Genomic DNA, 46,441 nt, shown 5'->3' on the forward strand with positions numbered 1-46,441 from the left:
TCGTCAGTTCCATAGTGGAAGCCTTCTTTGTTACTTGTCAAGTGACCGTCTGAGGCAACTTGACCTACAGTCGCATCTGTTGCTTGTGCAACGAGACGGTATGTTTTACCATCTTTTGTAATTTCGCTTGGGCGTTCTGTCGTCTTATCTGATGTGACTTTACCTGTATTGACAGTAGTATCGTAAGCTGACCCTACTTCTCCATCAGTGGTATCTTTGAACTCTGTACCAATCTTAGTACCTTTGGTATCTACGTAATTAACGATGACTGAGCCGGTAGGGAGTTTTTCATAAAAATACGCCATTTTAGTAGTTGGGGAAGCATAGTTGTTCGCAACTGTTAACAAACGGTTTCCCATAGAAGGAATAACGAACTCTGCAAAACTACCTGCACCACTATATGTCACAGTTCCTACATACTCATCACTTGGTTGGTTATCCGTACCTTCTTTTCTCAAAGGAATAGGAGTATTACCTAAAAAGACTTTTACGGTCTCTGTACCACTTGCATCTATTACATCATAGACAATACGTAAATCATTACCTTTACCATCATAGTTAGTTCTAGATACTGTTGTTGTTTCACCAACTGGATAATTTGGATTGGTAAAGTCATTTTTAAAATTACCAGCTGCAGTTAACACACCTGTTTCAATTGGACGATAGGTAATTCGATAACCATTTACCAAAATATCCCCTAACGTATAGGTATCTCCGCTTAGACCAGTTTGTGAATATTTCGGTAATATCTGCTCGTACGCGCTCGCATCAAAGTCAGTATTGTAAAAACTTTTTCCAATAGTTTCCCTATCTTTTTCATAGAAATAAAAGATTTCTTGTGGAACAACATAAATACCTGATGTAGTAATCTTATTAGCTGGTTCAGCACCTGCTGCTGGACCGAATAAAGCAAGTAGGCGTTTTGCATAGCCTTCCGGTCCTTCAATAACAATCGTCAGTGCCCCACGCGTATTAATACCACCCGTTATTTTAATATCTTCAGTGTTATTAAATCCACGAACAGTAGCTGTATGACCATTTTTAATATTATCTGTTCTTTGTTTTAATGCTTTTGTTTTTGCATCATAAATTGAAAGAGAAAGACTTCTATCGTTTCTGTTAACTGATACTACATAATAGTCAGTATCTAATTCTTTCCACTTTGTTTTACCGTTTTCAGTTCCATCACTAACAACTTCAGCAATTATCTGCAAAGTCAAATAATTTTCACGTTCATCTTTTACAATAAAATCTTTCGGTGTCTCCTTAGCAACTACAGAATATCCTGCATCGGCATAATCAATTTTTGTACTATCCGTATTTACCTCATACGAAACAGATGACGTAGCGGATACAGTAGGTACTCCTGCAAATAAAAACGCACCTAGGATTACTGAAGCAGCACCTAAACCTAGCTTCCGAATGCCATATCGATAGCGTTTTTCATTTTTCTGGAACTCATCGTTTCTTAACGAACGTTTAACTTTAGCAAAATGCATATACTGATTTCTCCTCTTAATAAATGGATTTTTGGTTGATTATGCTGGCTTGTTTATCATCATGTCCATAAAGAGTATCCAAGTCATAGTGTGAGTTTGTCATTGCTCTACTACAGTACTGTAATACTGTCAATAGGGAACTCTCTCTTCTAAAAGCAGACCAAATGATTATGTATAAAATTATAACTCAACCTATTCCTAGTAGAGGAATTTATTTTTTCATGCTGATACAAACAAAGACATACACAATTCAATATGTACTATTATATCCCCCCCCCCGACTTTTTTGCAAGTAAAAAGCCCCATCCATCATCACTCTATAGTCCTACACTTTTTCTCATAGTATCACTCTCATCAAAAAACATCAAAATATGGTATACTAGACTGAGTTAAAGCGATTAGAAAGAGGAAAACCATGTCTTTTGACGGATTTTTTTTACATCACATGACGGCTGAATTAAAGGCCAATTTAGAAGGTGGGCGGATTCAGAAAATCAACCAGCCCTTTGAGCAGGAAATTGTCCTCAACATCCGCAGCAACCGTCAGAGCCATAAATTGCTCCTGTCCGCCCATTCGGTTTTCGGGCGGGTTCAGCTGACTCAGTCAGACTTTACCAATCCAAAAGTGCCCAATACCTTTACCATGATTCTGCGGAAATACTTGCAAGGTGCCATTATCGAGGAGATTCGTCAGGTGGACAATGACCGCATCTTAGAATTTTCGGTGTCCAACAAGGATGAGATTGGCGACCATATCCAAGCTACCTTGATTGTGGAAATCATGGGCAAGCACAGCAATATCATCTTGGTAGATAAGTCTGAACAGAAGATTATTGAGGCAATTAAGCATGTCGGTTTCTCGCAAAATTCCTACCGAACCATTTTGCCAGGCTCCACCTATATTCGTCCACCGGAGACGCATTCTCTCAATCCTTACACGGTATCTGACGAGAAATTGTTTGAAATCCTATCGACTCAGGAACTGAGTCCTAAAAATCTCCAACAGGTCTTTCAAGGTTTGGGTCGGGATACGGCTTCTGAACTGGCCAGTCATTTGCAGTCAGACCGCCTGAAGAACTTCCGTGCCTTTTTTGACCAGGCTACACAGCCTAGCCTGACCGAAAAATCCTATGCTGCTCTGCCATTTGCCAATAGCCCTGAAAACCAGCCACACTTTGAGAGTCTGAGCAGTTTGCTGGACTTCTACTATCAGGACAAGGCGGAGCGGGATCGGGTGGCCCAGCAGGCCAATGAGCTGATCAAGCGGGTGGCCAGTGAGCTGGAGAAGAATCGTAAGAAGTTGGTCAAGCAGGAGCAGGAATTGGCGGATACGGAGACGGCGGAGTTGGTGCGGCAAAAGGGCGAGCTCTTAACCACCTATCTGCATCAGGTGCCCAATGACCAGCCGAGTGTGCGTTTGGATAACTACTATACGGGCCAGGAGCTGGAGATTGAGTTGGACGTGGCTTTGACTCCTAGCCAAAATGCCCAGCGTTACTTCAAGAAATACCAGAAACTCAAGGAAGCGGTCAAGCACCTGACCAACTTGATTGAGGAAACCAAGGCAACCATTGTCTATCTGGAGTCCGTTGACACCATGCTGGGACAGGCTAGTCTGGCTGAAATTGATGAGATTCATGAGGAATTGATTGAAACAGGCTACCTCAAACGCCGTCATCGTGAGAAAATCCATAAACGCCAGAAACCTGAACGTTACTTGGCAACGGATGGAAAAACCATTATTCTGGTTGGGAAAAATAACCTGCAAAATGATGAGCTGACCTTCAAAATGGCCAAGAAAGGCGAGCTCTGGTTCCATGCCAAAGACATTCCAGGTAGCCACGTGGTCATCACAGACAACTTGGACCCAAGCGACGAAGTCAAGACAGACGCGGCGGAGTTGGCTGCCTACTTCTCCAAGGCCAGACATTCTAATTTGGTTCAAGTCGATATGATTGAGGCCAAGAAACTGCATAAGCCAACAGGTGGCAAGCCAGGATTTGTGACCTACCGAGGTCAGAAGACCCTACGTGTCACCCCAACAGAAGACAAAATAAAATCCATGAAAATCTAGTTCATGGATTTTTGTGTATAATCTATTCTGCCTTATCAATATCTTCTCTAACTTCCTTAGCGTTGAACTTAGCGAAAAGATACTGGCGGTCTTGGACTGGGAATCGTTGATCCAGTTGATCTACTGGTCCCACTTCCACCATTCCTTCTGAGATAACATAGTCCATGACATGCCCACCGAAGGTCAAATCATCCGAAATAAAATGCAGATGATAACCAGCCACACTGACACCATGGAAAATCTCTGGCGTCCAAATACCAACAATGGTACCTGAAATATTCTCAGCGGTATACTCAGGCTGGCGACTTGCCACCTCCGCAAAACGGACATCCGAAGCCGATTTGGGAATCATGCGGACATGCATCCGAGCAAACGTTCCCTTGATTTTGATGGAGCGAAAGAGATTTTCCCCATCATAATAGGACTCTATTCGCTGGTGCAATTCCTCATGAGTCATTTCAAAACGTTGTTTGAAAATCACTTCTGCCTCATGGAAAATGACCGCCGCATAGGGAACCTTCATATCAGCAGGAACTTCAACCACTTCTGGTTTTTCCCCTGCTCCCTTGGCCTGATAGGCCTTTCCATCTAAAACAATCAGCTCTCCGTCAATGGAATCTAGGGTTCCCAAACCCAAATCACCATGTTCCAACAATTCACCAACTGTCAAGGAGCCGCCATACAGTCCAGCCATCAAGGCACCGAGTGTATTGTATTGAAATAATCGCTTTACTTGCATAACCTACTCTTCATTCAAAAATTCTTGCATGGCTAAATCGTCTGGCACCAATTGGATATAACGACTAGCTTGCTCTTTTGCCTCATCCAAACGACCAAGTTGACGTAAAACCGCTACGTAATCAGCCAAAAATTCAGGATTCTCAGCCAATTCCCCAGCCAATTCATCGTAAAGCTCAATAGCTTCATCATCTCTTTCTAGAGCTTGATAGGCCTTGGCTACATTCCAACGCGCCAAGACATTCTCAACCTCTTCATCAACGAGGGCAAGAACTTCGTCATATCGTTCCTGCTCAAGATACAGGTTGGACAAGCGCAGAGCTAGTTCGTTACTATCATCTGCCACCTCTTTTGCCCGTAGAAGATAATCTTCTGCCCCCGCCTCGTCATGCAATTCATAGGCATACTGAGAAGCCTGAAGCAAGAGATTGGCATCAAAGTCATTTTTAGCCAAGCCTTTTTGAGTCATAGCCAAGGCATCTTCTAATTTATGCTCGGCATGAAGCGACTGAGCATAGGCATATTCATAGCCCTCAAAATCAGGATTGATGGTATCCAACTGCTTGAAATAGAGATTGGCTTTTTGGTATTCTTCTCGTTCAAATAGCAGAGCTGCTAACTCAAAGACCGTCTGATCATCGTATTCCAACTCAACAGCTTTTTCCAAAAATTCAATGGCCGCTTCAAATTTCCCCAAACTTGCATAGGCAAGCCCAATCCGCTGATAGGTAGAAACCCCTGTTAATTCGTAAATTTCACGATTGTCTAACTGGGCATAGTAGGAAATAGCCTCATTAAAAAGCTCCAGTTCCATATCCAATTCTGCTAAGCCAAAAAGGATGATGGGTTCATCTGATAAGTGACTTGCTTCTAACAATTTTTCACGCGCCACATCCGACAAGCCTTCTGCCTGATACAGGTCCGCCTTGACCAACAAGGCTTCCACATAGACAGGACTGTCTTCCGAAATTTCCTCCAAATATCCGAAAGCTTCTTCAACCAAGCCATCTTCAAATGCTATTTGGGCAAGATTGATCAGTACTTCGGGAAATTCTTCTTTGACCTGTTCATAGATTTGTCTAGCCTGTGGGAAAAAACCAATGCCTTCTAAGTAGGCTGCCAAAGACAAAAGCGTTTCGCTACCATCTTGCACTAGGGCGCGCCTGAAATACTTATCTGCCTTGTCTAAATCCTGTTGGTCCAAACAAGCCAACATTTTTTCACTATTGTTCATTCACAACCTCATTTTCTTCATCTTCATACAAACTACTGTGTGCCTTGTACCACTCAAATGCCGCTTTCACTAAAACCTTAATAGAGGCATATATTGGAATTCCCAAAAGAACTCCTAGGACACCGTACATCTGACCAGCTGTCAATAATACAAATAAGATGGTAATCGGATGAATACTTAGGGAGCTTCCGATAATCAATGGTGTCACAAAACGACCTTCTATAGTCTGCTCAATCATAAAGACTACTAAAACCTTTATCAGCATGATTGGACCAGCAATCAATCCTAAAATAACAGCTGGAATCATGGCCAAGAAAGAACCCAAATACGGAATTAGATTGAGGAAACCAGCCATCACCCCCAAGGTTATTGGATAGCTAAGACCAATGATTGAGAACATCACTGAGAACATCAGGGCAACAATAATCGCAACGGTCACCTGACCACGAACATAGTTTGATAATTGCCCATTCACATCTGATAGCACTGTTCCAATCGGTTCTCTCCACTTGGTTGGTAGATATTGGGTGATGTGTTTATTCAAATACTGACCATCCCGTAACAGATAAAAGAGAATAAAAGGCATAATCAGAACAGCAACAATAATCTGCGAAGCGGTTGAAATCAAATTACTTGCCCAATTCACAGCACTTGAGGAAAACTTCTGAGCATAGGCAACGACCTGATCATTGACCTTATTTAACATCTCCAGAGCTGTTGGTCTAAATTGTTCAAAGCGCTGATCCTGTAGGAGCCCAGTTACCTGTCCTTCGATTTTCTGGATATTCGAAGGAAGATTTTGCGCAAAAGATGTCACTTGCTCTTGAATACTCGGAATTGCCACCGCCAGTCCCCAGATAATGAGAAGACTGATTAAAACAAAGAGAATGGAAATACCAACTGTACGAGAAATTTTATGCTTTTCCATCCAGTCAACCATCGGATTTAACAGGTAATACAAAAGACCTGTTAAAATCATCGGTAACAATACAATTTCTAAAAAGCTTCCTATTGGTCTGAATAAAAAACTAATTTTACTAAAAATAAATATGGTCAAAAAAGTCAGCAAGGTTACCAATAAAAATGTCACCGCTTGGCTATTTAAAAACAAGCGGAAAAACCAAGTCAGACTAAATTTTTGATGCTTATCTTCCATCTAATACACTCCTAGTCTTTTTTTCTATTGTAACATGGAGAAAGGATTTTTGTAAAAATCAACTACAGAATTTATACGACTTTCTCAGAAAAACATGGTATAATTTTATCAATCATTTCCAAAAAGGAGAATCCTATGGCTATCTATTTCGGTACCTACACAAAACGTGAATCCAAAGGAATTTATAAAGCAAATTTTGACTCTGAAACAGGACAACTTAGCAATCTAGAATTGGTCACTGAAGAACCTAACCCTACCTACCTTGCCTTTGATAAGGCCGGACATCTATACTCCGTCGGCGCTGAAAATGGTCTAGGAGGTATCGCTGCCTTTAATGCTGACTATACTCTACTCAACCATGTTGTATCAGAGGGCGCACCACTTTGCTATGTCGCTGTAGATGAAACAAGAGATTTAGTTTATGGATCCAATTACCACAAAGGACAACTACTTGTTTATAAACGTTTAGCGGATGGTTCACTAGAATTAGCTGATGTCGCTCAACACGAAGGATCTGGGCCGCACGAAAATCAAGCTTCCGCCCACGTTCACTTTTCTGATTTGACGCCCGATAAATTTTTAGTAACCTGTGATTTAGGATGTGATCAAGTGGTAACCTATAAGGTATCTGACCAAGGAAAAGTAGAGAAAATCGCAACCTATCAGGCTGCTCCAGGAAGTGGTCCACGTCACATTGTCTTCCATCCTGTCGCAAAAATTGCCTATCTCATCTGTGAACTCAATTCAACTATTGAGGTGCTTATCTATGACGGCTGGGGACAATTTGAACACCTACAAACTGTCTCTACTCTCCCAGAAGACCATACTGGTTTCAACGGTACTGCCGCTATTCGCATCACAAAGGATGGTAAATTCATTTATGGATCCAACCGCGGAAACGACTCTATCGCAGTCTACAAAACGCTTGCTGATGCCAGCTTAGAATTAGTTGAAATCGTCCCAACAAATGGAAAAACTCCTCGCGATTTCACGCTTAGTCCTGATGAAAAGCATTTGATTGTTGTCCATCAAGATTCTGACAATGCAACTGTATTCGAAAGAGATGCCGAAAATGGCTGTTTGACTGAGCTTTCACACGATTTCTATGTTCCTGAAGCAGTTTGCGTTACATTTTTATAAGTCGTTTCAGTTGTGAAATCCGTCCAGTTTTGGTTTAATAGTTTCATAGGAGGTGTTTTCACCATGAATCCAGTAGATCTTTTTAACCAAGTAAAAGAATTGATTGCAAACAAAGACTTTGATGGTGCAAAACAATTTATCGAAGAAAACAAAGACCAATTTGGTGAATACTTGGAACAGGCAAAAGGCTTGTTATCAGGTTCTGAAGGTGTTAACGGTCTTTTAGATAAAGTTAAAGGCTTGTTCTAATACATGTAAAAACTAGACTGAGAATGTTCAGTCTAGTTTTTTTGTTTGTTCAAAAATATTTGTTATCTCTTGCAATGAAGGAATTACCCAATCACTCTTCAATTTTTCATTTTCACTGGCATGCTTCCCAAAATCTGTCAGTATCCGTACAGTCCACATTCCCAAAGATTTAGCAGGCAGAATATCATGATCATACCTATCCCCAACATAGACAACTCTATCGGCAGGGATATTCGCTTTTTGCAAGGCAAGTGTGAAAATAGTTGTATCTGGTTTAGATAGTCCAACCTCTTCAGAGAGGATAACGAGTTGAAAATAAGACTCAATTCCCCACTCTTTAAGCAGTTCTCTAATACTACTAGACTGATTGGCAATAATCCCCAATCTATAGTTTTGTGATAACTTCTCTAAAACTTCTATTGTTTCAGGATATAGGCTCACACCCTCATTTAAAGTCAAAGAACAAGTCTGGAACTTTCCAGACTTGTTCTTACTATAGCCCTCGCTATACTAGCTCGGGGATAAATTAGTACACTGTACTAATTTATTTTTTCAAGTTATAGAATGAGTTCAAGCCTTTGTAGACTGCAACTTCACCAAGTTGATCTTCGATACGAAGCAATTGGTTGTATTTAGCGATACGGTCTGTACGTGACAATGAACCTGTCTTGATTTGGCCAGCGTTAGTTGCAACTGCGATGTCAGCGATTGTTGAATCTTCAGTTTCACCTGAACGGTGTGATACAACGGCAGTGTAGCCAGCTTCTTTAGCCATTTCGATAGCTTCAAATGTTTCAGTAAGAGTACCGATTTGGTTAACTTTGATAAGGATTGAGTTAGCAGCACCTTCTTTGATACCACGTGCAAGGTAGTCAGTGTTTGTTACGAAGAAGTCGTCACCAACCAATTGAACGCGTTTGCCAAGACGCTCAGTAAGAGCTTTCCAGCCATCCCAGTCGTTTTCATCCATACCATCTTCGATAGTGATGATTGGGTATTTGTTAACCAATTCTTCAAGGTAGTCGATTTGTTCTGCAGATGTACGAACAGCAGCGCCTTCACCTTCGAATTTAGTGTAGTCGTAAACTTTACGCTCTTTGTCGTAGAATTCAGATGACGCACAGTCGAAACCGATCATGATGCCGTTTTCGCCAGCTTCGTAACCAGCAGCTTCGATAGCTTCGATGATTGTTTCAACACCGTCTTCAGTTCCTTCGAACTTAGGAGCGAAACCACCTTCGTCACCAACAGCTGTTACCAAACCACGAGCTTTCAAGATTTTCTTCAAAGCGTGGAATACTTCAGCACCCCAACGAAGACCTTCTTTGAATGAAGGAGCGCCAACTGGCAAGATCATGAATTCTTGGAAAGCGATTGGAGCGTCTGAGTGAGAACCACCGTTGATGATGTTCATCATTGGAGTTGGCAATACTTTAGTGTTGAATCCACCAAGGTAAGTGTAAAGTGGCACTTCAAGGTAGTCAGCAGCAGCACGCGCAACAGCGATAGAAACACCGAGGATTGCGTTTGCACCCAATTTACCTTTGTTAGGAGTACCGTCAAGAGCGATCATAGCGCGGTCGATAGCTTGTTGATCACGAACGTCAAAACCGATGATAGCGTCAGCAATCACGTTGTTCACGTTGTCAACAGCTTTTTGAGTACCAAGACCAAGGTAACGAGATTTGTCACCGTCGCGAAGCTCAACTGCTTCGTGCTCACCAGTAGAAGCTCCTGAAGGAACCATACCACGTCCGAAAGCACCTGATTCAGTATAAACTTCAACTTCAAGTGTAGGGTTACCGCGTGAGTCAAGGACTTCGCGAGCGTAAACATCAGTAATAATTGACATTATATTACTCTCCTTTGAGTTTAAAATTGTTACATAGCTATCATACCCTAAAAGAAGGGATTTTTCAAGAAAAAACAGGTTATTTTACTGAAAGAAATAATGTAAACGCCTTCCTTTTCAAAGTTAACTGAGTATGTTATACTGAAACCATGAACGATTTAAATACTACCATACTACAGAAAGCCTCTGGCGAAACACGATTGAATCCAGATGAACAACGTCTATACATGGGAACCTATCGCGAACGGGTTGTCCTGCTCGTTTCCTTTGACGATTTGAGTAGTGAAGTCGTCGGAAATAAGTTCGATACAATTTGCCAAAAACTAGCAAGTAGCTACTCTCCTCTATTCCTCAAACTCTCGCCAGCCCTGTCTGACAAGCAACAAATTTCACTACTAAAAATTGCTCAGAACTTCGGCATTACTACCGCTATCATCGATGAAAAAATAGGACAGTCTCCCTACGCACTTGTCTTTCACACAAATCACGCTGTGGATAATGAAGAAGTTAGCTTAGAATCTATATTTCCAAATCTTATCTCAAAACCAGAAGAAAAAAAGGAAGATGCAAAACCTTCCTTCTGGAAAAAATTATTTGGTTAGGCTTATTTATCAATAAAGCAGTATAAATATTAAAGTAAAAATAATACAGGTTAGACAAAGGATTCCTAGCAATCTGCCTCTTTCATTTTTTTCATTGAAAAAGAACATTGCTCCATTTACCTTTATTACATTCGTTTCCATTCCTCTTTCTTTTTTAGAAAGTTTCATAACGGATACTAGCTTTGCAAGACAAATAAAAATAAATAAGATAATAGCCCCATATTTCACTAATTCCATCTTTGTTGGCCTCCTAACTGAAGAATTCTTGCCACCTGTTCTGCCGTGCGGACCAGGTTTTTTTCTGCTTTTTGAAGCGTGTCCTCCAAACTTTCAACGCTTGCAATGATCGGAAAAGCGGCGCAGATATTTTCAAAAGGAAACTCGGGAAGATCGTCTTTGAGGCTACCACAAATTGCAATGATGGGAATCCCAGTCGGCGTACGTCTAGCTACTCCTATCGGAGTCTTCCCTGATAAGCTCTGGGTATCCATCCGCCCTTCTCCGACCACAACCAGATCCGCTTTGGCGACGCGATGATCAAAATCCAACTGGTCCAAGACAAAGTCGATGCCTTTTTGAATGCGAGCACCAGCAAATTGGACTAAACCTGCTGCCATACCTCCTCCAGCACCCGCTCCTGCTAAATCGAGTAGCATTGGATTAACTAATTTATAAAAGGACTCCATTTTCTTGTCTACTGGTTCAAATTCAGCAGAGGAAAGACCTTTCTGACCTGCAAAAACAAATGTGGCTCCCGCTGGTCCACAAAGCGGATTCTCCACATCCGTTACCAAATCAATCCTGACCTGAGATAAATCTACCAACATATCCTCTGTGGAAAAGCTGACAATCTCCCCGATATGAGCTCCAATTGCCTCTACTTCTTTTCCCTCTCGATTATAAAATTTCACTCCTAAACCTGCCGCCATTCCGATACCACCATCATGACTGGCGGAGCCACCTACTCCTATAAATATGCGTTTAACACCATTTTGAACGAGCTCCACAATCAGCTCCCCAACCCCTTGTGTCTTAATAAAGAGAGGACTCCTTCTTTCATGCGGGATACTTGCCAGCCCTACAATTTCAGCCATTTCAAAAACCGCAAGATCATCTTTAATCGCATAGGAAACCTTAATTTTATCTCCAAATGGACCTGTCACCCAAGTCTGGGTTACATCCAAGGATAAGGCCTGCATTAGACTCTCAACTGTCCCTTCGCCACCATCTCCTAGGGGAATTAAGTCATACCCTGCTTGTGGATAAACCTTAGAAAATCCTTTTTTAATCGCTTCAGCAACCTTTGTAGCTGAAAGAGACTCTTTAAATGAATCCGGAGCAATGAGAATATGCATGATACTACCCTCCTTTATATTATTAGTATATCACACTACTATTCAGCTTTCAATAAATCTTTTCTGTTTTTCATTGTCTGTGTTATACTGAAAGAAAGGAGATAAGTATGTATCAAACTATATTATGTGACTTAGATGGAACTCTTACTGATTCTGGACAAGGAATCTTAAACTCCGTCGCCTACGCACTAGAAAAAATGGGAATTGAAGAACCAGATACAGCCAATTTAAACCGATTCATCGGCCCGCCACTCTATGAATCTTTTTCAAAATTCTACCAACTCAACACTGAAGATACACAAGCAGCAGTTGACGCTTTCCGTGTCTATTTTAAAGAAAAAGGAATGTTTGAAAATCAACTCTATCCTGGAATCATCCCTCTGCTTGAAGAATTGAGAACAGCTGGAAAAACACTAGTAATTGCTACTTCAAAGCCAGAAATATTTGCCAAACAGATTCTAGAACATTTTGGTATTGCTCACTACTTTGATGTCATTGCCGGTGCTAGTCTAGATAGTAGTCGCATCAGTAAGGCGGACGTCATCGGCTACGCTATAAATCAATTAGAAGCATTTCCAAAACATGCTGTGATGATTGGAGATAGGGAACATGACATTGAAGGAGCACGCATGCACCAACTTCCCGCCATCGGTGTTCTTTACGGCTATGGGAGCAAACAGGAATTTGAAAAGGCTGGGGCCACCATGATAGTCGAAACCGTCCAAGATTTGAAAAAGGTTTTACTGACAACAGAATAGAAGAGGCTGGGCAAAAAGACCAACCTCGCTTCTCAGGGTTCGTGTCAACATCTCAGCGCAGTGGTTGATTGAGTTTAACAGTCCAGTGAACTGTTAAAGGTTGGAGATAAGATTTGCGAAGCAAATCTCAGCAGTTCGTGTTTTACACTCCAAATCTGACAATTACGACTGTTGCGAACAAAGTTCGCTCTATTTCCAACCTCAAAAGGTTCACTGAACCTTTTGAGCTATACGGGGGTGGGAGTGTAAAAGGTCTGGGAGACCTTTTAAAGTGGGAGATATAAGCTGACGGCAGTCAGCTCACATAAATTGATGTCTGGGGATAGACTGTTTCAGCTCAACAACTTAAAATGAAAAATTGTTGACGAACTCTTTTTTTGACCAGTCGAGTTCTTTCCCGCTCCCATTATTTACTATCTAAAATCTCTATTAGTTTATAGAGATTTTTTTCATTTATTTGGTAGGGCGCCTGTTCTTGGACAATCGGTTTAGCACAGAAAGCTACTCCAACTCCTGCTCGTTGAATCATTGGTAGATCATTTGCTCCATCCCCCATGGCAATCGTTTGAGATAGACTCAGCCCATTTTCTGTCGCCCATTCTTCTAAACATGCCTCTTTAGTATCTTTCGTTACAATTTCACCCAATACTTGTCCAGTCAATACTCCATCTACTACTTCTAATCGATTAGCCCGAACATAGTCTAACTCTAACTGTGCAGCTAGTCGATCGACTGTTTCATGAAACCCGCCTGAAACGACTGCTACCTTATAGCCTCGCATTTTTAATTCTGAGACTAACTCTGCTGCTCCAGGCGTAAAGTGGATTTTTTTGATAATTCGATCAAACACAGAAACAGGCAGTCCCTTTAACAACGCCACACGTTCACGTAAGGCTTCTTCAAAATCCAATTCTCCACGCATAGCACGTTCGGTAATTGCTGCAACTTGCTCTCCTAAACCGGCCTCTTCTCCAAGTAGATCTATTCCTTCTTCCAAAATTAATGTTGAATCAACATCCATAACTAATAATCCAGTTGTCATTTCCGATATTCCTTTCAAAGTATAAAAATAAAAAGCCAAATGGCTTTTTATCTAGTAGCGAATGGCTTCGCGAGTTTTTTCGTATGAACGTACAAAACGCTCTGTTACACCAGGTTCAACTGTTTCCAAAGCAAATGAAATTTCTTCAAATGCTGCTTGATAATCAAAATCCTTTTCAAAAATTGATAATGAACGGTTAAATGCTTTTTGCACACTTTCATCGAATGAACGATAACGGTTAGAGTATTGTAGCAACTGCTCTGTTAAAGTCGCATTTTGCACAATCAAATACGCTAACTCTTCCAATTGATTCATATCATACGTTGCATTTTCCAACAAACGGTTAACAACTTCGATATTGATTCGTTTATAGTCTAACTCGGCAATCAAGGCTTCCACATGATCGCTCGTTCTAAAGAAGTTTGTTAAAAATTCAGCTGGAATTCCTGGAAGGTTGCGTTTTTCCATATAACGCTTAAGGGTATGCAATTTGTTGATATAAAGTGTAGCTTTCTTACGCGCTGTGTTCTCTGACAATTCTTGTGATTTAAGATAGTCGGCTAAAACAAGCTGCTCCTCTTCGACTTCTTTCAAGCTTGCCAATGAATGGTCCAAACGCTCTTCCAAAATAGAATATGCAACTTGTGGATTTTCAATGTCTTCCACACTTTCTGTAACAACAATTTCAATCGATTCCAAACGAGCTTTAAGCTGATTGATCCGTGAAAGTTTGCTATCTGCCAGCAAGTAAGTTGCATTTAGGCGTTGGCTTTCCTCATCCAAGAGCTGTGTATTTTGGACAACATGCTCCAAGAATTTTGGCAAGTTTTTACTAATCTTAACAGCTTCCTTATTCGCTTCGATTTCACGATTGAAGACTTTATACAAATGATCAATTTTTGCTTGAATTCCCTCATTTTCAGCTTCTGCCGCATCCAAATCAAAGGAAACAATCAAAGCAGTATTTTCACGAATTGAAACGCGAATATTTTGGAACTGTGACTCGATGTTAGCTTCTGTGAACAAATAATTCTGCTCAACCAGTTTCCGATAACCCGACTCCAAATCTTCCAATTGCTCTGGGAAATCTTTTGTAACTCGTTCAATCAAACTTGGAATGCGATCCATGATTTGATTGAGAGCAATCATATGCTCTTCAGTCTTATCAAGGATTTCAGAAGCTTCAATCGGGTCACCTGAGGAATTGAGCATCACAAATTCAGAAAACTCAACTTCAATATTTTTCAATTGTTTCTCAAGTTCTGGTAGTGTCTCACCGTAGCTATCTGGATTTTCACGAACAGCTTCCTGTAAACTATCGAACAAGTTTAACGCATGTTTTACGCGACCAGAGTTTTTCTCTTCTTGCTCCTTCAACTCCATCAAACCATGACGGATAGAGGCGATGTCTTCTTCAATTAAATCAATTTGGCTTTCGATACTGTCGATAGCATTCTTTGCACTCACAAAGCGAAAGGCATTGTTATAGCCTTCTGCCTCAAAGATATGATTTTCAATGTCGGCAAATGAATTGAGCGACAAATCAACCCATTTTTGATTCCATTCACGGAATGACACCTGACTTTGACCAATCAAATGAAGTGCTTTGACAGCTTCGACTTCTTCATTAACTGGAAGGTTAAATAGCTCTTCCTTACGTTCTTCCAATGCAACCAAAAGGTTGTCATTTCGTTTACGAACAATCAGGCAAGCTACATAGGCAATGATTAAAATAATAACAATCGAAACGATTAAGATGATTGTTCCTGTAGGCATGTAAATCTCCTTAGCTCATAGTAATTACTAGAAAATATCGCTTAATTATACCATAAATCTCTAGTATATGCACTTGTTTTTTTAGTTTTTAAACATCCAATGTTGAATAAACAGCATTTTCCTCGATAAACTCTCGACGAGGTTCAACCTTATCCCCCATTAGCATGTCAAAAATCTTATCGGCTTCTGCCGCATCATCAACTGAAACGCGTGCCATGAGACGATTTTCAGGATTCATCGTAGTTTCCCACAACTGATGATCATCCATTTCTCCCAAACCTTTGTAACGTTGAATCGTTGGCTTGGACCGTCCCGTACTATGTCTTTCTAAGGCATCTTGCAATTCTTGCTCTTGATTAACCCCAGGTTGAATATATTCTTTTATCTCACTTCCAACCTTGATACCGTAAATAGGTGGTTGAGCGATATATACGTATCCCGCTTCTACAACAGGACGCATGTAGCGGTAAAATAATGTCAGAAGGAGTGTCCGAATATGGGCACCATCGACATCGGCATCTGTCATAATGACTAATTTTTGATAACGTGCCTTGCTAACGTCGAAATCCGCACCAAAGCCAGTTCCCATAGCTGTAAATAGACTACGGATTTCTTCGTTGGCCAAAATCTTGTCCATGCTGGCTTTTTCTACGTTCAAAATCTTACCACGAATCGGTAAAATAGCCTGAAATTCACGGTCGCGACCGGATTTAGCTGAACCACCGGCTGAGTCCCCCTCAACGATGAAAAGCTCTGTCTTCGTTGCATCATTTGAGGAACAGTCCGCTAACTTACCTGGGAGGTTTGAAATCTCAAGACCCGATTTCTTACGAGTTACCTCACGCGCACGCTTAGCAGCAATACGAGCCTTGCTTGCCAAGATCCCTTTTTCAACAATCCGTCTAGCAATCTGTGGATTTTCCAAAAGAAATTCTGCAAAGGCATCAGAGAAAAGGCGGTTGGTAATTTTGACCACTTCACTATTCCCAAGTTTTGTCTTAGTTTGTCCCTCAAATTGAGGACCTGGGTGCTTAACAGAAATGACCGCTGTCAAGCCTTCACGCACATCTTCACCAGTCAAATTATCCTCATTTTCTTTGAGAATTTTATTTTTCTTAGCGTAGTCGTTGATAACACGTGTCAGAGCTGTACGGAATCCTTGCTCATGGGTACCACCTTCATGCGTATGAATATTGTTGGCAAAACTAACTACGTTTTCATGATAACTCGTTGTATATTGCATGGCAACCTCAACGGTAATATCATCCATTTCACCTTCTGTATAGATAGGGGTCTCAAAAATGACATCCTTGTTCTCATTAAGATACTCAACATAGGAAGCAATACCACCTTCGTAGTGATATTCCTTTGTTTGCTCTACTCCCTCACGTTTGTCCGTAATAGAGAGATTTAAACCACGATTTAGGAAGGCCAATTCTTGAATCCGCTTATTTAATTTTGCAAAGTCGAACTCAGTCGTCTCAGTAAAAATTTCTGGGTCAGGTGTAAAATGTACAGTTGTACCAGAACGGTCTGTTTCTCCAACAACCTCCAAATCTGCAACGACTTCACCTCGTTTATACTCTTGGAAATAGACCTGACCATTTTTGTAGACATGGACGTCTAGCTGAGTAGATAGGGCGTTTACGACTGATGAACCTACGCCGTGCAATCCACCTGAGACCTTATAACCGCCTCCGCCAAATTTACCACCTGCATGGAGCACTGTAAAGACAGTTTCTACCGCTGGACGACCAGTTTTTTCCTGAATATCTACCGGAATACCACGTCCATTATCAATAACCGTGATGGAGTTATCTGGCTCAATATAAACTTCAATTTTATCCGCAAAACCAGCCAGCGCCTCATCGATTGAGTTGTCGACAATTTCCCAAACCAAGTGATGGAGACCTTCTTTAGATGTTGAGCCGATATACATCCCTGGACGCATTCGAACAGCTTCAAGACCTTCCAAGACTTGAATCTGACTGGCATCATATTCTTGAGCCTTCTCTTGTAAATCTTTGATTTCTTCTGTCATTTCTTTTCCTTATTTTCTATTTGTTGCTCCTTAAAAATAGAAAAGCCAATCCATCTGGATAAAAGCGAGACATATTTTTAGAGCAAAAATCATTCTAACGAATACCCTTTATTATACCATATTTTCTAATATTTTGATAGAAAAAAGAAGAGGAAACATTAGCTCCATCTTCTTCATTACTTTAACTATGATAAACCATTGTTTGAGCTAGGCTTTCCCCATCTCCACCAAATAAATCAACCAATTTATAGGCGAAATCCAAACTTGTTCCAGCGCCTCGGCTAGTGATAATTGGACCATCAACGACCACATCCTCTTCCAGATGGATACCTGACGGAATGTCTTTTTCTTTCCCTGGGAAACATGTATAGTGACGACTATCTAACAAACCAGCCTTATCCAGAACAATTGGTGCCGCACAAATTGCTGCTACTGATTTTCCTGATGCAACCGCTCTTTGCAATTCCGTAATCAGTGACTCTGAATCTCTAAGGTGGACAGAACCTGGCATTCCTCCTGGTAACACAATCAGATCAAAGTAAGACAGGTCTCCATCAAAGACTTGGTCAGTTTGAACACGAATACCGTGCGATCCCTCCACTTCATGACTATCTAAACCAACAATCTGACAGTCAAAACGAGCTCGACGAAATACATCTACAGGGGCCAATGCTTCGATTTCTTCAAAACCATCGGCTAAAACAACCGCAACTCTTGTCATATAAACCAACTTTCTAACGTTTTATCGTAATTTTTCTATAGCGACGTGATCGATTTGTTTCCTTCTCATCAGCTAGTCGTGACTGATACCCCATTGACAGCACTAGACCAACACCAATCAGATTTGAAACCATGGACGAACCACCTTGGGAGATAAACGGCAAAGGAATACCTGTTAGAGGTAACAAACCAGTTGCAGCACCAATATTTTCAAACACATGGAACAAGAGCATCATGATATAGCCAGTTGATATATAGGTGTAGTATCGATTGTTTGACTTCAACGTTACCCGCAGCATTCGATAAATGAGCAACAAGTATAGTCCAATCAATACCGTCCCTCCAATAAAACCAAAATCCTCTCCAATCACCGTAAAAATCATATCACTTTCTCGAACAGGTATAAGAAGATTTGTTTTATTGAAACCTAGTCCTTTTAAGCCACCACTTCCGATAGCTATCAAACTTTGAGCTTGCTGGTAGGTCGTTGATTGGGCATTTTTAAAAGGATCAAGCCAGGCTGCAATACGATTGATTTTATAAGTATCCATCCCCAAATTGTGGAGGAATGTTGTTCCACCAGGAGAAATAAAAATCAGCATAAATCCACCAACCAAAACAATCCCCGTTAAGGCAGTCGGTAATAGAATTTTCCAAGAAACTCCTGATAATAGAAGCATTCCGCTAAAGATTGCTACAAATACTAAGGAAGTTCCTAAATCTTTCTGTAAGGTCAACAAAATCAGGACTGGGATAGTAAACAGTGTCATATAACCAATCAACATAAAATCCTCACGAATTTTTCGATTTGGATAATACTTATGAAAGGTGACAATCACCCTTGACAACATAATGATGTAGGCTATTTTCATAAATTCGGATGGTTGGAAAAGAGTCATTCCACCAATCGTTACCCAGTTCTTTGCTCCCGTTGACGCTACTAAGTCTGGACTGTAGAAAAACAAAGGCAATACCATAAGTCCTAGCCCAAGTACGTACAAGTAAGGTGTGATTTGCCACAGAAACTTAGTGGAAAAGAACATGACCAAAAAAGCTGCCACTGTTCCAATTCCTATCCAAGCAATTTGTTGACCAACCATCTGTACAACATTATCCGGATAATCTTGACTAACCGCAATGTAGAGAGAAATAATCCCCACAACTAATAAAAAAAAGACCGGTAAAATAAGTGAGTAGTCTACTCGACTATCGATTGTTCCCCTATTTTTCATCAATTTCCTCATACTTTCACTTCAAATTCTTACTCGTTCCATTATAGCAAAAATCATCTCTCATTGAAACTAAAAATCTAGTTACATCTGAGGGGATACGATTTATACTCAACGAAAATCAAAAGTAGCCTAGGAAACGAAGTCGAAGATAGAACTGGAGTTCATCAAGGCTCTTGACAACGGATAATTTTGATTTTCGAAGAGTATCACTAGTGCACAAATCATAAAATACGTATACTTTCATACCTTCGAACAGGCTGAAATATAATGCTTTACCTTCACACACCCCTTAAGTTTGCTCAATTCATGAGTATGTAAACCAATGGCAATCATTTTGGCAATCACACACCCAAAAAGCCCTCTCCAATTTCTAGAGGCAAAGAAAAAACGGCTGAAAAGTTCGCCCAATTTTTGGGAATGTAGCGCCAGCCGTTACTTTTTCAAAAAGAAAACCACTCCCAAGGCTCGGGAATGGCTTAAAATCAACGTTTCTAACAGTTTTATAACGCTGATTATTTGAGACCGTATTTTATACCCTTTTATTTATTATCATTTTTCATTAAATAATAAGATAACTATATAAATAGAAGAAAGTTTTTATTAAATTCTTATATATTCTTATCAATTATCATCAGTCGGAACTTTTTCCGTTACCAAAATAAAGAGTTTCCCCACCTATTCCAAGGAATAAAGTACAAGTTATTTTATACATTTTTATGAAATAATATACAAAAAGTTGGTTTTGCCAGCTTTTTTAATGTCTATTTCAAATTTTACACTATTGGTATTTTTATTATTTTTTATGTATCAATTTTTGTCAATTTTTGGGGAGAGATACACAAGAGGATTGACACCGTTATTTTCTGCATGTGCTAACATTCTAAATCAGGGGGGATATAGAAAAAATCTCTTGTCATAAATTCTACAAAATTTTTACCCCCTTTTTGTCTAACGGTTCCCGACTTGGAAGAAGTTCCCTTACTCGGTTCCCAATCATTTGAACATATTTCAACAGGGTAGGGGGGGTAAAATATAAAATCAACAATCTATTATAATCTAATTCGTTTTTGACTTACGATAAATGTATGCTAGATATATTTTCCGATGTCCCTTTCCCGTTGCACGTTTCCCCAACAGAAAAGCGGTTTGTTTAGGCATGGGGGCTTATTTATACTAGACTACTATCATCAGTGTAATAGTTGTTTATAATATTTTTCATGCGAGAAAAAATGTACAATGACGGCGTGAAGTCCAAAGGCGATAGGGTGGTAGGGTACACCCCCCCTATCTTCCAAATGCACTACAGACAATATATAAGCCCTTAATACTAACATGTAAAGGGCTTAATGGTTTTATATTCTTTTTTGTATTTTTTGAGTGGTTTTCGTGTTCGTTCAATTAGTCATATCTTATATTCTGTCTAATTATGTTTCACTCTCTAAACTCAATACTATCAAGGCTTTCAGCTATTCCTTTAATTATTACTAGCATTTTCTTCGTTATGTCTAATTAATACTTGATATTTGTCTTTAAATGTCAAAGTTAGCCATCTTAGTATCTAGGTCATCTTGTCTAACTCCTATGTATATTAGCGTGATTGCTGGGCTTGAATGATTAAAGATAGTCATTAAATCAGCTACATTCTTATACTTTTTATAATAATGATAGCCAAATGTTTTCCGCATGGTATGAGTGCCTATATTCTCTATCCCTAAATCATTTCCAGCGGTCTTTAATATCCAGTAAACTGTACGGCGGTCTAGTGGTTTGTTTACACCGTTACGGCTTTGAAATAGATAATGATGAAGCGGTTTGCCTTCTACATACTTCCTTAACTCGTTCTTTAGGGTTCGGGTCATTTTGATAGTTTTCTGTTTCCCAGTTTTTTGTTCCCTAACTCGAATGTGCCAGCCTTGGACGTCCTTAACTCTTAATTTTAAAATATCGCCAATTCTAAAACCTGTGTTTATTCCCACAAGAAATAGAATATAGTTCCTTTCATTCCATGACCTTAGATAGTCCTTCATGGCTTGAATGTCGTCTTTGTCGCGTATTGGCTCAACTGCATTCATTAGCTTCTTTCCCTTCTTCCTCACGCGCATTCAGATTGTCATATTCACTAGCGGACTTATTCGGGAAATAGTGACGCTCTAAGTTTTCTAACCATTGGGCGTGCCCTTCCATCATTCCCTTATACTTTCCATCGGTTCGCGTTCTGAAGTTCTCTACATTCGTTTGCTTCAATAATTCCACCTTCTTTCTGTATTAAAATTACAACACCTTACAACGCTTAACAACACTTAGAATTATAAAGTGTTGTAGCGAAACCCCTTGGGGCGCAAGGGGTTTGGAGATATTACTACACTTACTACACTTTTTTTGAATACGTTGAATTTTTTATAATATATATACATACACAAGAAAGTATATTTCTTTTTTATTACTTTATATATAATAAGTGTAGTAAGTGTAGTAATATTATGTAAAGCGTTGGGGCTGTTGGGGTTTCGTCACTACACTTTTTCTAAAAAGTGTTGTACCAAGTGTTGTAAGTGTTGTAACTTATTTTTTCTTATAGCCCCTCTGAGCCTTCCCTTTGATTGGCACATATAGGGGTAAATAGTGGGGCTGGTCTTCCTTGGGGTAGAAACCTTTGGGAAGGTCTGCCCCTCTTGGTAGACTGATAGGATAAGCCATTTTTTCCCAGTCATCGGGTAAATATTGCGGAAAGTGAGTATGAAAACCTTGACTACTGAAATTATGTTGAAAATTGTGATAATCTGCAAAGCCTGTAAAGTACCACCATACCCAATCATTAGGAATAAACGTAGAATGTAAATTAGTAAATAGATTTTGTGAAAATGCTAAAACAGGGTCTATTGCTTCCTGGTATTCATCTAGTAAATCTATAGACTTGCTCGGCTCTATAAAGTCCTTAAAATCTAGGTCGATAACTGTTTTTAACACGTATTCTAGGACACTAGGGCGCGTGATATAATCGTTTTTGATTGCTCGGTTAGGTTTCCCCTTAAAGTGCTTATTAAAGGGCAAAATAACCATTCTACGCCGTATAGCGTGATAGTCTCCCTGTATCTTTGGTAGGGTGTTTGTTGATTGAATGACAACAGTTTTTATAAAGGTACTATAAGCATCTTTCCCTTTTTTCTCTACCGTTACGGTATCCCCACCAACTAGGCTGAATAGTTTGGAAGTATCACGAATAGCCGCCCCAGCTTGCACATCATCGCCTATTATGGCTTGTTTTCCGATTGCTTGGGCTAGGGTAAAGCGATTATTAACATCTAAGTCCGTTATCTTTATACTTGCTATATTCTGCCGTCCTATTAGGTTGATAAATAACTCTTGTAGTGTTCCTTTTCCTGTTCCACCTTCTCCTACAAACCAAAACATTTTAGCGTAACTTTCTCCACGTACAACGGCGTTGAGTAGTTGAAGTGATAACTGATAAAGTTCTTTATCTCCGTTAAACAAATCTAATAGCCAGTCCTTAAACTCCCAACCCTTTATAGTCGGGCTTTGGGCGTGTGGATTGTAGTTGGTTTGTATCTTATGAGTGAATACCTTTGTTTCTGTAAATGGTTCTAGTGTCCGTGTCTTTCGGTTGTAGATACCATTGCCAACTATTATCAAATGTGGGGCGTTTTCCGCCTGTCTATGTGGTGCTTTTCGGGTTAAGTGGTAAATACAATCGCTAGCCCTTTTTTCGTTGTGCCGTGGCTCTATAATGCTTATAAAGTCTTTTAAAAATTCCCTATCATTTATATAAATTCCCTCATCGGGGTTATAAAAATAAACAGGTTTTGTTCCCTCATCGCTTTCAATTCTGCAAACTGTCAGCAATTCCGCCATGTATTCGGCAACTACCAAAGGTGGAATAGGCTTTTTAATTTCTGCTTGTGCTTGCTTATCGTCTAAACCGTCTTCTAATAGCTTTCTATGACGTTCTTCCTGCTTGTGTTGGACAAATTGCAGCACTTTCCCTTGCCAACCTTTAAACGTTCTAAGCCGTATATCACGCGCATTATATTGCGTTTCTCCTGTTATTTGTCTTCCATACTGTGTAATACTACCCACCTTCTTTCTATGGTCTAGCTTATGATTTTTGTATCTTGTTTTTGCTGATTGATAATGTATGCTATTGTATTTCCTGTAGCTTCAGCAAAATAAAACCGTTTCATCATGTCTAAGAAATAACTTGCTAGGCTTGACCGTTTCACAATAGCAGAAAATAAGCCTACTACTTGTTCAAAATCATAACCATGTAAATACATTTGTCTAATAAAAATAGCCGTTTCTTCCTTGGTGTAAATTCCATTTGTGATGGTATCAAACACCCAGCCATCTAAATATAACCCGCTTGCCTGTCTTTGCTGGTCTAACATATATTTTTCTATGTCTTCTAGCTTTGCTAATAGACTTGTTTTCATGATACTTATTGGATAATCTCTAATAAGTTCCCAATCTTTCGGGGCTGGTATTTCTTCAACTACTTTTAACGTAATGTTGTTTAGGCTGAAAGGTGTGATATAACCACCAAATGGCAAGTAGTAGAAAAAGCGGAAAAAATTATCTTGCATTACTGCGCGTGTCGGATTGTCTTTTAGTAAATCTAGTAGTATTTGTTCCCCACGTTTTATAGTCACTTCTACAATGCTATACATCTTTTTCCCTTTCTATGTTCTTTCGTTTCTCTATTTGCTGTTTAACCCATTCAGCCCTATCTTTCTCATCTGATAAAGATAAAAAATAATCTACTTCCTCTTTTGGTATTTTTCCAGTTATATAAGCGAAAATCACATCAAATAGCTCCGGTTTTTCTCTTACAATATTTTTTAGTTGTTCTTCGATATGCATTTTTGAAACTCCTAGTTATATCTCTTGCCAGCAAGCCAAATATAAGCCCCGTAGTTATCGTTTATAGATTGTCTGGGGTGTTTACTCTCGGAAACATTTTGGGGCTTGCTAGGAGCTTGAAAACTGCCCAAACCAACCCTAAACCATAGAAAGAGGTTTAGCGGTGTAAAGATTGCTATGAGTGTTAACGCTTGTTCTATTGTCATTTCTTGCATGTTGTTTTACTCCCTTAACTTCTATACCTCGGCTTCTAGCAATACTTCAAGCCGTTTCTTTTCTTCCTCGATTTGTTTTTCAAGCGCTCCAATACCTGCCATAAGTTCACTATGATTGGCTGGTATAAAATAGCCCTTATGATTGCCTTTGCGGTTGCCAATAATTGGTATTTTATGCTTGATTATCAGCCGTCTAACACATTCCCTAACCGTTCTTTTATCTAGGTTGGTTTGTTGTGCTATGTGGCGCGCCGTGATGGCTTTTTCAATCCCTATACCGATTAGGCTATATATACGCTTGTCGTTTCCTTTTAAGTCCATTTTGACCCCCTTCCGTATTTTATTCTTGTATTTCTGGTATTGGCTCGCGTGGTGGCGCGTGCTTTTTCGTGTGTTGACCTGTCTACAATTTTTCTTTTACTATACATGTTTTGGAACTAGCCTAGACTATCCCCAGCGGTTGCCCGCTCCAAACTTACTTAGTAAACCTGTGCCAAAATAATAGCCTAGCTAGTGTGTTCTGGATCTGATTTTTAAAATTTTGAAATAAATAATATTAACTTGCCTTCTTATTGTGCATATGGTATGATTAAGGCAATAACAAAGGCTTACAAGGGGTTGCCCTTCCTTAGTTATTGTTTAATCATTTGAAGGCTTGTCAGTTTGGTCGCTGGTGTAAGCCTTTTTTGTTGTCATTCTTTCAACTTTTCTAAAATTTCGTCCACATCTCGCACATCATAGTAGATAGACTTCCCTTGACGGCGTGACCTTAGTCCGCATGACTTCAAATACTTCATGTATTTATGGTCAAAGCCGTACAACTCCATTACTTCCCCTTGTCTTAGGGGTTTTTTGTTTAGCCGTTCTATTTCGTCCTTTGCCATTTCACGCGCCAAAGCTAAGGCACCGCGGACAAGTTCAAGGCTTGCATTTTCGCTTAATAATGCTTCAGTCATTCGTTTTTTCCTTTCTGTTCAATATACCGCCTAAAATCGTCTATACGGCGTTTTTTCTTTGTCTAGTATCTTTATACTACCCATTCCAAAAAATCGCTAGAATGTACCTTTTTTGAGAATTTAACACCCTCTAGGCGTAAACCTCAGAAAATTCTTTGAAAATATCGTCGGGTATTTCCGTTAGGGCTTGTTGCTGGAGCTGGATAGCTTTTAGGCGGTTTGTGTCGCTTGCGGTTGGCTTATTGATAATGTCAGCCGTTGCCAAAACTTGCTTGAAATACTCGTCTAGCTTTAACTTCCGCCCTTCAGTAATTTCTTGTTTTTCTTCTCGTTTGGTTTTTAAGAATTGAAATTCGTCAATTTCATCATTCAGCAAGCTATAGGAGATAATGCCACGGTGTCGCCATTGGTTAAAACGTGCCTTAATTCCCTCAATCGTCCAACCTTTCAGCCGTTCTAGGAGTAAATCAAAGCTAACTAGCCCATTATCTTCATAAACTTGTTGTAGTAGTTCCTGTGTAAATGGTGTTTTAGTCATCTTCCGTATCTCCCTCGATATATTCCAGCTCCTTTTCTGTCAAAGTGCCATTGTATTCAGAAAGTAAGTAGCCTAGCCCTTCTTGTAAGCCTACCCATAGTTCACAAAATTCTTTTTTGTCCGCTTCTTTCGGTATAAGGGGCTGAAAGTCCTCTACTTTTTCGGCTAGGTCATACAGTTCATATAGTTGTTTTAGTAAATCTAGGTACTTTTTACGGCTAATAGTGTAGTTTTTACGGGCTTTTTTCCGTTTCTTGCCCTTTGCTCGATAATGTAAGGTGTGTTCTTCTAGCATTTCTTGAATTTGTACCCATGCTTGCGCGTTTTGTTCCACCATATCGGGTAAGACTGCGCTATTTTCATCTAGCCCCATAGCTTCCGCCATGTTTACATGGTCGTCTACCCATTTTTTAAACTCCTTATAGGTCTGTTTTTTGCTCATTTTGTATTTTCTCCTTTAGTTTTTCTTGTAAATAGCCTTGTATCTCCCATATGAAACGGCTAACGGCTTCAAATTTGCCCGCTAGGGTCGTTTCTATGGATTCATTATTCAAACTAGCTAGATAATCGGTAATATAGTCTAGTTCTTCATCTGACTTGTTAGCACGTTCTAGGAGTGCTTCAAGTTGTTTACTTGCCATTGTCTGCCCCTGTGTCTTTTGTATGCTCCCAAAGGGCTTTATAATCGCCGTCATGGTCTAGGCTCTCTAGTAAGTAAAGGGCTTCATCTCCAAAATTTGCGATATGGTCTAGTGTTGTATTGACTGCCATTTCTGGGAAGTCTGTATCTAGTGTACTGTCCGCCATATCCATTACCATTAGTTCAAGGTAAATAACCCTTTCTAGTAATTCTTGGCGTGTTGCTCGTTGTCCTAAGAAGGCTTTACGCTCCATACAGTAGCATTCTTCAAGTGTGGTCATATTGTAGTTCCTTTCTAGCACGCGCCTGCGTGTTTATTCTTTGGATTAGGTGGGGAAACCCGTATTATTGTTTAATCATTTGTTTTTGTCGTTGGTCGAAGTTTTAAGGGTTACGCTCTTAAAATGGTGTTTAGTTCTTTTTCTGCGCGTGATTGCCCTTGGTCGATGGTCAATCATGAGTAAATAGCCATTGTAAGATAGCTATAATGTGCCTAGCTGTCTTTTTTAGGGTTAGATAAAGTAGTCCGCCTATGGTTGTCTCCTTTCTTTGTCTGTGTCGTTTTCCTGTAGTGTGTGTGAAAGGTAGTTAGGAAAACTTACACATCTTCTAATAGCCAATTTATGACACTTTCATAGATACGGCGCGGAGCGTCATAGTTACCCTGCTCTACTTTGGTCAAGGTTTGGGGCTTAATACCTAACTTTTCAGCCGTTGCCTTTTTGGTTAGCATTAAGTCCGCACGCTTGCGCCGTACTTTTCTAGCATGGTCTTCTGTTAGTAGCATTTATACACCTCCTTTTACGGTCTTAAAAGCCGTTTTTTGTTACACTTGAGATTTTAACGCATTTAAAAGGCGTTGTCAAGAAAAATACGGCTTTATAATTCATATTTTTAATTTTTATGTTATAATGTGCCATGAAAGGTAGTTGAAATATATGAATAAGCTAAAAACTTTGAGAAAAGAAAATAATTTAACACAAGAAGAGTTAGCCAAAAAAATTGGGGTTAACTTACGAACTCTTCAAAAATGGGAAAATGGAGAAAGCTCTATCAGAACAAAGAATGCTAAAAAACTCGCTGACCATTTCGGCGTAAGTGTGGGGTATTTGTTGGGGTATAGTGATTATTGGGACTACATTGACCAAGAAATAACTGATTTCATTGTTAAGGAAACACTTATAAAGTTCTTAGATTTTCTAACCCTTACCGATTTAATGTTAAATGATGAACAAATTGCAAATATTTTAGAATTGCTCAAATCAATGGACAAAGCTAATCGGTCTGCCACTTCATATGAAACGCAAGTATATGGAAGTGAGAAAGCACTTGCTAATTTTCTTTTGCGATATAATTACAAACCTGATAACCTTCTCATTCAGCATATAGACTCTATTTATTCCCAAGAAAAGATAGAAAATCAGTTCAGTTTAATAGAAAAACTGAGTAGCAAAGACAACTAAAAAACGCTAACCCCAGCAGGTCGGCGCGTGGAATAAATCAAAGAGAAAGGAAACCATGCAACATTACAGTTTAGACGAATCAGGAAGCATTACTACTAGCAATGCCCCTAATAACCGTTTTTTTATCATTGCTGGAGTGACTGCCACAAACAAAGAAAAAGTAAAACGGGTATTCAGAAAAGCCAAAGTAAATTACCTAAAACACAATCCCGATGTACTACTAGACATCAAATCAGAAATAAAAGGCTCTCAAATGTCAATAGAGTTTAAAGACTACGTTTTTAGTCAACTTATTTCAAAAACAGATATACAATTCAATTACCTGGTATTTGACAATTACAATGCATTACAACGGCTAAGAGAAAAACCAAACATTACTTTTAATTATCTGATGTTTTTAAAGGCTGATAGGCTCATAAATAACCAAACACTACTAAAACTAGACTTAGACGATAGAAACAAGAGTGTTGAAAGTTTAAAAGCCCTTGAAGAGTATTTACAGACAAAACTATGTGTAGAAAGTGATAGGGTTTCAGATGTGAAAGTTGATTTCTTTGACTCTGCTAATCATACTATGATACAAATAGCGGATATTTTCGCAAATCATCTGTATAGAATGTTTAAGCAAGTAGCAAAAAATCAAGACTATACCGAAAACCTGGAACTACTTACTAAACTAAAACAAACTAACATACAACATTGCCAATACTTCCCAGCTGGAAAGTGTGAGTGTATAGACCTTTTTTAGTGATAAAAATAAAAAAAGCACGAAAAAACGCCAAAAAAGACACAAATAGTTGAATTATTTAACAAAAAGAGTTATATTAAGTATAGAAAAAGCTACTTGTAATTCTGTTTGTGTCTGCGTATTGTCGTAAGCTGCCTGTGTGGTATGCCAGCCAACAGTTAAGGGCTTTTTTAGTTTTATCATAACAAAAAAAGGTGGGATATAAGTTTATTCTGCCTTTTATTGTTATTCTGCCCTATTACGAAAAACGCCAACCCCAGCAGGTCGGCGCGTGGAAATATTTCTAGTAAAGCATAACAAAAAGCAAGCCTATCAGCTCACTTGTATATGTCTTTTCTATGTCCTATCTTGACAACTTCAATAGTGATAGTATTGTCATGAATTTCTGCCAATATTCGATAATTACCTACCCTGTACCGCCAAAGATGAGATAATTGCCCCGTTAGGGCTTTACCGTGCGCCCGTGGGGTTGTGGTGTCCTGTAAATTTTGCTGAAGCCACTTCACTATTAGGGCTTGTGTCGGTTTATCTAACTTAGCAAGGTCTTTCATAGCCCTTTTAGTTAACTCAAGCCGATATTTCTGCATTCTCTAAATCCTCTTGAGTTAGTCCAAGTTCAGCCATCACTTCCACAAGTGAAAAGCGCGTGCCATCGTCATCTATTTGGGCTTGTTCTAACTCCTTAAGGTCTTCCAAGTCTTCCATGTAATCTAAAATCGCTTTAGCCGTAAAATCTTCTAAATTCAAGCCGTTATCTGCCATTAAGTGGTTAAGATGTGCCACTTGCTCAGTAGTCATATTAGTAGCTATTAAAGTCATCTGATACACTCCTTAACTTCTTATTTACTTGTAGTATAACCCAAAAAGCCCAAAAAGACAACTGACGGCATTATATGAAACGTGATGAAATACACGCGCATACTATTTTATTCTTTCGATTAGGTGGGGAAACCAATAGGAGGAATAAACAAATGATTAAACAATACCAATTAAAAGACGGCTCTGTTAGATACTCTTATATCGCCTATGTAGGTATAGACCCACTTACAGGCAAAGAAAAGCGCGTAAGGAAAAGAGGTTTTAAAACTAAGAAAGAAGCCAAAATAGCTGAAAGCCAATTTCTTCTAAAAGTGGAGCAAGACGGATTTTTTGACAAGCCAGATAGAATAACCTTCAGTGAAGTGTATAAGATATGGCTGGAACACTATAAAAACACCGTAAAGGCTAGTACATACGCCAGGCAAAAGGCACAAGCAGACCTACATATCATTCCAGCATTTGGCGCGTGTTACGTGAATAAAATAAGCCTCCCAATGTGCCAAAAACAGGCGCAAGAATGGTTTAAGGGCTACAAGAAATACGCTAACTTTATCGGGATGACTAAAATGGTTTTAGATTTTGCGGTAAATTTGGGCTACATTCATGACAATCCCATGAAGAAGATAATAAAGCCCCGTAAATCCTCTGAAGTCGATGAAGAAGAAAAGAAAAAAGAGAACTTCTACAGCCGTGAAGACTTGCAAAAGTTCCTAGACTGCGTAGCAAAGGAAGACAAGGAAGAAATAGCTTGTATTTTCCGCTTACTCGCCTTTACAGGTATGAGAAAAAGCGAAGTTCTTGCCCTACGGTGGAAAGACTTAGACTTCTTTACCTCACGTCTATCAGTTAGCCAAATAGTAGCATACGGAGAAAATAACACTATTGTCTATCAGACACCAAAAACAAAAAAGAGTAAGCGCACTATCACGCTTGACCCTATTACCGTGTCTATTCTGAAAAAGTGGGAAAAGACTAGACAATTTTTAAACTTCCCCCAGCGCGTGAAACCAACTGACCTAGTTTTTCCAGCAGAAACAGGCAACGCCCATAGTTTTGATTATATAAACTATAATCTACGTTGTATCTTAAAAAAATATGACTTGCCTTATATAACGCCCCACGGTTTCCGCCATACTCATTGTAGCTTATTATTTGAAGCAGGGGCAACGATTAAAGAAGTCCAGGAACGACTAGGGCACGAAGATATAAAAACGACTATGAATATTTACGCGCATGTTACGGAAAATACAAAAGAAAAAACGGCTGAAAAGTTTGCTCAATTTTTGGGAATGTAACGCCCAGCCGTTACCATTTCCGTTACCATTTCAAAAAGAAAACCATTCCCACGGCTCGGGAATGGCTTAAAATCAACGTTTTCAACGATTTTATAACGCTGATTATTTGAGACCGTATTTTTTGTTGAACTTGTCCACACGTCCATCTGCTTGAGTGAACTTTTGACGTCCAGTATAGAATGGGTGTGAGTCTGATGAAATTTCCACACGGATCAATGGGTAAGTTTCACCTTCGAATTCAACTGTTTCGTTAGATTTCTTAGTTGAACCGCTAAGGAACTTGTAGCCAGTAGTTGTGTCCATGAAGACAACAGTGCGATATTCTGGATGGATATCTTTTTTCATTATAAAAATTCCTTTCTGCCATGGTCTCTTTCCGAGCCATAGATTATAACCATTTAATTTTACCAAAACTTTGTTCTTATGGCAAGTCTTTTTACCTATTTTTTTAATATTTTTTCAAGTTTTTCAAGTTATCCAAAATTTCAAGTTGAAGTTAGCCACCCAAAAGAAATTCACTCGGCGACTTGTAGCCCAAGCATTTTTTAGGATAGTTGTTAATCCAATTTTCTATAAAAGCGACTTCTTTCGGAGTCGTTTTCTTGGTTCCTTTAGGTAACCATCTCCGAATTAATCGATTATGGTTTTCATTTGAACCTCTTTCCCATGAAGAGTAGGGATGTGCATAGTAGATATGTTCCTCAGGAAACACTTCAGCCAATCAACAAAATTCCGAACCATTATCTGCAGTTATTGATAGAATATGATACTCAGCTAGTAGTAACCTAAGGGCCTGATTGACAGATTCAGCAGTTTTATTTGGAATTAACCTTATAATTTGGTGTCTGCTCCGCCGGTCGGTTAAGACTAACATGCAATAATTTTTCACCTTAGTCAGTAGGACGGTATCAATTTCATAATGACCGTTTTCCAATCGAAGATTGATGACCTCCGGTCGCTCTTCAATTGATTTACCAGCCGGCTTAAAGTTCGGACTGGCTTGCTTCTTGACACCTTTCCATTTTCTAGGATAAAGCATATCCGCTTTTGTCAAACCTAAATGACCATTATGAAACCAGTAGTAAATGGTTGAAATCCCTACTTTCACTTGCTTCTTCTTAACCATCATTTCAGGAGAAAACTTTTGCTTATGATAGTGTAAGATCTTCTCTCTGATTTCCTTTGTTAGAATTAACTTTTTAACCGACCGTTTTCGATTGGATTGGTAAACAGTTTGTGCATAATCAGCAGAATAGACCTTTTTGTATAGCCCTTTTCTCACTTGTTGTAAGGTTGTCCCACGCTTAATTTCATTATGAATTGTTTGAGGAGCTTTTCCAAGCAAGCGTGCAATTTCACGATTTGACTTATTTTCAAGTTTCCACCGCTCAATCAAGCGACGGTTATCTATTGTCAAATGTTTCCCTTTTAGTGTATAATACTTTTGCATCTCTGTGCCTTTCCTTGTGTTTGTGGTGAACAACAAGTATAGCACAGAGGTGTTTTCTTATACCTTAAATCACATTTCATTTGACAACAGGAACCCTTGAACCTGTTTTTTCAGCTAAACCAAGGCTATGATTAGCCTTGGCCACCTAGCCTAACAGCTTCAAACCTGTTATCAAATGAAATCATCAACTTACTCAAACATCTAATTCTTGACTAAGGTAAGGTGGCTAACTTCATTATAGAACTTTCAGTTTTTCAAGTTATAGTACGGAAGCACCTGATGCCAGGTCAGAAGTCACTCTGGCGCCAAATCCCCCTCTTGAAGGACTGCCCAAACTGTCTGAAATCCGCTCCTTACCTGCCAGTATTTTTTCAGAAAGTCCTGAGGTCACTAGAATCCTGCCATCCAGCCCAATCAGAACCGCCTCGATACCATCAGTTTCTTCTGCCATCTTATAAATCCGAGTTATTTCTTGACCAAACAGTCGAGTCGTCCAAATCTCACCGTCAACAGATTGTTTGGACACAATGGTCAAACTAGCCAGCTGCGACTCGATTGGATAGCCGGTCTCGGGACTCAAAATATGATGATAGGTCATTCCATTCACGGTAAGGGTTCTTTCGTAAATGCCAGAGGTGACAACCGATTCTTCTCCTATGTTGAGGACGAGGGCGTTTTCACCACGTGGTTTCTGAGGATCCTGAATCCCAATTCGCCAGAAACCATCTTGATTGTGGGGAGCTTGACCAAAGGTCAGAACATTGCCACCCAGGTTAATCAGTCCAGCCTCCACACCTATTCTTTTCAAGAAGTCGACAATCTTATCTGCTACATATCCTTTAGCAAGAGCACCCAGATCAATCGCCATGCCTTCTTTTCTCAAATAGACTATCCGCTCCTCATCATCTAATTCAATGTCCCTTGGATTGATGAGTTGGAGTTTTTCACTGATCATTTCTTGAGTTGGAAGTTTGGCATCGCTAAACCCAATCCGCCAGCTTTGTACAAGAGGGCCAATGGTAATATTCAAAAAAGATCCCTGAGCAAGACTGTATTCCTTGCCCAATTTAATCAATTCATACAGGTCATCGGCAACTGGAACTGCTTGAACACCTGCGTTTAGATTGACCTCCATCAATTCAGACGTCAAATCATTGGCAGAAAACCGGTCTTTATAAAGATAAAGCAGCTCTTCAACCTGATCCAAAATCGGTTCTGCATCTGGGTGCCAAATTTTAGTTTCTATGATAGTCCCCATTAGACGAAGGGAGCGACTACTTGCTTGCATTCCTCACGACCTCTTGAATTTCTTGATAGATTTGCTCATTTTCGGAAAGGGAATAAGAGTTAGCACCGCTGGCTAGTGGGTGGCCACCGCCATCATGGCGTTTGGCAATCTCGTTTATCGGAATGTACTTGCTGCGTAAACGGACCCTGTAATTTCCGTCAGTTTGTTCCACAAAAATCCCCCAAGATTGTACAGTGCCAATCCGTCCTGGAGCCCCAACGATAAATGATGTATCCGCATCGGTCACCCCGTATTTTTCGAGAATATCCTGCGTCAAAATAACACGTGCCGCACCATGTTCATCCACTTCCAAGTTGTCGTAAACGTAACCTGTCAACTTGGCAATCTTGAAATCAATGGTGTCCATCTGGCGAGACATCCTTGCAAAGTCAAAATCTTCCTGACGAAGTCGGGCAACAATTTCAAAAGTGCGTGAACTAGTCGCCGGATAAAGAAAACGTCCCGTATCGCCAACAATACCAGCATATAGCAGACGAGCAGTTTCCCCGTCCAATTCCAACTGACTTTGAAGGGCCAATTCTGCAATCATTTCACTACAAGAACTAGCTTCCGTATTGACCCAGAGCAGGTCACCATAAGGCTCTTCATTGGGGTGATGATCGATTTTAATCAAAAAATCCCCTTGAGTGTAGCGGTCATCATCCACACGTGCCGTATTGGCAGTATCTGTCACGATAACCAAGGCTCCTTGATAATCTTGGTCTGCAACTACGTCCATTCCTGCCATCCAAGCAAGGTTCGGCTCCTCAAAACCGGTTACCTTGATGGTTTTTTCAGGAAAATTCTTCTGCAAGAGCTTCTGCAAACCCACCTGACTGCCAATGGCATCTGGATCTGGTCGTTGGTGGCGATGAATGATAATGGTGTCGTATTCACGAATTTTTTCGATAATAGTATGATAAATAGTCATAGCAACTCCTTTTCATCATTTTAGCACAAACTTCCCCTTTTGAAAATGATGGGAGTGTGGTATAATAAGATTACTATGTAATTTGGAGGAAATTATGGCACTAGCAAAAATTGTTTACGCTAGTATGACTGGTAACACAGAAGAAATTGCTGACATTGTCGCCAGTAAGCTAGAAGAGTTAGGTTTGGAAGTACAGGTTCACGAATGTACGACCATTGAAACAGAAGAAATCTTGGATGCGGACTTGATTGTCGTTGCCAGCTACACTTATTCTTACGGTGGAGACGGTGAGCTTCCAGATGAAATTGTGGATTTCTATGCTGACCTAGCTGACTTAGATTTGACTGGTAAGGTCTACGGTGTTTGCGGTTCTGGTGATACCTTCTATGATGACTTCTGTAGTGCAGTAGATGACTTTGATGTCATGTTGGGTTCACGTGGAGCAACAAAAGGTGCTGAAAATGTCAAGGTAGACCTGGCTGCTGAAGACGAGGATATTGTTAACCTTGAGCAATTCGCAACTGACCTTGCTGCAAAAGTAAATGAATAAGCATCTTAACCAGTAACAGCCGTTACTGGTTTTCTTAAAAGGAGAAGACAATGAATTTAGAACATATTCGCGAACAAATAAATACGATTGATAGCCAACTGGTTGACTTGCTGGAACAACGTATGGAGCTTGTAGACCAAGTCACAGCCTATAAACGAGCAACAGGTAAGCCTGTCTTGGATACCAGCCGAGAAAATGCGGTTCTTGAACGAGTTGGAAACCTCGTCCAAAAGGATGATTACCGCTCTGCCATTCAAGCGACCTTTAGTGATATGATGGCCCAATCAAGAGCCTATCAAGCTGCAAAATTAGCTCAAGATGACCAGTAAAGTCAAACAAGCTAGCCAATTCCTAGTCTTTTCTATCCTAATCGGACTGATAGCCGGGTTGGTCACCACATTTTTTGGAAAGAGTTTGTTAACCTTTGGGAATATACGGTCCACCTATTTCAATTATCTCATTCCCTTTCTTGCACTAGCAGGGCTGCTAATTGTATTTGTCTATCAAAAATGGGGCAGAGAAGTCCAAGCAGGTATGGGCTTAGTCTTCAAAGCTGGACAAGGTGAAAATGTGCACATTTCTCCAGTTCTCATTCCGCTCATCATTTTTACAACTTGGCTCAGTCATCTTTTTGGTGCTTCCGTTGGCCGCGAGGGGGTAGCTGTCCAACTTGGAGCCAGTCTCTCGCATTGGTTACAAAAACAAGGTTTCACACACTTGCCTAAAGACATGATCACGAAGATTGGTATGGCTGCAGGTTTTGCGGGACTCTTTCAAACACCACTGGCTGCTAGTTTCTTTGCCATCGAGGTCTTGATTGTTGGTCAATATGCTTGGACTAGTCTCCCCTATTGTCTAGTTGCCGCTTTCACAGCTTCTACTACTTCTCATTTATTGGGATTAGAAAAATTTTCGCACGTCATCGCGACTACCTCATTCCAGTTTACAGATAGTTTCAAATGGATCTTGATTGCCCTTTGTTTCGGTTTCATCGGTAATCTATTTGCCTGGTTTTTGGCACAAGCAAAAAATATCTCAACTCGATGGCTTCCAAATCCTTATATGAAAATAGCTATCACGGGAGTTGGACTAAGCATTCTACTTTTCTTCTTCTATCAAGGTCGTTATGCTGGTTTGGGAACCAATTTGATTGATGCCAGTTTAGCTGGAGAACAGGTGTTTGCTTACGATTGGCTAATAAAACTCCTACTCACCTGTTTATGTTTGGCTGCAGGTTTTCAAGGGGGCGAAGTTACTCCCCTCTTTGCGATTGGAGCAAGTGCTGGGGCTGTTTTAGCTGGATTACTTGGTCTACCAACTGAACTTGTTGTAGCCCTTGGGTATTGTGCCGTATTTGGAACAGCCACCAATACCTTATTGGCTCCGATAATTATTGGGTATGAGGTATTTGGAGCCAATATCCTGCCCTATGCCATTCCTGTCCTTGCCATAGCTTATCTAATAAACAGAAAACAGACTATTTATGGGATGCAGGTGAGGGGACACGCTCCCATCTCACTGATAGAAACATGGTCTAATATAAATTGGCGTTAGTCGAAAATCCTCTTTGCTATCCATGCAGATGCAGGAGGTGATAACGATGAATAGTTTGCCTCTTTTTTGCCCCTCGGTCACTTTTTATACAAACCAAAACCCTTGTGTATCAAGGGTTTTTGTTGTGTTTTTATCTCCCCTGCAGGAATCGAACCTGCAACTAATTCTTAGGAGGAATTTGTTATATCCATTTAACTAAGGGAAGTCTGCCTCTCTATTGTAACCCAGAAGAGAGCAGATTGCAAGAGCAAGGTTATATAAGTTTTTTTCAAATTTTTACAAAAAGCAGAACCTACTCTAAGATGAAAGACAATTGTTTTTATGTATTCCTCTCATGATAGTCTCTAAAAGAAGCGCTCCTAGAACATACTTCGAAAGTTTGTCGTTTTTATGCTTGATTCCTATTCCCCTTCCTTACGTCTCATTGAGACAGCCATTCCGAGTGAAACTAAGCCACCCAAGCTAATAAGAAGTGAGCCTAGGGCTTCTTGACCGGTATTTGGAAGTGTTTGATTCCCTGATGCTTTTTCAGTTTTCTTATTTGAAACAGGAGCCACACTTCCAGATGATGCCGGTTGCTCGTTTGCTTTCTGATTTGCTACACTACCGCCACCGTCGTTTGCTTTTTCAGGTGTTTTCGTATCGGTAGTTGTCCCAGCAGTATCTCCTTTTTCTTCTGCTTTTGGTTCTTCTACGTACTCCTCTACAAATGCTTTTCTACCTGTAATAGTTGCACTAATCGTTTGACCTGCTTTTTCTAAATCAGTCAAATACTCAACAAATACTTCTGTATCTGGATTGATAGCGCCAATCAGTTTAGCTTCTTTGAAAATCGAGAAACCATCCCCACCACCAAATAGGAAGTCATTGATGACAAGTGTATAGGTTTCTGTCGGAACAATCTCCGTTCCATCTTCTTTGAAGGCTTTAACAACCTTGTAAGGATTTTCTTCCGTTGGATTATCTGCTTTCGTGTAGATATATTTAACTCCAGACATTTGAAGGAAATATTTTTCGCCTTCATCGTATTGTTGATTTAAGGCTGTATAAATCTGTTCACCTGTCATTTGAACGACTTGTAGGATATTCCCAAATGGTTGAACAGCTTGTGCTGCTCCCCAAGTAACTGTTCCATCCTCTTGGACCTTCAAATCTGCCCGAATCCCGCCATTGTTCGTCATTGCAAAGTCAACATCATAACCTGATTTCTTAGCAATAGCTAATTGAGCCGATGTTACTAAATTGCCCACAGCACTTTCTTTAAATTCATTTACCTCGCGAGAAATATCTGTCGCTTGACTAGCCGTACCAATTTTTTGCTCTGTTACTTTTTTAACGATGGTATTTGCTTCGTCTACAATCGCCTGAATTTCTGGACTTGGTGTTTTCTGCCCTGGTGCCACTGCAATAATTTTCGCAGTCGGAACATCTTTAAAGTCGGCAATATCTGTATCATAAACAGCTCTAACATCTGCATAAGCCTTACCTTGTGAGGTAGCTTGTACAATCAAGGTTTTGCCTGTTGTACCGTTTGTATAGACATGGTTGTGACCGGCAAACACAAGGTCAACTGAGTGTTCAGGATAGATTTCATTTAGCTTAGCAATCATATCTGCAGCTTCACCAGCAGCCACACCATCCTTACTTGTAGCTGGGACGTGAGCCAGTACAACTATCGCATTTACACCTTTTTCAGCTAACTCACGCGCATATTTAGCAATCGTCTCTGCCTCATTCAAAAAAGTGTACTGCTCATAGTTTTTCTTCAAAACAAGATTAGGAATCTCTGTCGTAACTACACCAATAAAGCCAATATTTGCTTCTTTATCATTCACGGGAATAGTCTTAATAGCGTAGGGCTTCCAACCATACGGAATTTCACCCGTCTCTTTGTCAATAACGTTAGCGATAACAATCTCCTGTTTGGCTGCTTCATGAGTATAATTATCTACAATCTCATTAAACTGACCTTCTTTTGGAGCTTCACCAGTCATGATACGGTTATACTCATCAAGTCCCTCATCAAATTCATGGTTCCCCAAAGTACCGTATTCAACATCCATTTTGTTAAAGACTTTTACAGTTGGTTCATCTTGTAAAAGTCCAGAATTCGATGGACTTGCACCAACCATATCTCCGGCTTGAACACGGATAGACTCTGCAGGTGTTTCTGTTTCTGCTGCTGTTTCTTCAAATTCTGCTTGCGAATCATCCATGTAAGCATCAAGCAAGGCTGCAGTTCCTGCATTCCGAACTGTTTCCCCTTCCAATCGCGCTGTCCCTGTCGTATCAAGCGCACCATGGAAATCATTAACTCCCATAATTTGGACAGCTAATTCATCTGCTAAAACAGCCTGTGTTGTAATGACACTAAAACCAGCTACAAGAGCTAGTACACTGCTTTTCAACCGAATATTCTTTTTCATAAGCAAAACAATGCTCCTTCTATTTTTTTCATATTGACATATCCATAATAATCCTTTTTTTACAGCTTTTCAATATTAATTCAGTCATTTATAACAAAAAATTATAAAAATATTCGTTTATTCTTACTTTTGCATCATTTTTCTGAAAATATCTTGTTGTTTTTATCCATAATACGAAAAATCAGCCCTCTTTCCTTACACAATTCTCTCCAAAGTACTCTTCGCAACTAAAAAATCTCTTCCAAACGGAAGAGAACTGTTCTTATTTAGCTGCCTTATAAAGTTCGTCAACTTTGTTCCAGTTGATGATTTCAAAGAAGGCTTTGATGTAGTTTGGACGGACGTTACGGTAGTTGAGGTAATAAGCATGCTCCCAAACATCAAGTGCCAAGATTGGTTTCAAACCTTGCATGATTGGTGTGTCTTGGTTAGCAGTTGAGATAACTTCCAACTTGCCTTCTTTATTGACAACCAAGAAAGCCCAACCTGAACCGAAACGAGTTGTTGCAGCAGTTGTGAAGGCTTCTTTGAAGGCATCAAATGAACCAAAAGTTGCATTGATATCTGCTGCCAACTCTGCTGAAATTTCTGTTTTTTCTGGTGAAAGCAATTCCCAGAAAAGTGTGTGGTTGAGGTGGCCGCCGCCGTTGTTGATAAGGGCTTGACGGATGTCTGCAGGAATTTGCTCCACATCTGACAAAAGAGCTACCAAGTCTTCACCAATTTCTGGGTGTTTTTCAAGGGCAGCATTTGCATTTGCAACATAAGTCGCATGGTGCTTGTCATGGTGCAAGGTCATTGTTTCTGCATCAATATGTGGTTCCAAAGCGTCGTACGCATATGGTAGATCTGGTAAAATAATTGCCATTTCTTTGTTCTCCTATACTAATTGATATACCTATTGTACTCCAATGTGAGAGCCTTTTCAATTTTTTTGTCTGATAATCACGATGTTGCAATTTTTAACAAGGCAAGATCAAACAAGTAATCCTTATCAAACTGACCGGTCTTGATGTGGTAATCCGTTTCAATCAACAAGCGAACTACCTTTTTCAAAAATCCAATGGATAGGTAACGGGAATCTCGAAGGGCAAATTTAATTTGGAATGGATTGACCTTCCGACCCATGATTTCTGACAATTCTGCCACCATCTGCTGCTCACTTTTACCCTGTTCTTGAAGAATTTGAACCTGCAAATAAGTCCGAAATTGGGTCAGCATAATGGCGATTAATTTGATTTCGTCTTCTCCCTGTAGTCGTAAGTCGCGAACCAGTTGACGGGCCTCATCCATTTTGGACTGGAGAACCATCTGTGTCAGGTCAAAAATATTGTCTTGCAAGGTCTTAGGAATGGCAGCGTCAATGTCTGCCATCGTAATCAATTTTTGTCCCTTATAGGACTGTAAAAAAGCTAGGTTTTTACTGATTTCGGCAAAGTCAAAATTAGATTTTCCAAGGAGGTATTGAAAAACATCTCCCTCCATATTTAGACCTAGGCGACCAATTTCCTTCTGGAAAAACTGGCGCAAATCGGCTTCTTTCAGAGGACTAGTTTCCAAAATCAGACCATCTCGCTTGAGGAGTTTGACCAAGCGTCGTTTGCTATCTAACTTCCCTGGGGCTAGGATAATCAATCGTGTCGTGTCAACTGGATTTTCCAAATAAGCCTCAAATTGCTTGAGCTCGTCATCCGTCAAATGCCGCTTCTTATCCGTCGTCAAGTCAGCAAAATAATCAAGAATGACAACTTTTTCATCTGAAAAAAATGGAAGAGAAACCAAATCCAAATCCACCTGACTATAATCCGCCTCTGACATATCAAAATAGGCAAAACCAAGGTCTGCAGGATCGAAATCGATTTGTCGCAACAATAAATCTTTTGCAATCTGATATTGGCCGACATCTTCACCGCATAAAACAGTCAAGGGGCCTAATTTCTCTTTTTTTAATGTCTCAATCTGTCCAATAACTAACATGTATACCTCATATTCTGTTTTCATTTTACCACAAAAACGATGAGGCTGGCAAAATGTCAAAAAAGAAAAAACACAAAATCAATTGCTGAGATACCTTGATTTCATGCTTTTCATCATTTTAGTTCGCTAAATTTTTCGCAGTTGCGGGAATGACCAGTCGCCTATCTTGTTTCTCCGTAAAAGGAACAATTGGAGGTCGCGGTCTTTCCATATAGGCTACGACTTCTTGACCAGACGGGTCAAATTGGAGCAGAGAGTAAAATGGATCATGATAAAACAAGAAAATGTAGCCATTTTCATAAGCTTCTTTAGTCTACCTTGTCTTAGCCGCGATGCTATCCATAGGATAATCATCCACTGCAGCCACCCAAAGTGGATTGCGGTGAACATGAGTCAGAACAGTATCGGCCATGTGAATGATGGTTTGGTGTTCTTGTTTTAAGAGAATCAAGCAGTGGCCATTGCTATGACCTCCGGTTCGATGCATCTCAATTCCTGGAATAATTTCAATCGATTCACCGAAAGTGATTACTTGCGATTGGATGGCTTCCCAATTCTCCTTGAGATAGGTCCCTCGGGTTCTAGGATTTGGATTTCTTACCTCATTCCACTCAATTTCATTGATGTAAATCTGTGCATTAGGGAAGGTTGAGACGATTTCACCATCTTCCATACAGGTTATATACTTAAATATTCACTTAATTTGAAAAGAAAAATGAAATAGTTCTAATTAAGATTTTTTCACTGTCAAAGAACCAATATTCACAAATGAAGTACTTTTAGATAAAAGATGATTTTCGGTAGTTTGGTGAATACTGACTGTATTTTAGAGAAACGAATGGTGAAGAGCTTAAAATCTAGCCTTAGGAAGTATAAACAAATAATATAGGTTCTTAGTCAGTTAAAGTAAGCAACAACCGTTCAAAATACAGTATATTTGCGAAAACGCTTAATTTCTGTTATATTCTAGATAACAACATGAACTAGAAAAGGGGAAAATATGGAACGGAAACAAAGATTTTCTATAAAAAAATTATCAATCGGTGTTGTGTCCATTTGTATCGGGTTTGCATTTCTTACTCAAGGAAACAGTACTGTAGCAGCCGCTGAAAAGAGTGTTGAAGTTATTGTTAGCAACGCAACAGGAGAAGAGGAAAACATCACTACTCAACCAACGGAAGCTACTAATAATAAAGAGAGCATTCAAAATACGGAAACTACTACTCAAGAAGAAATCACCATAGATAATACGGTTGAGGGACAAACTGATACAGAAAAAAGCACCAGTCCGGAACAAGCGGTACCCGAATCTACCGCCAGTCATACTGACCACCTTGCAAATACCGGTGACACCACTACAACTTCATCTTCAACAGAGAGCTCAGTAAATGAAGTAGAGTTACCAACGGAAACTACTGCTCTTTCCTCCCCTGAATCATCCTCTAAAATAGAAACTATCGACACCAGTCATAAAGCAGAGCAACCTAACACAAGCGAAGGAACAACAGCCCTTCGTGCCGCAACCAATACAAGCCCCACAACTACTGTGTCTGGAAATGATACTGCTATCCAAGCAATTGAAAATGGAAGCCTCGACCAATCAAAATCAATAGAGGAACTAACTACTGAAGAACAACAAACTCTTAACAACCTCATTCTTACAAACTTTGAAACCACCGCTGACCAGGTTGCCTTACAGGATTTTGTTAAACCCAAAAACCAGTTGAGTTCCTCTGAAACTACAAAATATCTGGTTCCACTTATCAAACAGGTAATGGCCGACCCACAGTACAGTCATCTTACAAGAACCGAAAAAGTAACAGAAGCTACAAAATTGGCATTGATTGAAGTCAATAAAAATCTCTACGAAGATGCCAGTATAGAAGCCCTGGCACCTGAAGCCAAAAAAACATTCCAACAACTTCTTGAATATAACAACGGCCAGTTACTTAAAGACAAGAATGGATTGACTGTTGGAACCATCAAAAACAACCTAAGCCAACTCTACCGTGGCGTCCTTTATCTCCAGCAACAATACTCTTTTGAAAGTGACCTGCCAGAAACGCTAGTCTTTGCCCCACATACAATTGGCAAAATTCAAGCAGACCAGACAAGTGCCTATGATCGCTTGTTAGCTTATGGCGGGCGTATTACAGATAAACGATCGCTTGCTTTAAATCTCAATCAGAATCAGTTCAAGGAACGCCTAATTAGCCAATATACCGGTACTAAGTCTACGGCTGAATTGGTTGAAAAAATTGCTCAATCAAAGGGTAAAGATGTCAATAGTTACTTTACAGAACAGTCCCAAGCTTTGATTGGAACAAGCCCAAACATCTCCATCTTTGAATTATTAAAAACAAATAAGCCAGATTACATTCTCCCTATCCTCTCACAAGGAAGAGGAATTTACGTTGCGGGTACTAGCAATAGTTTGACTCTTGGACTTTTAGATTCGTATACAGACCTGTACTCTGAGTTGAAAAACTTTACTAAAGAACGTGGGAAACAGCAACCTACATCTACTTTCTTTGATACAATCCTTACCTACCAAGAAAATTGGTTGACTTTCCTTAACTCTGCTAAAAAAGATAGTACAACTATTCCATTTACACTAGCAGTCGATACGATGAACGTCTATAACGAGACCACCAAAGCACACACTTGGTCACCTAACGAAGGTGCTTCTGCACATTCTGCGGTACTCAATTTCTTCTCTCCAATGAATCTTTGGGAAAATTATGTTCGTTCAGGAGTTGGACTAGGAGGTGTTGCACAGGGAGAGAGCTTAATCAGAGCGTATGAAACGCGTTTTATGCATAGCAACCTATCTGGTATTGCTCTGTTTACACATGAGATGACCCACACAAATGACGACGCTAGACTATTTAGAGGTGCCGGCCGTCGAAATGGTCAAGGACCTGAAGTGTATGCACGAGGTTTATTTGAAGTAATTGATAATACACAAAACGGTGTTCCTGGTGAGTACAAACCTGTCTTTAATTTGAATACCGCTCTCACTATTGCTGAAAGTTCTAATCGTACTCAAGCATTAACACCTCAAACTTCTACAGAAGAGTTGGCCAATTATACCAAAAACCTGGTCGATTTAATTGCTTATTTAGAAGCAATCGAAGCTAGGGTTGCCTTAAAAACTCTATCAGAAGAAGAATTAGCTATCTATTTCAATAAGGTAGTCCAAGTACCTCGTAATCTGACTTCTAACATTGGAACGACAAACACCGACCTCCCTTCTACCAATGATGCCTTTCTCCCGTTTGGATATTTAACAGCTGCTCCACTTACTAAACCTAGCAGTATCAATGATTTAGTTGACCAAGATGCTGTCAGCGGTCGTTTTATACCTAGAGGTAGTTCACCACTTATACTCGAATTAAGTCACAATCAGTATGACCACGTTCCACTATTGGATAGTTTTTACGGTGCTTCAGAAGCTCCAAGTGGCAATAATACCGTTGGAGACATTTCCTTTAAAAGACATGCCTACGAAATACTGGCTTGGAAAGGTTGGGATGCTTTTATAGGCTACATCAGTAACAGATACAGCAGCGATACAGAAGCTTTTAAAGCAATCTTAGGAAACGAATATTCAGATTGGGCTAGTTTCAAAAAAGCACAATATAAACGCTTGGAAAATAAAGAAATTGTCAATCATTTATGGCAGACTAGCCAGCTTGAAACGGATTTAGAAGAGGCCATAAAATCTGATTTAAATGAATTAAAAACCTATCGCAACTCCATCAATAGCCTGCTTAATAATCGTGCTAGAGTCACTCAAACAGATTTAAATAACATTGCTATCCAGACCTCAATTGCTAACAAAACAAAGCATGTACGCCAAGTCAAACAGGACATTCTCTTAAAAGCACTACAGCATAATGAATTACGCAATAGTGTCTTTTTGCCTGACATTATCTATGTAAAAAATGGCGGAAACGGACAAGGACTGACAGAAGATACCCCTATGGGAAGTTTGGCTGAAGCCTTGCAGAAAGCTACAGATGGTACTATCATCAAACTGGTCGGCAATGCCACCGAGCGAACTCCACTCGTCATCAATAAAGCAGTTACCATTGAGAGTGATAGCAGTGAAAATGCGATTATTTTTAATGAGAGTATTCAAATTTCAAATAACGTTACCCTACGTAATTTAAGTATTCATGCTTTAACAGAAAGCAATGTCCCTGGAAACATCTACATAGATGGTCAAGTGACAATGGATCATGTATCCACTCTTATATCCAATCGTCAAACTGATAAACGCCCTAGTCTTATCATAGGTTCATCAGCAGATACAACTGATAAGCGTGAATCCAGTTTGAAAATTTTAAATACAAATGAAACTGTTTTCGATAAGATGACCGTCCAAAATGCCGCAGATATTGCGATTGCAAATGGTACACAAATTAAAAACGGTGTCGAAGTGACTACACCTTCTCCTGTTACAATCACTTCCGAAAGTAATCAGGTCAATAAATTCCAAGCACCTGAAACCAATCAGGTAACCCTTATTTTTAATAATAGCAAAGCAAGTAATGTAGAGTTAAAAAACATCTCAAATCTCATAGTAAAAAACAATTCCTTTATCTCCCTAAACAGCCAATCACTCAATCCAATCCAACAGGCATTAACAGTAGAAACTGGTAGCCAAATAAATTTGGGAGATTTAGAAGCTCGTTTCCAATCACTTAAAGGAGATGGAATATTAGAATTCACAGATAAGGGACAATTAGCCTTACAAGATTTAGACGGACAAGCGACTATCCTGTTTAAACGCAAAGATATGAATTTCTCTGAATCAGACGGTAAAACATTCGTCACTGTTGCTTCTAAACAAAGTGGGCTTTCCGTCAAGCTAATACCGCTGGATGAAATACTTGAAATGGACAAGGACGGAAATTATATCTATCATCAGCCTTACTCAGCAAGATATTATTTTGAGTCCGTAGAACTTGATAAGATGTTGCCAAGTGAAGTCGAAGATTTATTGCCAGAAGATAAGGAAAGTCCTAATCAAGTGATTCCACAGCCAGAAGCGATTACTGAAATAGTTGTAGAGGGGGATGGAAGATGGGTCTTTGACAGATGGGAACTTGATTCTGAAAGTACTGCTAAACAGCATTTCTATACAGGTTACTGGCGCTATACGACTTCCCCTCAAACAACCGTTCGTTTTGAAGATGTTCCATTTACAACTATCTATCAAGCCGATGAAAACAGAACAGCC

At 39.8% G+C, this 46,441-nt stretch carries 44 protein-coding genes, 1 tRNA gene and 3 pseudogenes; 12 read left to right on the forward strand and 36 right to left on the reverse strand.

Features of this window, described 5'->3' with window-relative positions; all coding sequences use genetic code 11:
- Window positions 1–1,499, reverse strand: a 1,499-nt coding sequence (locus tag P7J36_RS06235) for a YSIRK-type signal peptide-containing protein (protein WP_408551551.1), incomplete at its 3' end; no start/stop codon positions are given.
- A 415-nt stretch (window positions 1,500–1,914) separates the two neighbouring features.
- Between P7J36_RS06235 and P7J36_RS06240 the strand changes: the two genes are divergently transcribed.
- A complete protein-coding gene (locus P7J36_RS06240; protein WP_408551550.1) occupies window positions 1,915–3,573 on the forward strand; it encodes an Rqc2 family fibronectin-binding protein in 1,659 nt (552 codons plus the stop codon).
- Window positions 3,574–3,595: 22 nt separating this feature from the next.
- Here P7J36_RS06240 and budA read toward each other — a convergent pair whose 3' ends face one another.
- Genes budA through P7J36_RS06255 form a run of 3 tightly spaced genes read right to left on the reverse strand, consistent with a single transcriptional unit; the run spans window position 3,596 to window position 6,701 of the window.
- Window positions 3,596–4,312 (reverse strand): acetolactate decarboxylase, encoded by a 717-nt coding sequence (budA, locus tag P7J36_RS06245; protein WP_408551549.1) that lies wholly within the window; start codon window positions 4,310–4,312, stop codon window positions 3,596–3,598.
- A 3-nt stretch (window positions 4,313–4,315) separates the two neighbouring features.
- The gene (locus tag P7J36_RS06250) at window positions 4,316–5,545 is read right to left on the reverse strand and encodes a tetratricopeptide repeat protein (protein ID WP_222358204.1); all 1,230 of its coding nucleotides are present in this window, start codon (window positions 5,543–5,545) and stop codon (window positions 4,316–4,318) included.
- Window positions 5,535–6,701 carry an AI-2E family transporter gene (locus tag P7J36_RS06255; RefSeq protein WP_222358202.1) on the reverse strand — a complete coding sequence of 389 codons (1,167 nt, stop codon included), beginning with the start codon at window positions 6,699–6,701 and terminating at the stop codon, window positions 5,535–5,537. Before P7J36_RS06255 ends, P7J36_RS06250 begins: the two co-directional genes overlap by 11 nt.
- Before the next feature lie 135 nt (window positions 6,702–6,836).
- Between P7J36_RS06255 and P7J36_RS06260 the strand changes: the two genes are divergently transcribed.
- Together P7J36_RS06260 and P7J36_RS06265 are read left to right on the forward strand one after the other, a co-directional pair.
- The gene (locus P7J36_RS06260) at window positions 6,837–7,841 is read left to right on the forward strand and encodes a lactonase family protein (protein ID WP_172013003.1); all 1,005 of its coding nucleotides are present in this window, start codon (window positions 6,837–6,839) and stop codon (window positions 7,839–7,841) included.
- A gap of 63 nt (window positions 7,842–7,904) precedes the next feature.
- Entirely contained in the window at window positions 7,905–8,090 is a 186-nt protein-coding gene (locus P7J36_RS06265; protein ID WP_002935693.1) for a hypothetical protein, read from the forward strand.
- Between the two features lie 27 nt (window positions 8,091–8,117).
- Here the strand turns inward: P7J36_RS06265 and P7J36_RS06270 are convergent.
- Window positions 8,118–8,549: pseudogene (locus P7J36_RS06270) on the reverse strand (HAD family hydrolase); the annotation flags it as partial.
- Window positions 8,550–8,634: 85 nt separating this feature from the next.
- Entirely contained in the window at window positions 8,635–9,942 is a 1,308-nt protein-coding gene (gene eno, locus P7J36_RS06275) for a surface-displayed alpha-enolase (RefSeq protein ID WP_002935704.1), read from the reverse strand.
- Between the two features lie 149 nt (window positions 9,943–10,091).
- On the opposite strand from eno, the gene P7J36_RS06280 reads away from it, so the two are divergent.
- Entirely contained in the window at window positions 10,092–10,544 is a 453-nt protein-coding gene (locus tag P7J36_RS06280; protein WP_205013699.1) for a DUF1694 domain-containing protein, read from the forward strand.
- Between the two features lie 9 nt (window positions 10,545–10,553).
- Here P7J36_RS06280 and P7J36_RS06285 read toward each other — a convergent pair whose 3' ends face one another.
- Window positions 10,554–10,781 carry a hypothetical protein gene (locus P7J36_RS06285; RefSeq protein ID WP_398582684.1) on the reverse strand — a complete coding sequence of 76 codons (228 nt, stop codon included), beginning with the start codon at window positions 10,779–10,781 and terminating at the stop codon, window positions 10,554–10,556.
- A complete protein-coding gene (locus P7J36_RS06290; protein ID WP_408551548.1) occupies window positions 10,772–11,899 on the reverse strand; it encodes a glycerate kinase family protein in 1,128 nt (375 codons plus the stop codon). Before P7J36_RS06290 ends, P7J36_RS06285 begins: the two co-directional genes overlap by 10 nt.
- 107 nt (window positions 11,900–12,006) lie before the next feature.
- On the opposite strand from P7J36_RS06290, the gene P7J36_RS06295 reads away from it, so the two are divergent.
- The gene (locus P7J36_RS06295) at window positions 12,007–12,657 is read left to right on the forward strand and encodes an HAD family hydrolase (RefSeq protein ID WP_408551547.1); all 651 of its coding nucleotides are present in this window, start codon (window positions 12,007–12,009) and stop codon (window positions 12,655–12,657) included.
- Window positions 12,658–13,063: 406 nt separating this feature from the next.
- On the opposite strand, the gene serB is transcribed toward P7J36_RS06295, so the two are convergent.
- From serB to P7J36_RS06380, 17 genes are all read right to left on the reverse strand, one after another.
- Window positions 13,064–13,699 (reverse strand): phosphoserine phosphatase SerB, encoded by a 636-nt coding sequence (gene serB / locus P7J36_RS06300; protein WP_408551546.1) that lies wholly within the window; start codon window positions 13,697–13,699, stop codon window positions 13,064–13,066.
- A gap of 51 nt (window positions 13,700–13,750) precedes the next feature.
- Entirely contained in the window at window positions 13,751–15,475 is a 1,725-nt protein-coding gene (gene ezrA, locus P7J36_RS06305) for a septation ring formation regulator EzrA (protein WP_408551545.1), read from the reverse strand.
- Between the two features lie 88 nt (window positions 15,476–15,563).
- Window positions 15,564–17,516 (reverse strand): DNA topoisomerase (ATP-hydrolyzing) subunit B, encoded by a 1,953-nt coding sequence (gyrB, locus tag P7J36_RS06310; protein ID WP_002939427.1) that lies wholly within the window; start codon window positions 17,514–17,516, stop codon window positions 15,564–15,566.
- Window positions 17,517–17,697: 181 nt separating this feature from the next.
- Window positions 17,698–18,237, reverse strand: coding sequence for a DJ-1 family glyoxalase III (locus P7J36_RS06315; RefSeq protein WP_105116412.1), 540 nt, complete (start codon window positions 18,235–18,237; stop codon window positions 17,698–17,700).
- A gap of 13 nt (window positions 18,238–18,250) precedes the next feature.
- Entirely contained in the window at window positions 18,251–19,480 is a 1,230-nt protein-coding gene (locus tag P7J36_RS06320) for an FtsW/RodA/SpoVE family cell cycle protein (protein ID WP_408551544.1), read from the reverse strand.
- A gap of 1,517 nt (window positions 19,481–20,997) precedes the next feature.
- A complete protein-coding gene (locus tag P7J36_RS06325) occupies window positions 20,998–21,540 on the reverse strand; it encodes a site-specific integrase (protein WP_024385450.1) in 543 nt (180 codons plus the stop codon).
- Entirely contained in the window at window positions 21,527–21,721 is a 195-nt protein-coding gene (locus P7J36_RS06330; RefSeq protein WP_408551543.1) for a hypothetical protein, read from the reverse strand. Before P7J36_RS06330 ends, P7J36_RS06325 begins: the two co-directional genes overlap by 14 nt.
- A 309-nt stretch (window positions 21,722–22,030) precedes the next feature.
- Window positions 22,031–23,563: a DNA primase family protein gene (locus P7J36_RS06335; protein WP_408551542.1), complete on the reverse strand. Its 1,533-nt coding sequence runs from the start codon at window positions 23,561–23,563 to the stop codon at window positions 22,031–22,033.
- A 14-nt stretch (window positions 23,564–23,577) separates the two neighbouring features.
- The gene (locus P7J36_RS06340) at window positions 23,578–24,150 is read right to left on the reverse strand and encodes a hypothetical protein (RefSeq protein WP_253213148.1); all 573 of its coding nucleotides are present in this window, start codon (window positions 24,148–24,150) and stop codon (window positions 23,578–23,580) included.
- Window positions 24,143–24,343, reverse strand: a complete 201-nt coding sequence (locus P7J36_RS06345; RefSeq protein ID WP_408551541.1) for a hypothetical protein — start codon at window positions 24,341–24,343, stop codon at window positions 24,143–24,145. The genes P7J36_RS06340 and P7J36_RS06345 overlap by 8 nt, the downstream gene beginning before the upstream one ends.
- Window positions 24,344–24,579: 236 nt before the next feature.
- Window positions 24,580–24,879, reverse strand: a complete 300-nt coding sequence (locus P7J36_RS06350; protein ID WP_044763007.1) for a hypothetical protein — start codon at window positions 24,877–24,879, stop codon at window positions 24,580–24,582.
- Between the two features lie 371 nt (window positions 24,880–25,250).
- Window positions 25,251–25,514, reverse strand: coding sequence for a hypothetical protein (locus tag P7J36_RS06355; protein WP_024385458.1), 264 nt, complete (start codon window positions 25,512–25,514; stop codon window positions 25,251–25,253).
- A 130-nt stretch (window positions 25,515–25,644) separates the two neighbouring features.
- Window positions 25,645–26,052, reverse strand: coding sequence for a hypothetical protein (locus P7J36_RS06360; protein WP_029996574.1), 408 nt, complete (start codon window positions 26,050–26,052; stop codon window positions 25,645–25,647).
- On the reverse strand, window positions 26,045–26,494 hold the full coding sequence (locus tag P7J36_RS06365; protein ID WP_408551540.1) for a hypothetical protein: 450 nt from the start codon (window positions 26,492–26,494) through the stop codon (window positions 26,045–26,047). The genes P7J36_RS06360 and P7J36_RS06365 overlap by 8 nt, the downstream gene beginning before the upstream one ends.
- Window positions 26,472–26,693, reverse strand: a complete 222-nt coding sequence (locus P7J36_RS06370; RefSeq protein WP_408551539.1) for a hypothetical protein — start codon at window positions 26,691–26,693, stop codon at window positions 26,472–26,474. Before P7J36_RS06370 ends, P7J36_RS06365 begins: the two co-directional genes overlap by 23 nt.
- The gene (locus P7J36_RS06375) at window positions 26,683–26,973 is read right to left on the reverse strand and encodes a hypothetical protein (RefSeq protein WP_408551538.1); all 291 of its coding nucleotides are present in this window, start codon (window positions 26,971–26,973) and stop codon (window positions 26,683–26,685) included. The genes P7J36_RS06370 and P7J36_RS06375 overlap by 11 nt, the downstream gene beginning before the upstream one ends.
- A gap of 317 nt (window positions 26,974–27,290) precedes the next feature.
- Complete coding sequence (locus tag P7J36_RS06380) at window positions 27,291–27,479, reverse strand: helix-turn-helix domain-containing protein (RefSeq protein ID WP_012027461.1); 189 nt, start codon at window positions 27,477–27,479, stop codon at window positions 27,291–27,293.
- Between the two features lie 151 nt (window positions 27,480–27,630).
- On the opposite strand from P7J36_RS06380, the gene P7J36_RS06385 reads away from it, so the two are divergent.
- Entirely contained in the window at window positions 27,631–28,155 is a 525-nt protein-coding gene (locus tag P7J36_RS06385; protein WP_408551537.1) for a helix-turn-helix domain-containing protein, read from the forward strand.
- Window positions 28,156–28,210: 55 nt separating this feature from the next.
- Entirely contained in the window at window positions 28,211–28,903 is a 693-nt protein-coding gene (locus P7J36_RS06390; RefSeq protein ID WP_408551536.1) for a DUF3800 domain-containing protein, read from the forward strand.
- A 317-nt stretch (window positions 28,904–29,220) separates the two neighbouring features.
- Here P7J36_RS06390 and P7J36_RS06395 read toward each other — a convergent pair whose 3' ends face one another.
- Window positions 29,221–29,490: a type II toxin-antitoxin system RelE family toxin gene (locus tag P7J36_RS06395; RefSeq protein WP_408551535.1), complete on the reverse strand. Its 270-nt coding sequence runs from the start codon at window positions 29,488–29,490 to the stop codon at window positions 29,221–29,223.
- A complete protein-coding gene (locus P7J36_RS06400; protein ID WP_408551534.1) occupies window positions 29,471–29,701 on the reverse strand; it encodes a hypothetical protein in 231 nt (76 codons plus the stop codon). Before P7J36_RS06400 ends, P7J36_RS06395 begins: the two co-directional genes overlap by 20 nt.
- Window positions 29,702–29,874: 173 nt before the next feature.
- Here P7J36_RS06400 and P7J36_RS06405 point away from each other — a divergent pair, with 173 nt between their 5' ends.
- A complete protein-coding gene (locus P7J36_RS06405) occupies window positions 29,875–31,017 on the forward strand; it encodes a tyrosine-type recombinase/integrase (RefSeq protein WP_475631995.1) in 1,143 nt (380 codons plus the stop codon).
- A 102-nt stretch (window positions 31,018–31,119) separates the two neighbouring features.
- On the opposite strand, the gene P7J36_RS06410 is transcribed toward P7J36_RS06405, so the two are convergent.
- From P7J36_RS06410 to P7J36_RS06425, 4 genes and pseudogenes are all read right to left on the reverse strand, one after another.
- Window positions 31,120–31,362, reverse strand: coding sequence for a type B 50S ribosomal protein L31 (locus P7J36_RS06410; RefSeq protein WP_024379743.1), 243 nt, complete (start codon window positions 31,360–31,362; stop codon window positions 31,120–31,122).
- Window positions 31,363–31,513: 151 nt separating this feature from the next.
- Window positions 31,514–32,467: pseudogene (locus tag P7J36_RS06415) on the reverse strand (IS30 family transposase).
- A 259-nt stretch (window positions 32,468–32,726) separates the two neighbouring features.
- The gene (locus P7J36_RS06420; protein WP_408551532.1) at window positions 32,727–33,755 is read right to left on the reverse strand and encodes an FAD:protein FMN transferase; all 1,029 of its coding nucleotides are present in this window, start codon (window positions 33,753–33,755) and stop codon (window positions 32,727–32,729) included.
- Window positions 33,742–34,686, reverse strand: coding sequence for a DHH family phosphoesterase (locus P7J36_RS06425; protein WP_024377089.1), 945 nt, complete (start codon window positions 34,684–34,686; stop codon window positions 33,742–33,744). Before P7J36_RS06425 ends, P7J36_RS06420 begins: the two co-directional genes overlap by 14 nt.
- Before the next feature lie 94 nt (window positions 34,687–34,780).
- On the opposite strand from P7J36_RS06425, the gene P7J36_RS06430 reads away from it, so the two are divergent.
- The 3 genes from P7J36_RS06430 to P7J36_RS06440 are packed head-to-tail and all read left to right on the forward strand — an operon-like array spanning window position 34,781 to window position 36,790.
- Entirely contained in the window at window positions 34,781–35,236 is a 456-nt protein-coding gene (locus P7J36_RS06430; protein WP_408551531.1) for a flavodoxin, read from the forward strand.
- A 50-nt stretch (window positions 35,237–35,286) separates the two neighbouring features.
- Window positions 35,287–35,565, forward strand: coding sequence for a chorismate mutase (locus P7J36_RS06435; protein ID WP_408551530.1), 279 nt, complete (start codon window positions 35,287–35,289; stop codon window positions 35,563–35,565).
- On the forward strand, window positions 35,555–36,790 hold the full coding sequence (locus P7J36_RS06440) for a chloride channel protein (protein WP_408551529.1): 1,236 nt from the start codon (window positions 35,555–35,557) through the stop codon (window positions 36,788–36,790). The genes P7J36_RS06435 and P7J36_RS06440 overlap by 11 nt, the downstream gene beginning before the upstream one ends.
- A gap of 133 nt (window positions 36,791–36,923) precedes the next feature.
- On the opposite strand, the gene P7J36_RS06445 is transcribed toward P7J36_RS06440, so the two are convergent.
- From P7J36_RS06445 to P7J36_RS06465, 5 genes and pseudogenes are all read right to left on the reverse strand, one after another.
- Window positions 36,924–36,995 (reverse strand) — tRNA-Arg (locus P7J36_RS06445).
- Between the two features lie 196 nt (window positions 36,996–37,191).
- On the reverse strand, window positions 37,192–39,216 hold the full coding sequence (locus P7J36_RS06450; RefSeq protein WP_408551528.1) for a surface-anchored 5'-nucleotidase: 2,025 nt from the start codon (window positions 39,214–39,216) through the stop codon (window positions 37,192–37,194).
- A gap of 262 nt (window positions 39,217–39,478) precedes the next feature.
- The gene (gene sodA / locus P7J36_RS06455; protein ID WP_408551527.1) at window positions 39,479–40,084 is read right to left on the reverse strand and encodes a superoxide dismutase SodA; all 606 of its coding nucleotides are present in this window, start codon (window positions 40,082–40,084) and stop codon (window positions 39,479–39,481) included.
- Window positions 40,085–40,161: 77 nt separating this feature from the next.
- Entirely contained in the window at window positions 40,162–41,193 is a 1,032-nt protein-coding gene (gene holA, locus P7J36_RS06460) for a DNA polymerase III subunit delta (protein WP_408551526.1), read from the reverse strand.
- 118 nt (window positions 41,194–41,311) lie between these two features.
- Window positions 41,312–41,863, reverse strand: a pseudogene (locus P7J36_RS06465) (MBL fold metallo-hydrolase); the annotation flags it as partial.
- A 330-nt stretch (window positions 41,864–42,193) separates the two neighbouring features.
- On the opposite strand from P7J36_RS06465, the gene P7J36_RS06470 reads away from it, so the two are divergent.
- A partial coding sequence (locus tag P7J36_RS06470) for a ZmpA/ZmpB/ZmpC family metallo-endopeptidase (RefSeq protein ID WP_408551525.1) occupies window positions 42,194–46,441 on the forward strand: 4,248 nt, incomplete at its 3' end.

Origin of the sequence: Streptococcus suis, assembly GCF_046032115.1 — a bacterium.
Lineage (GTDB): Bacteria > Bacillota > Bacilli > Lactobacillales > Streptococcaceae > Streptococcus > Streptococcus suis_AJ.

Bases quoted from the DNA above. Each gene is read 5' to 3' on its own strand.
- P7J36_RS06240 (WP_408551550.1), top strand. From the start codon at position 1,915: ATGTCTTTTGACGGATTTTTTTTACATCACATGACGGCTGAATTAAAG.
- budA (WP_408551549.1), bottom strand. From the start codon at position 4,312: ATGCAAGTAAAGCGATTATTTCAATACAATACACTCGGTGCCTTGATG.
- P7J36_RS06250 (WP_222358204.1), bottom strand. From the start codon at position 5,545: ATGAACAATAGTGAAAAAATGTTGGCTTGTTTGGACCAACAGGATTTA.
- P7J36_RS06255 (WP_222358202.1), bottom strand. From the start codon at position 6,701: ATGGAAGATAAGCATCAAAAATTTAGTCTGACTTGGTTTTTCCGCTTG.
- P7J36_RS06260 (WP_172013003.1), top strand. From the start codon at position 6,837: ATGGCTATCTATTTCGGTACCTACACAAAACGTGAATCCAAAGGAATT.
- P7J36_RS06265 (WP_002935693.1), top strand. From the start codon at position 7,905: ATGAATCCAGTAGATCTTTTTAACCAAGTAAAAGAATTGATTGCAAAC.
- eno (WP_002935704.1), bottom strand. From the start codon at position 9,942: ATGTCAATTATTACTGATGTTTACGCTCGCGAAGTCCTTGACTCACGC.
- P7J36_RS06280 (WP_205013699.1), top strand. From the start codon at position 10,092: ATGAACGATTTAAATACTACCATACTACAGAAAGCCTCTGGCGAAACA.
- P7J36_RS06285 (WP_398582684.1), bottom strand. From the start codon at position 10,781: ATGGAATTAGTGAAATATGGGGCTATTATCTTATTTATTTTTATTTGT.
- P7J36_RS06290 (WP_408551548.1), bottom strand. From the start codon at position 11,899: ATGCATATTCTCATTGCTCCGGATTCATTTAAAGAGTCTCTTTCAGCT.
- P7J36_RS06295 (WP_408551547.1), top strand. From the start codon at position 12,007: ATGTATCAAACTATATTATGTGACTTAGATGGAACTCTTACTGATTCT.
- serB (WP_408551546.1), bottom strand. From the start codon at position 13,699: ATGACAACTGGATTATTAGTTATGGATGTTGATTCAACATTAATTTTG.
- ezrA (WP_408551545.1), bottom strand. From the start codon at position 15,475: ATGCCTACAGGAACAATCATCTTAATCGTTTCGATTGTTATTATTTTA.
- gyrB (WP_002939427.1), bottom strand. From the start codon at position 17,516: ATGACAGAAGAAATCAAAGATTTACAAGAGAAGGCTCAAGAATATGAT.
- P7J36_RS06315 (WP_105116412.1), bottom strand. From the start codon at position 18,237: ATGACAAGAGTTGCGGTTGTTTTAGCCGATGGTTTTGAAGAAATCGAA.
- P7J36_RS06320 (WP_408551544.1), bottom strand. From the start codon at position 19,480: ATGAGGAAATTGATGAAAAATAGGGGAACAATCGATAGTCGAGTAGAC.
- P7J36_RS06325 (WP_024385450.1), bottom strand. From the start codon at position 21,540: ATGAATGCAGTTGAGCCAATACGCGACAAAGACGACATTCAAGCCATG.
- P7J36_RS06340 (WP_253213148.1), bottom strand. From the start codon at position 24,150: ATGTATAGCATTGTAGAAGTGACTATAAAACGTGGGGAACAAATACTA.
- P7J36_RS06345 (WP_408551541.1), bottom strand. From the start codon at position 24,343: ATGCATATCGAAGAACAACTAAAAAATATTGTAAGAGAAAAACCGGAG.
- P7J36_RS06350 (WP_044763007.1), bottom strand. From the start codon at position 24,879: ATGGACTTAAAAGGAAACGACAAGCGTATATATAGCCTAATCGGTATA.
- P7J36_RS06355 (WP_024385458.1), bottom strand. From the start codon at position 25,514: ATGACTGAAGCATTATTAAGCGAAAATGCAAGCCTTGAACTTGTCCGC.
- P7J36_RS06360 (WP_029996574.1), bottom strand. From the start codon at position 26,052: ATGACTAAAACACCATTTACACAGGAACTACTACAACAAGTTTATGAA.
- P7J36_RS06365 (WP_408551540.1), bottom strand. From the start codon at position 26,494: ATGAGCAAAAAACAGACCTATAAGGAGTTTAAAAAATGGGTAGACGAC.
- P7J36_RS06370 (WP_408551539.1), bottom strand. From the start codon at position 26,693: ATGGCAAGTAAACAACTTGAAGCACTCCTAGAACGTGCTAACAAGTCA.
- P7J36_RS06375 (WP_408551538.1), bottom strand. From the start codon at position 26,973: ATGACCACACTTGAAGAATGCTACTGTATGGAGCGTAAAGCCTTCTTA.
- P7J36_RS06380 (WP_012027461.1), bottom strand. From the start codon at position 27,479: ATGCTACTAACAGAAGACCATGCTAGAAAAGTACGGCGCAAGCGTGCG.
- P7J36_RS06385 (WP_408551537.1), top strand. From the start codon at position 27,631: ATGAATAAGCTAAAAACTTTGAGAAAAGAAAATAATTTAACACAAGAA.
- P7J36_RS06390 (WP_408551536.1), top strand. From the start codon at position 28,211: ATGCAACATTACAGTTTAGACGAATCAGGAAGCATTACTACTAGCAAT.
- P7J36_RS06395 (WP_408551535.1), bottom strand. From the start codon at position 29,490: ATGCAGAAATATCGGCTTGAGTTAACTAAAAGGGCTATGAAAGACCTT.
- P7J36_RS06400 (WP_408551534.1), bottom strand. From the start codon at position 29,701: ATGACTACTGAGCAAGTGGCACATCTTAACCACTTAATGGCAGATAAC.
- P7J36_RS06405 (WP_475631995.1), top strand. From the start codon at position 29,875: ATGATTAAACAATACCAATTAAAAGACGGCTCTGTTAGATACTCTTAT.
- P7J36_RS06410 (WP_024379743.1), bottom strand. From the start codon at position 31,362: ATGAAAAAAGATATCCATCCAGAATATCGCACTGTTGTCTTCATGGAC.
- P7J36_RS06420 (WP_408551532.1), bottom strand. From the start codon at position 33,755: ATGCAAGCAAGTAGTCGCTCCCTTCGTCTAATGGGGACTATCATAGAA.
- P7J36_RS06425 (WP_024377089.1), bottom strand. From the start codon at position 34,686: ATGACTATTTATCATACTATTATCGAAAAAATTCGTGAATACGACACC.
- P7J36_RS06430 (WP_408551531.1), top strand. From the start codon at position 34,781: ATGGCACTAGCAAAAATTGTTTACGCTAGTATGACTGGTAACACAGAA.
- P7J36_RS06435 (WP_408551530.1), top strand. From the start codon at position 35,287: ATGAATTTAGAACATATTCGCGAACAAATAAATACGATTGATAGCCAA.
- P7J36_RS06440 (WP_408551529.1), top strand. From the start codon at position 35,555: ATGACCAGTAAAGTCAAACAAGCTAGCCAATTCCTAGTCTTTTCTATC.
- P7J36_RS06450 (WP_408551528.1), bottom strand. From the start codon at position 39,216: ATGAAAAAGAATATTCGGTTGAAAAGCAGTGTACTAGCTCTTGTAGCT.
- sodA (WP_408551527.1), bottom strand. From the start codon at position 40,084: ATGGCAATTATTTTACCAGATCTACCATATGCGTACGACGCTTTGGAA.
- holA (WP_408551526.1), bottom strand. From the start codon at position 41,193: ATGTTAGTTATTGGACAGATTGAGACATTAAAAAAAGAGAAATTAGGC.